We start from the raw sequence: 55,148 nt of genomic DNA, 5'->3' as shown, positions 1-55,148 counted from the left end.
TCGCGCCCGCGGCCCTCGTCGCGATGGTCGTGCTCGAGGCCGATCCGACCGCCGGCGACACCCTCCTCGTCGCGTCCGGGGTCGGGGCCGCCGCCCTCTTCGTCGCGATGGCGGTCGCCCGCCTCGGACTGTACACCGCCTACGACAGCGACAGCCGGGAGACGGTCGGCGTGCCGACGACGCTCGCAGCGACGGTCATCGCTGCGGCGGTGCTCGCGGGCTACACCGCCCCGGTACCGCTCGTCGTCGCCACTGCGGTCTTCGCGGTGCTCATGGGGTCGACGGTGACGTACCCGGACCTCCACGCGCAGGACGCGCTCGTGATGGGGTTCGTCCAGACGGCGGTGGTACTGACGCCGGTCGCACACGCGCTCACGGACGCGCTTCCCGTCTGGATCGGCGAGGGGTTCGCGTTCGCGCTGTTGTTCCTCTCGGGCGGGTACCTCCTCCTGGGTCCACGGTTCTACTGGGGGGACGGGATCCGACCGCCCGAGGAGGCAGTCGATCGCGGATGAGTGGGCGGTCGCGGATGAGTGGGCGGTCGCGGATGAGTGGGCGGTCGCGGGTGAGTGGGCGGTCGCGGGTGAGTGGGCCGGTCCGTCCCGAATCTGGACGCGGACGGCTCCAACGGCCGGAAACGAAAACGAACGCGAGAACGGCGCGGAGCCGCCTACAGTAGGTCGTCGAAGTCCTTGTGGCGGGTGATGTCGACGCCCTCGTCGGTGACGACGGCGACGTTGATCCCGTTGCCGGACGCGAGGTCGCGCTCGACGGCGGACTGGATCGCCTTCGCTGCGATGGTTTTCGCCTCGTCGACCGTGACCTCGTCGTAGTACTCCTGTTCGAGGACGCCGAGCGCGTACTGCGAGCCGGAGCCGGTGACGGTGTACTCCTCCTCGGTGGTTCCGCCGAGCGCGTCGATGGAGTAGATGTGTGCGCCCTCGTCGTCGACGCCGCCCAGGATCGGCTGGACGATGAAGAACGCGCCCGTCCGGAGGAGGTTCCCGGTGAGCGTCGAGAGCGCCTCCATGGACATGTCCTTGCCGCGGCGGGCCTCGTAGAGGTTCGTCTCCGCTTTGAGCGTCGAGATGAGGTTCTGGGCTGCGGAGACGGAGCCCGCGATGGTGAGCGCGCCGCGGGGGTGGATCTTCTCGACCTTCTGGACGTCCTTCGAGGAGACCATCCCGCCGAGGGAGGCGCGCATGTCCGTCGCCATCACGACGCCGTCGGCGGTACGGATGCCGACCGTCGTCGTGCCGGTCTTCATCTCGCCCTCGCCGTCGGCCTGTACAGCACGGCGTTCGCTGTGTTCGAACTCGCCGAGTTCAGGCCCGAATACCGGCTGGTCGCGGCCGAGTTCGAGGGACGCCCCGTCGGAGAGATCGTCGGTCGGTGTTCGCATTACCGTCCAGTTGGCCCCTCGCGCTGATAAAGGCAACCCTTCGGGGACCGGCCGCCGGTTCCGACGACCATATCCCGGGCGCCGATCCGACGGGCGGAGCGGGGGCTCAGAGCGGGTGAAGGGGGACGGATACGGAGGAAAAACTGGCGCTCGGATTACTCCTCGACGTCCTCGATGGCCTCGCCGGTGGTCTCGACGAGCCGGTGGACCGGGATGTTGATGCCGAGTTGCTTGCGGGCGAAGACGGCCACGGGGAACGCGGAGATCCCGATGGCAACGGTCGCCTGGTGGAGGCCGAAGAGGGCCGCCGTGCGGATGCGGTCGAACATGGGTCTTCGATTCCCCGCAGTCGAGGGGCGTATATATACCTTGTGTCAGACGCGTCGGGATAACCCCGACGCTGTCGTGCGGTTTCGTTCGACGTTTTCGATATCAGATACGTTCGCGGGGAACCGGCGATCGACGCGTATCTCAGGCTCAGCGAATCCGGCTCGTTTCCATAACTTATGAGAATTCACCGGGACGCATGCGCCTACCTGTGGGTCGATCGGCGTCCGCGTCGCCGGGTATCGAACGGCTGTCCGTATCGCAGTGTATCGAACGGGCTATTAGGGGGCGACCACGTAGCGGGTGGCGTGCAGAACGTCACCGATCGCACGCGGAACCCGTTCGGGATGCAACCGGACTGCCCGTCGTTCGTCCCGGGATACGGCGACGCCAACGCCGACTTCCACGTGATCGGCGACCACCCCGGCGTCCACGGCGGGCTCGAGGACGGCGTCCCGTTCACGGGGGAGCCGTGGTCGCCGCGGTTCCTCGGCGCGTTGACCGACGGCGGTCTCCTCGCGTCGGTCGACAGGGGAGAGCCCGGCGAAGACGACGATCCCGACCCGGACGACGATCCCGACCCGGTCGACGATCCCGACCCGGTCGACGATCCCGACCCGGTCGACGTGGACCGGACGTTCCTCTCGTACCTCCACATGTGTCTGCCCGACGGGGAGCCCACGCCCGCGTCGTACGACGACATGGAACGGTACTTCGACGCGGAGCTCCGGGCCATCGCTGCGCACGTCCTCCTCCCGGTCGGTGCGAGGGCTACCGACCACGTCCTCCGGCAGTACACCGCCCGCGCTTGGAAGACCGACCTCGACATGGACGCGCTCCACGGCGAGGAACTGCTCGGGGCGGGCTGGCTCGTCCTCCCGATCAAAGACCCCGCGACGTGGGACGCCGGCGACGACGACGAGTTGATCGAGGCGCTCCGACGGCTCCAGTCGACCGACTTCCGGCGCGAGAGCGACCTCGGCCGATTCATCGCCGGCAACGACCCGTACCTCGTCAGGTGAGTCGAGGACGGTGTCGACAGCCTCGTACGCTCGGCCCCCACGACGCGGAAGCGTCGAATTCCGACCCGGATGCGAGGACGATATCTGACGTTCGTCTCAAATATCCCGGAACTCCACGTGGATCGGTGAGGTTCAGCCGTGACGTGTGGTTATATTTGTCGCCACTGCGCGAATTTTATACGATACTCGCATCGGTTTCGGTGGCGTCCGGAGCTCGGACGTCAGCCGCAGGACTGGTACTCCAACGCGCGGCTTGGTCAGGACCGGCCCGCGCGGGCCGGTTTTCCACGGGGTGGCCGTTCGGACGGCTCACTCCTCGAGCAACGCGTCGACGTACTGCCCGACGTGGTCGTCCATCCGCCGTTTGAACCCGTTTTGCCGTGCGAGCCGGTCGATCTCCCGGGAGACGTACGTGCCGTACTGGACCGCCTTCTTCTCGGCCGTGCGAACCGGTTCGGGAACGCGTCCGTTCGCGGCGCGCCGGAGCGCCACCTTCCGCTCGTCGGCCGTCGCGAGCAGGTCGCCCGGCAGCCGGAGCGCGGCGTCGACGACGCGGTCGTGTAAGAGCGGCGCGACCGGCTCGACGCCCGCGGCCCGTAGCGTGAGCACGTCGCGCTCGAGTTGACGGGGGAGCGTCCGGACCGTCTCGGTCCGCGCGCCTCGGACGGTGTCGGCGTCGACGCGGTGGTCGTCCGCGGGCGCTACCACCTTGCTGTAGCCGCCGAACAGCTCGTCTGCCCCCTGACCGACCGCCAGCCGGTCGACCCCGTCGGCTGTGGCCGCCTCCGCGGTCAGGTACAGCGGGACGGCGATGGTGAGGTCCATGGGGTTCCGCCGGCCGGTCGCGGCGGCGATCTCGGGGATCGCCCGCCGAAGGTCGTCGTGTGAGAGCTCGACGACCCGCAGGTCACGGTCCATCGCTGTCGCTGCCTCGCGGGCGGCTGCGACGTCGTGACACCCCTCGAAGCCCGCGACGTAACACGGCGCCTCCGGGACCGCGCTCGCGACGAGCGCCGAGTCGACCCCGCCCGAAAACGCCACGGCGAGCCGACCGCTCGAGGGGTCGGCGTCCTCGGCGGCGAACTCCTCGAGGGTCGTCGAGAGCGCGGCGTCGACGACAGCCTGCGCTGGGTCCGGGTCCGAGGCGGCGAACGTCGGAAGCGACCAACGGCGGTCGGCCCCCGACGCCGACACGACCGACCCGGCCGGGACCGGTTCCGGCTCCCGGAGGTCGCCCCGATCGAAGCTCCACGCGTCCGGATCGGTCGGGTCGGTCGCGCCGGCCTCGACGAACAGGGGCTGTCGTCCGAGCACGTCGCGGACGAGGACGCGGCCGTGAGCGTCCGGGTCCCCGTCGTCGTGTCCCCGGAGCGACGCCCTCGCGAGCGACCCGGCGAAACCGCGGGTCCCGGGAAGGGGGTCGCGGTCGCGGACCGCGCGGGCGACGAGCGTCGCGGACGCGCCGCGGAGACGGGTCCCGTCGCCCGGTGCGTCGGTCATCGCGTTCGCCCCGCCGTCGTCGACTCCGCCGTCATCGGAACTCGTTTATCGCCCGGAACGCGCGGCGTTTCGCCCCGCCGGCGAACTGTCGGAACGAGACGCGCCAGGGCGTGCGTTTCCCGACGACGCTGGTCCGGCCGTCGGCGATAGCGTCGAGGATCGCGTCGGCCGAGCGCTCGTCCGCACCGACCTCGGTGACCGCCTGGCCGACCATCTCGGAGATGTGCGCGTCGCTGCCGGCGGTCATCGGCAGGTTCCGGCGGACGGCGAACGTCTCCGCCTGGCGGTTCGCTCGCCCCGTGAAGAGCCGGGAGTTGTACACCTCGATCGCGTCGGCGTTCGCGAGTTGCTCTTCGGAGACGTGCGCGGCGACGCCGTGGCGCGTCTTTTGGAACGGATGCGGAACGACGGCGATCCCGCCGGCCTCGCGGATCCGGTCGAGCGTCTCGTCGAACGGGAGGCCGCTGGGAACGAGCTCGTCGATCCCGAACGCGAGCACGTGGCCCGCTGCGGAGGTCACCTCCATGCCGACGATCCCCACCAGCCCGTGCTCGGGGGCCATCTCGGCCGCCTCGATGCTCGCGTCGATCTCGTCGTGGTCCGTGACGGCGAGCGCGTCGAGGCCGACCGCGGCGGCCTGCTCTATGAGGAGGTCGACCGGGTCACGCCCGTCGTGGGACAGCGCCGAGTGGGAGTGCAGCTCGACCGATAGCACGCCCGACCGTTCGGGAGTCGGCTTAAAAAACGGCCCGGTCCGACGGGGCGACGTCCCGGCCACAACGAGCCACGTCCCGGCCACAACGAGCCACGTCCCGGCCACGACCGACACGCGTGGACTCGAGGGCGTCGTCCGGCACGCCCTCGATCCCGACAAGAACACGCTTAAGAACCCCGACGACGACCCCTCATACGGGAACAGCACAGCTGCGGATCCGACGCGCCGGGGTCTCTTCACCCACGGCTTGGGAACGTAGCGGTGCGCCGTCGCTCCGGCGACGCGGCTGAAGCGCTCGTTTCACGGGCGCTCGCCGGAACCGCTCGCGTTCGCGAGGGGTCCGAGAGTCGCGTCCCGCGGGGCACGGTCACGTACTCGCGGTTGTGCCGTTCCAACCTCAGACAATGGCACGAATGCACACGCGCCGTCGCGGTTCGTCCGGTTCGGACAAGCCGGCGACGGACGAGAACCCGGAGTGGAGCGACGTCGACGCCGAGGACATCGAGTCCCGCGTCGTCGAACTGGCGGAGCAGGGCGAGGACCCGAGCGTCATCGGCATCAAACTGCGCGACGAGGGCGTCAAGGGCGTCCCGGTGCCCGACGTCAAACTCGCCACCGGAAAGAAGCTCACCGAGATCCTCGAGGAGCACGACGCCGACCCCGACCTGCCCGAGGACCTGCGGCACCTGCTGGCCCGCGCGGTTCGCCTGCGCGAACACATGGCCGAGAACGGTCAGGACTACCAGAACAAGCGCGCGCTCCAGAACACGGAGTCGAAGATCCGCCGGCTGGTGAACTACTACCGCGGCGACGAACTCGACGAGGACTTCACGTACACCTACGAGAACGCCGCCGAACTCCTCGAGGAGTAACGACCGCACCGACGAACGCGGACCCGAACGAGACGAACACAGACCCGACCCCACCGACGACACACCCGTGACCGAGACCACCGCCGACTCCGCGCCCGCCCCCGACGCGCTCGCCGGCGTCCTCGCCGACGCGCCGTTCGTCCGGCTCGTCGCGACCGACGACGGCGACGCGCTCGCCGCGGCGGGAACGCTCGCCCGCGCGCTCCGCGAGCGTGGGGTGCCGTTCCAGGTCCGGATCGCCCGCGATCCGGTCCCCGACACTGCCGGCGACGACGTCGCGGTCACCCTCGGAGTCGACCGGGGCACACACGCGGTGCCGGGGGCGCGACGGCCCGCGAGCACGACCGCCTTCGCGGTCGCCCGCGAGCTGGGCGTCGAGCCCGACCCGGTGATCGCGTTGGCCGGCGTCGTCGCTGCGGGCTCCGTCCCCGGCACCGACGGCTCGGGCGACGCGCTCGAGGCCGCCGATCGCGCCGGCGCGGTCACCCGGCGTCCCGGCGTGGCGGTGCCGACCGCGGACCTGGCGGACGGGATCGCCGCCTCGACGCTCGTCCGGACGCCGTACTCCGGCGACGTCGAGGCGACCCGGGCCGCCCTCGCTGCGCTCGACCTCCCGGCGGAACTCGACGGCGACGCCCACAGGCAGCTCGCCTCGCTCGTCGCCGTGGACGTCGCCGGCGCCGAGGGAGCGAGCACGCGGAGCGCGTCATCGGTCGAGCGCGCGCTCCGGCCGTACGCGATCGACGCGGCGGCCGGCCCGTTCGAGACGGTCGGCGGCTACGCCGACGTCCTCGAGGCGCTCGCGCGAGAGGAGCCGGGGACGGGCGTCGCGCTGGCGCTCGCGAGCGAGCCGGGCGACGACCTCCGAACGGCCGCGGTCGACGCCTGGCGCTCCCACGGGACCGCTGTCCACCGTACCGTCGACGACGCGACGACCGGCCGGTACGACGGCTGTCTCGTCGCCCGCGTCGACGCGCCGGCGAGCACGCTCCCCACGGTCGCTCGGCTGATCCGGGACTTCCGGTCGCCGGAGCCCGTCGCGATCGCCGTCGACGAGTCGGCGGGACGGATCGCGGCGGCAGGGACCGGCGACCGCGGGATCGGCGACGCCTGCCGGTCGGCTGTCCGCGAGGCGGGCGGCGACGGCTGGGGGGACGAGACCCGCGGCGGGGTCGCCGTCGACGGGGACCCGACGGACGCGCTGGCCGCGCTCCGGGGGGCACTATGACGGGCGAGAGGCGCGCGGAGGCCGGCACCGACGCCTCCAGTGAGGCCGGCACCGACGGCTGCGGGAGCCGGACCGCAGTGGTCCGGACGACCCACGCCGACGCCGACCTCGTCGCGAGCGCGCTCGCGCCCGACGACACCGACTCGATGGCGGTACGCGTCGACGGCGACGCGATCGACTGCCGAATCGAGCGGCCGACGACGGGCGGGTTGCGCTCGACCGTCGACGACTACGTGGTGAACCTGCGGGTCGCGGATCGGGTCATCGAACGGGCTCGCGAACACCGGACCGTCGACGGGACGACCGCGGACGAGACGACAGGCGACGGGACGGCCGCCGACGGGGCGGACGCCCGAGAGACGAACATCCGAGAGACGGACACACGAGACGCAGACGCGGACACCGACACACGACACAACCCATGAGCGAACGATCAGTATCCAAGAGCAGAGAACAGAAGCGCTGGTACTCCGTACTGGCACCCGAACAGTTCGACCGCGCGGAGCTCGGCGAGACGCTCGCCGACGAGCCCGATCAGGTGATCGGCCGCACGATCACGACCACGCTTGGCGAGCTCACCGGCGACTCGAGCGCGAACAACACGAAGCTCACGTTCAAGATCACCGACGTGGGGAGCGACACGGCCTACACCGAGTTCATCAAGTACGAGCTGACGCGCGATTACCTGCGCTCGCTCGTCCGCCGCGGCGCCTCGAAGGTCGAGGCGTCGATCACGGTCGTGACGACGGACGACTACCGGATCCGCGTCCAGCCGGTCGCGCTGACGACGAAGAAGGCGGACCGCTCTCAGGAGAAGGCGATCCGGCGCGTCATGATCGACAAGGTCCACGCTGCCGCCGAGGAGCGCACCTTCGAGTCGTTCGTCGACGCGATCGTCGACGGCAACCTCTCGTCGGCGGTGTACGCCGACGCGAAGACGATCTACCCGTTGCGCCGCGTCGAGGTCCAGAAGCTGACCCTCGAGGCGCGTCCCGAGGAGATCGCCGCCGAGGAGGAGGCCGCCGTCGACGTCGACGCCGACGACGTCGCCGTCGGCGAGTAACCCGGCCGACGACGTCGCGGTCGACGTCGACACCGACGACGCCGCTGTCGGCGAATTCTTCGTTTATCATCCCGACGAGCGACGGTATCGGGAGGCGATCCCGGTTCCCCCCCCGAACCGACCGCACTCGACAGCGTAATGTACATGGTCGATCACGGTGTGACCGATGCGTGTAAGCGTGCTCGGAGCCGGGACCATGGGTCACGGAATCGCACAGGTCGCCGCGACGGCGGGCTACGACGTGACGATCCGTGACCTCGAGGAGGCGATCCTCGAGTCGGGGATCGCGTCGATCGAGTCGAACCTCCAGGGCGGCGTCGACAGGGACAAGCTGACCGACGCGGAGAAGGCGGCCGCCCTGGAGCGGATCGCCACGACCACCTCGCTGCCCGACGCCGTCGCCGACGCGGACCTCGTCGTCGAGGCGGTCCCCGAGGACATGGGCCTGAAACGGGACACGTTCGAGGAGGTGGCCGCCCACGCGCCGGCGGAGGCGGTGCTCGCGACCAACACCTCCTCGCTCTCGGTCACCGCGATCGCGAGCGTCCTCGACCGACCCGAGCGGGCCGTCGGTCTCCACTTCTTCAACCCCGTCCACATCATGGGGCTCGTCGAGATCGTCGTCGGCGAACGGACGGACGAGGAGACGCTCTCGACTGCGACGGAGTTCGTCGAGGCGATCGGGAAGGAACCGGTGACGGTCACCGACTCGGCCGGGTTCGCCTCTTCGCGGCTCGGCGTCGCGATCGGCGTCGAGGCGATCAGAATGCTCGAGGAGGGCGTCGCGGGGCCGCGCGACGTCGATACTGCGATGGAGCTCGGCTACAACCACCCGATGGGTCCGATCGAGCTCTGTGACGTGGTCGGGCTCGACGTCCGCTTGGACATCCTCGAGTACCTCCGCGAGGAGCTCGGTGAGCGCTTCCGCCCGCCGCAACTGCTCAAACGCAAGGTCCGTGCCGGCAAGCTCGGGCGGAAGTCCGGCGAGGGATTCTACGTCTGGGAGGACGGCGAGGTCGTCGGCGTGAGCGGCGAGCGGGGTGGCGACTGATGGCGGGGACGCCGACCGAGGCTGCGGCGGCGGACAGCGGGACGGTGTCGGCGTCGGTGGGCGACCGCGTGGAGGGCGTCGCGACGGTGACGCTCTCGCGGCCCGAGGCGCGAAACGCGCTCGACGCGGAGCTCAGGGCGGACCTCATCGCGGTGTTCGAGGCCGTCGCGGACGACGACGCGGTCCGGGTCGTCGTGGTGACCGGCGACGACGAGGGCGGCGCGTTCGTCGCCGGCGCGGACGTGACCGAGCTCCGCGAGCGCGACGCGCTCGAACAGCGCGCAGCGAGCGAACGGCCGCGGGTCTTCGAGCACGTCGCGGACTGCCCGAAGCCGGTCATCGCCCGCGTGAACGGCCACGCGCTCGGCGGGGGACTCGAGCTCGCGATGGCCTGTGACGTCCGGATCGCAGCCGAGGGCGGAAAGCTCGGCCAGCCCGAGATCAACCTCGGGATCATCCCCGGCGGCGGCGGCACACAGCGGCTCCCCCGACTCGTGGGGACGGGACAGGCGATGAAGCTGATCTGTTCGGGCGAGCTCCTCGACGCGACGACAGCCGCGGAGATGGGGATCGTCGAGGAGGCGTATCCCGCGTCGGAGCTCGACGACCGCGTCTACGACCTCGCCGGGTCGATGGCCGAGAAGAGCCCGGTCGCACTCGAGTTCGCGAAGACGGCGGTCAACGCGAGCGAGCGCATGGACCTCGAGGCCGGGATCGACTACGAGGCCGAGCTGTTCGCCCAGCTGTTCGCGACCGCGGACAAGGACGAGGGGATCGACGCGTTCCTCGAGGACCGCGAGCCGGAGTGGGAGGGTCGGTGACGCCCTCGGGGGACGTTCGGTTCGGACCCTCGGGGGACGTTCGGTTCGGACCCTCGGGGAGTTCGCTCCCGACCGCCGAGGGGACGGATCCGGATCCCGATACGCTTTCCCCCTCGGACCGAAACCCGGGACTATGCGAGACGCCTACGTGGTCGGCGCCGGGCAATCGTCGTTCGGCTCGTTCCCCGAGGAGACGTACCTCACCCTGTTCGACGACGCCTTCGACGCGGCGCTCGGGAGCGTCGACGGCGAGTTCTCCCCCGACGCGATAGACGAGGCGTTCCTCGGCACCCTCGGCGTCGGTGGCCGACAGATCGGGTTGAGCGGGCCCGCCGTGACCGAACACCTCGGGCTCCACGGCGTGCCGACGACCCGGGTCGAGAACGCGTGTGCCGCGAGCGGCTTCGCCTTCCGGCAGGCGGTCACTGCCGTCAAGTCGGGGCTCGTCGACGTCGCCCTGGCGGGCGGCTACGAGGTGATGACGGACGCCAGCTCCGATCACACCCGCTGGTGGCTCGGCGTCAGCGGCGAGACCGAGTGGGAGCGCACGAGCGGCACGACGTTCGCCGGGGTGTACGCCCAGATGGCGAGCGCGCACATGGACGAGTACGGGACGACCGCCGAGGACCTGAGCCGCGTCGCCGTGAAGAACCACGCGAACGGTGCGAGGAACCCGAAGGCGCACCTCGGGTTCGAGTGCTCGCTCGAGGACGCCGTCTCCGCTCCAAGCGTCGCCGACCCGCTGAACCTCTACCACTGCTGTCCGACCACCGACGGGGCGAGCGCGACCCTCGTCGCGAGCGAGGCGGTCGCCCGCGAGGTGAGCGACGCCCCCGTCCGCGTCGCCGGCGCGGGCGCGGCGAGCGGGCGGGTCGGGCTGTTCCAGCGGGAGTCGCTGACGAGCGTCCCGGCGAGCGTCACCGCGGGCGAGAGAGCCTACGAGGCTGCGGGGATCGCCCCCGACGACCTCGACTTCGCCGAGGTCCACGACTGCTTCGCCATCGCCGAGCTGCTCGCGTACGAGGACCTCGGGTTCTGCGAGCGCGGCGAGGCCGGCCGGCTCCTCCGGGAGGGCGTCACCGATCCCGACGGGGAGCTCCCGGTCAACACCTCCGGCGGGCTCAAATCGAAGGGGCACCCCATCGGCGCGACCGGAACCGGCCAGGTCGTCGAGGCGTTCGAACAGCTCCGCGGGGACGCGCACGTCCAGGTCGACGACCCGAGGTACGGGCTGACACACAACGTCGGGGGGAGCGGGGGCGGCGTCACCGTCCACGTGTTCGAACGGGGTGAGCTCGCGTGAGGGGGATCGCCGCCGCCGGGGCGTACGTGCCCCGGTTCCGGCTCCCGGCCGAGGAGCTCGCGTCGGCGTGGGGGACGAGCCACGCGAGCGGAATCCGGCGAAAGGCGGTGCCGGCTGTCGACGAGGACGCCCTGACGATGGCCGTCGAGGCTGCCGAGCGCGCGCTCTCGAGCGACGCGGTCGACCGCGACGAGCTGACGCTCACGGCCGTGGCGACGACGACCCCTCCGGCCGAGGAGGGCGAGTTGCTCCCGCGGCTCGTGCGGGCGCTCGCGCTCCCGAAGTCGGTCGAGACGGCGACGGTCGGCGGCCATACGGCGGCGGGAGCCGAGGCGCTCTCGCGGGCGCTCGACGCCGAGGGGCCGGCGCTCGTCGTCGTCGCCGACTGTCCGGAGGGCGACCCGGCCGAAGGCGACCACCCGCTCGGGGCGGGCGCGGCGGCGTTCGTCGTCGACGACGACCCGTCCGCGCCGGTGACCGGCACCGCCTGGCACACCGAGGAGACGCCGGGGGTCCGGTTTCGCGAGCGCGGCGGGGAGGAGGTGGACTCGCTCGGGGTCACGACCTACCAACGGAACGCGGTCCGCGAGGCGGTGACGGACGCCGTCTCGTCGCTCCCGGTCGACCCCGCGGACGTCGACGCGGCCGCGGTCCACCAGCCGGACGGCCGGTTCCCGTACCGGGCGACCGCCGACCTCCCGGTTTCGAACGAGGCGGTCTCTGCGGGGACCGTCGTGGACCGGATCGGCGACGCCGGCGCCGCCACGGTCCCGCTCGGACTGCTCGCAGCCCTGGACGACGCGGACGCCGCCCTCGACGGCGACGCCGAAAGCGACGCGAACGCCGAAAGCGACACGGACGCAGAAAGCGACGCGGACGACGCCGGCGACGTCGAGAACGAGCCGAACGGCGCCGGGCCGTCGATAGCGGCCTTCTTCGGCGGCGGTACCGCGGTCGCGGTCGCGGTCGAGGGCGGTCTCGCCGTCGAGGGGATCGCCGACCTCGACGGCGGGGCGACGATCGACTACGTCTCGTACCTCCGCGAGCGGGGGTACGTCGTGGACGGCGAGGTCGCGGGCGGCGGCGCCCACGTCAGCCTGCCGAACTGGCGGCGGTCGCTCGACCAGCGCTACCGGCTCGTCGCGGGGGTCTGTCCCGAGTGTGGTAGCGTCAGCTTCCCGCCGGAGGGGGCCTGTCAGTCGTGTCGCTCGCGGGTCGAGTTCACGGAGTTCGAGGCCCCGCGGACCGGGACGGTCCGGGCGCTGACGGTCATCGGCCAGGGCGGCGCGCCGCCGGAGTTCGCGGAGCTCCAGCAGCGCGACGGCGCGTACGCCGTGGCGATCGTCGAACTCGACGCCGACGCTGGACGCGTCCGGCTCCCCGCTCAGATCACCGACGCGGACCCGGGCGACGTCGCCGTCGGCGACGAGGTTCGGGCGACGGTCCGGCGGATCTACGAGCAGGAGGGCGTCCCCCGCTACGGGGTCAAATTCGAGCCGACGGCGTGAGGTGTCGGTCGACCGGGCCCGTCCCCACCCCCGCCACGGTTCGGCCACGCCCCGGCCACAGCTCCGATCGGCCGAGATCCGGGAGACGAAACGTTGAAACGCCGCTCGGGCGAACGACGGGTATGGAACTGCGGGTCATCGAGAAGACCGACACGGAACTCCGCATCGAGATCGCCGGCGAGGACCACACGTTCATGAACGTGCTGAAGGGCGCGCTGTTGGAGACGGAGGAGGTCGCCGCCGCGACCTACGACGTGAACCCCGAGCAGTCCGGCGGCCAGACCGACCCCGTGCTTACGGTGAAATCCAAGTCCGGGGATCCCCTCGACGCCGTCGAGGCGGCGGCGGCGGCGATCACGGAGCGGACGGCTGCGCTCCGCGACGCCGTCACGGCGGCCTGAGCGCGTCGGTCGCTCCGTTTTCTTCCCGTTTTTTGTCGTCCGCGACGTCCCCGGAGCAGTCGTCCGCGAGGGACCATAGCTAAGTAGCGAGTCCCCAATCGTGGACGTATGCCGCCGAGCGTACTCATGTTAGGTTGGGGGTATCCGCCGAACGTCACCGGCGGGTTGGACGTCCACGTCGGGGAACTCTTTTCGGGACTGCGCGACGAGTTCGACGTCGACGCCAAGCTGGTGTTGCCCGCGGAGCTCACGCCCGACGGCGAGCCGGGACTGGAGGGTGTCGAGACCGGCCAGGGCGACGTGGCGACCCGTGTTGGCCGTCTCAGCGACCGATTCGTCGAACTCGCGCCCGACTACGACGTGATCCACACCCACGACTGGTTCGGGTACGGGCCGGGACGGGAGGCGTCGCGGGCCTCGGACGCGACGTGGGTGTCCTCGTTCCACTCGCTGGCGAGCGATCGGAACATCGACCCGCCCACGCGTGAGGTCGAGACCGAGCGCCGGCTCGCGAACGCCGCGGACACGAACATCGCCGTGAGCGAGATCGTCCGCGAGGACATCCGCGAGCTGTACGGGGCCGACTCGCACGTCGTCTACAACGGCTTCTCGACCCCGAAGTTCTCCGGGAAGGACGTCCGCGAGGAGCTCGGGGTCGACGGCGAGATGCTGTTCTTCGTCGGGCGACACACCGACCAGAAGGGGATCTCACACCTCCTGTACGCGATGAAGAAGCTCCGCGGGCGCGACGTCACGCTCGTCGTGGGCGGCTCCGGCCACCAGACGGAACAGCTGAAGCGGTTCGCCGAGCTGGTCGGCATCGAGGAGAAAGTGGAGTTCGTGGGCTACGTGCCCGAGGCGGAACTCGGCGACTACTACGCTGCGAGCGACGCGTTCGTCTCCCCCTCCTTCTCCGAGCCGTTCGGGATCACGATCACGGAGGCGCTCGAGGCGGGCACGCAGGTCGTCTCGACGCGATGTGGTGCCGCGGAGATCCTCCCCGAGGACTGTCTGATCGAGGTCACGCCGGACTCGGAGTCGATCGTCGACGGGCTGATAACCGCGCTCGACAGGGAATCGCCGCCGGAGTACGAGCGCCGGGACTGGTCGGCGGTCGCCGGGGACACGCTCGCGGTCTACGAGGACGTGGCTTGAACGGTCGGCGACCCTACTCGGCCCGGAAGACGTCCATCTCGGTCACCGGCTCCGGGTGCCGAACCCGGAAGCCGTCTGCCGTCTCGACCACGCCGCGGGTGCTCTCGACCGCTCCACGATACGGGGTGCCGTCCTCCTCGCGGGCCTCCGCGCTCTGGTACGGCGAGGTGTACGGGGAGGCGTACGACGACTCCGAGACGGGTTCGTCGAAGTCCTCCGGCGGGAGGTAGATCCGCTCGCCGCCCGCCGAACGCACGACGACCGCCACGTCCCGCGTTCCGGTTACCTCGATGACGGTTCGCTCCGCCGTGACGCGCGTGTCGATCCCGACCTCGCTCGTCTCGATCTCGGCCATGTCCCCCCCTGCGGACGGGAACGGTTTAGCTGTGCCGGACGACCGGATGCGAGCGAGGGACGACCGGATGCGAGCGAGGGACGACCGGATCGCGGTCGGCCCCGACGAGCGGGAGCACACCCCCGGGTGAACCCTTTTGTGGGGTCGCGCCGAACTCCCGACCGATGGACGTCAACAGCCATGCCGAGGAGCTCGCCTCCGACCTCGGCGTCGACAAGACGGAGGTCAAAGCGGACCTGGAGAACCTACTCGAGTACAGCGTGCCGATCGACGAGGCCAAACAGAGCGTCCGCCGGAAACACGGCGGCGGGGGCGGCGGGTCGAGCCCGACGCCCGAGTCGGTCGACCTCGCCGAGATCACCACCGACCACGGCAACGTCACCGTCACCGTCCGGGTGCTCACCCGCGGCACCAGAACGATCCGGTATCAGGGCGACGACCTCACGATCCGGGAGGGCGAGCTCGCCGACGGAACCGGAACGATCTCCTACACCGCCTGGCAGGACTTCGGGTTCGAGCCGGGCGACTCGCTCACGATCGGCAACGCGGGCGTCCGCGAGTGGGACGGCGAGCCCGAGCTCAACCTCAACGAGTCGACGACCGTCGCGATCGCGGACGAGCCCGTCGCGGTCGACCACGAGGTCGGCGGCGACCGCGACCTCGTCGATATCGCTGCGGGCGACCGCGGCCGCAACGTGGAGGTACGCGTCCTGGAGGTCGAATCGAAGACGATCTCCGGGCGCGACGGCGAGACGGAGATACTGGAGGGCGTCGTGGGCGATCCGACCGCGAAGCTCCCCTTCACCGACTGGAACCCGCGCCCCGAGCTGGAGGCCGGCGCGGACCTCAGGATCGAGGACGTCTACGCCCGCGAGTTCCGCGGGGTCCCCTCGATCAACCTCACCGAGTTCACGACGGTGAGCCCCCTCCCGGAGCCCGTCGCGGTCGCTGAGAGCGCGCCACGGCTCCCGGTCGCCGAGGCGGTCGCTTCCGGCGGCATGTTCGACGTCGAGCTGGTCGGCAACGTCCTCGAGGTGCGCGACGGCTCGGGACTCATCGAGCGCTGTCCGGAGTGTGGCCGGGTGATCCAGAACGGGCAGTGCCGGAGCCACGGCGAGGTCGACGGCGAGGACGACCTCCGCGTGAAGGCGATCCTCGACGACGGCACCGAGACCGTCACCGTCGTCCTCGACGACGAGCTCACGGCCGAGGTGTACGGTGGCGGACTCGAGGAGGCGCTCACAGCCGCGACGGACGCGATGGACAAGGACGTGGTCGCGGAGTCGATCGCGGAGGTGCTCGTGGGCAGGGCCTACCGCGTCCGCGGGAGCCTCTCGGTCGACGAGTACGGCGCGACGCTCGACGCGACCGCCTTCGAGGGAGCCGACGACGACCCCGCCGAGGCCGCCCGCGCGGCGCTCGCGGAGGTGCGCCGATGAGCGACGACGGGCCGGGAACCCGCGAGGTCGCCCACCGGCTGTTCGCCGCGGAGTTCGACGACGCCTCGCTGTCGTACTCCGAGAGCGACGAGGAGCGGGCGCCGAACTACGTGGTGACGCCGACGGGCGCGCGGGTCAACCGGCTGTTCGTCGCGGGCGTCCTCACCGAGGTCGAACGCGTCAACGACCGGACGAGCCGCGGGCGGGTGGTCGACCCCTCCGGCGCGTTCGTGACGTACGCCGGCCAGTACCAGCCGGACGAGCAGGCGTTCCTCGAGCGGGTCGAGACGCCCGCGTTCGTCGCGCTGACGGGCAAGGCGCGGACGTTCGAGCCCGAGGACTCGGACCGGGTGTTCACCTCGGTGCGCCCGGAGAGCGTGAGCGAGGTCGACGCCGGCACCCGCGACCGGTGGGTGGTCTCCGCGGCCGAGGCGACGCTCGATCGGCTCGCCGTCCTCGAGCGAGCGCTCGACTCGGACCTCCGCGGCGAGGAGCTCCGCAGTGCGCTCGAAGCGGGCGGCGCGCCCGCGTCGCTGGCAGTGGGGATCCCCAAGGCGATCGCCCACTACGACACCTCCCCCGCGTACATCGAGGCGGTCCGACGGCTCGCCGTCGACGCGCTGGAGCTGATAGCCGGCGAGCGCGACGACGTCCGTGCCCCCGAGATCGCCCCCGACGCCGACAACGATGCGACGGTCGGCCCCCTGCCGGAGACCGACGTGCGGATCGAACCGACTGTGGCCGTCGGAGGGGGTGAGCCGTCGGCCGATCCGGCGGCGACCCCGGACGAGTCCTCACCCGCCACGCCCGCGACGGCCGAACCGCTCGAGGGCGGAACGGGAGACGCCGTCGACGCCGCTGACGCCGTCGACGTTGCCGACGAGAGCGACGCCGTCGACGTTGCCGACGAGACCGGTGATCCCGCCGGGGTCGACGGTTCCGGCGACTCCGAGGCGCTCGGCGAGTCGGACGGTTCGAGCGGAACCGACGACGGGACCGGCCTCGGCGACTTCGATGCCGACGAGACCGAGGACGGGCGGGCCAGCGACGGTGAGGCTGTCGATTCCGACTCGGAGCCGACGGCTCCCGACACCGCCGACGGGATGTACGAGCTCGACGAGGCGGAGCGTGAGGAGATAGAGTCGGAGTTCGGGACCGACTTCGCGACCGGATCCGAGGTCGACGAACCGGGGGAGGCCGACATCGACGTGCCCGGACCCGACGGGCCGTCCGAGGACGGCGAAGCCGGCGAGGGGGACGGGCCCGCGGCCGTGAGCGATGACGACGGGTCGGAGCCGGCGGTCGACGTCGACGACGGAAGCGGGGACGACGGTAGCGGCGGCGAGGGGGACGACGGTAGCGGCGGCGAGGGGGACGACGCGGTCGCCCCCGACGACGTCGACCTCGAGGCCGCGGCGGTCGAGGAGATGGACGCGCTCGACGACGGCGACGGCGCGGACCGTGAGGCGGTCGTCGAGGCGGTCGCGGCCGAGTACGGCGTCGACCCCGAAGCCGTCGAGGACGCCGTCCAGGACGCGCTGATGGGCGGGAAGTGTTACGAGCCGGGCGACGGGTTGCTCAAGGCGATCTGATGGCCGCGGTCGAGCCGGTCGTCGACGAGCCGGCGGCCGTCGCCGACCTCGGCGCGGAGCGGGCGTTGCTCGTCGCGGACGTCCACGCCGGCATCGAGGTCGGCCTCCGCTACGAGCGCGGGGTGGAACTCGAGAGCCGTGCCGACGAGCGCGTCGACCGGCTGTGTTCGCTGATCGACGCGACCGGCGTCGACCGTCTCGTCGTCCTCGGCGACCTGGCACACCGGATCGGCGCGCCGGAGGGCGAAGAGCGCGAGGAACTGGCGAGGCTCGTGTCGGCGGTGACGGACCGCGTCCCGTTGACGCTCGTCGAGGGCAACCACGACGCCGGCGTCGCAGCGGCGTTCGCCGACGATATCGACGTGATCGCGCCCGAGGGGGGCCTCCTGCGGGAAGACGGCACCTCGCGTGAGGGCGACGGTCGGACCGCCGACGCGTCCGGCCTCGGCGTCCTCCACGGCCACACCCGGCCCGACCCGGCGTTGCGGTCCGCCGACGTGGTCTGTATGGGTCACGAACACCCGCAGGTCAGACTCGAGGACGCGGTCGGCGGGTCCCGAACCGAGCGCGCCTGGCTCCGCGGCCCGTTGAACCCCTCCGTCTTCGATGCGGAGGACCACCGGGACGACGGCGAGCGGGAGCCGGACGAAAGCGAGAGGGAGCCGGACGACAGCGAGGGGGAGCCGGACGACGGCGAAGGAGGTCCCGCGGGATCCGGTCCCGAGCTCGTCGTGTTCCCGGCGTTCAACGAGCGCTCCGGGGGCACGTGGATCAACGTCGAAGGCGGGTCGTTCCTCGCGCCGTTCCTCCCGGACGGGCTCGTCGCCGGCGACGCGTACCTCCTCGACGGGACGCGTCTCGGCGACTTCCGACGGATCTAATCGGATCGACCCGACCACAGCGCCACGGTCGTCGGCTCACTCGATGGGGCCCTCGGAGAGCGGCCAGTCGTCCCCGGCCATCGCCGTGGGGTCGGTTGGCGTGCGCGCGTTCCGGTAGAGGTGTTCGAGGTCCTCCAGCGTGCGCTCGACGTCGAACTCCTCGACGGCAGTCCGCGTGTCCCGGTCGGTCGCGAGACACGTCTCGATGGCGTCGACCATCCCGTCGAGATCGCCGAGCGTGAACCGCTCGCCGTTGCCGGAGCCGATCGTCTGATCGAACGGCGGGACGTCGGCCGCGGCGACCGGGGTCCCGCAGGCGTTCGCCTCGAGAGTGGACAGCCCCAGCGTGTCGCCGGTGGAGGCCGTGACGAACGCGTCGACGGACGAGTAGAACGTCGGGAGGTCCTCCCGCGGGAGGAAATCGCGGATCGTCGCGTTCGCCGGCGCGTCGCGCTCGAGTGCCTCGCGACGCGGCCCCTCGCCGACCACGACGAACCGGTACTCGGGGAGGGCCTCGGCGGCTCGAAGCACCTCCTCGACGTTCTTCTCCATGCTGAGCCGGCCGCTGTAGCCGATCACGGTCCGATCGGGGTACCAGTCCTCCGCGGTCGGCTCGAAGAAGTCCATGTCGATCCCGACCGGGAGCGGGACGTGTTCGACGTCGCGGTCGATCCGGTTCGTCGAGGCGGTCACGACGTCGAACGTCCGGAGGAACGCGTTCTCGAGCGGGACGTACAGTCGCGAGAGGACTGCCGCGACCGAGGCGACGCCGACGCTCTGATGGAAGTACTCCTCGAGCGGCGTGTGGTGGGTGTATATCGACGGAAGGCCGCGTTTCCGGGCGTAGTACCGCCCGAGCATCCCGACCGGCGCGGGACCGTGACAGTGGACCACGTCGAGCTCCGGCAGCGTCGAGAGGCGGCGGTACGTCGGGATCCGGTAGCCCTCATAAAAGGGGTTCGGGAGGGACCTGACCGGGATCTCCCGCTCGTCGGGCTCGTAGTCGCCGTCCGGGTAGATCACGTACACCTCGTGGCCCCGCGCCTCGAGTTCGTCGCGCCAGAGGTCGATGGTGTAGGTGACGCCGTCGATCCCGGGGAAGTAGCTGTCGGTGAAGAAGCCGATCCGCACTCAGACCACCCCCTCGTACAGCGACCGGTAGCGCTCCGCCACCGTCTCGAGCGAGAACTCCTCGCTCCGCGCCGCCGCGTTCGCCCCGAGCCGCTCGCGGAGGTCCGGGTCCGCGAGTCGCCCTATCGCCTCGACGAAGGCGTCGACGCCGGCGTCCGCCGCGGTCTTCAGACACTCCCGGCCGTCCTCGAGCCACGCGAACGTCTCGATGTCGCGGACGACGACGGGCTTCCCGGCCGTCATCGCCTCCAACAGGGCGATCCCCTCGTTCTCCTCGTGGGTCGGGAAACAGAACACGTCGCCGGCGGCGTAGGCCCCGCGAACGTCGTCGACGTAGCCGGTGAACGTACAGTTCTCGGGGGCACCCTCGATCAGCGCCGTCGTCTCCCGACCCTTCAACGGGAGGTCGAGCGGGCCGAACCACGCGAAGTCGACGTCGGGTAGCCGGCGGGCCGTCTCGACGAACGTCTCGAGGCCCTTGCGTTTGATCACGTGGCCGACGAGGAAGACGACCGGCTCCGCGAGCTCGTACCGGTCCCGGTAGGTCGCCTCCAGCCCCTCGAAGCCGGCGAGCTTCTCACGGTCGACGCCGTTGGAGATGACCGTCGTCGGGACGTCGGCGTACGACTCGATCACCCCGCGGTTGTACTCGGAGGGGCAGACGAGCGCGTCCGCGAGCCCGTACGCCCACTCGAGGTACGGGCGGAGGGGTTTCGCGAGCGCGTTGGTGAACCGGAAGCTGTCCCCGAAGTCCTCCGCGGTCACGTGCGTGTTCGCGACGACCGGTACCCCCCGGCGTGACGCCCGTCGCGCGTACCACGCCGACCGGGGGCCGAGCAGGTTACAGTGGAACACGTCGGCCTCGAGCGTCGGCTCGGTCGTGTACTCGATCCCGAGGCGGTCGAGCATCTTCCGTTGATGGGCGACGGACTCGCGGATCCCCCCCGTGACCCGCGACTCGAACTCGAAGTAGTGGCTGACCTTCATCGTCCGGCGGTCACTCCACTTCGAGCCACGGCACCTCCATCAGCGGCGGGATGTGCGTCTCGATGTGGTGTTCCCAGACGCCCTCCTCGCCGAAGGCCTCCCCGTGGTCGGCGGTGACGACGACCGTTCCGTCGAGCTCGTCGACCAGGTCCGCGACGGACTCCAAGACGATTCGGAGGTTCTCCTCGTACAGCCGGAGCGCGGTCACGCGGGTCCCGTCCGTCACGAGGTCGGTCGGGTCGAGCTCCAGCCACAGCCCGGCCTTCTGGGCGAACTCGCTGTCGTCCAGTCGGCTCTCGATCTTCGGGCGGATCGAGTCGCCGAGCGAGGAGAGGAGCCCGCCGTCGGAGCCGTCCCCGTCCGCCATCGCCTCTTCTTCCTCCTGGCGTTTGATCCCCTTCTGGATCTGTTTGAGCTTCTGGCCCTTGCCGCGCGAGAGGTACGGCGCGTGCGGTTGCATGTAGTGGAGCACGGTACGGTCGGCCCGCTCGACGGCTGTCCGCTCGTTCCGGAACGCCTCCGCGATCCCCTCCGGCGGCACGGTTCCGAGGTCGTCGTCCCACCCGCTCTTCCAGACGTCGAAGACGTCGCTGATGTGCTCGGAGGCGGTCCACTCGTAGTCACAGCTGGCCCCCCACTTGAGCTCGTTCAGCGGGATCCCCAGGTCGTTGACGAAGGGGTTCCCGGAGAAGTACGCGATGTCGTGCTCGCCGGTGAACGTCCGGTAGGCCCACTCGGGAGTCGACGAGCCCGTACTCCAGCGCTTTTCGACGTCGCCCTCGAGGTAGTCCTCGTAGACGTCCCGGAACACGTCGTAGCGGCACGCATCGAGCACCAGACAGTAGTCCCACTCCGATTCGAGGAAACGCTGGTCTTCCATCGGTTGCGGGTACCTTTCGGATCGACCGTTGTATTCTTATTGGTCCGCGGATCGGTGGCCGATCAGACGATTCAAGTTCGCCACCGCGGTACCCCGGGTATGGCAGACGGGAACCGCAACGCGCTGCTTCTCGGGTCGATCGCGGCGGTCGCCGTCCTCGCGGTCCTGTTCTTCCTCGTCGGTGCGGTGGACGTGATCGACACCCTCCGGTCGGCGGACCCCACGTTCGTCGCAGTGACGGTCGCGTTCGCGCTCTGTTGGCTGCTCGCGTGGAGCCTGATGCTCCGAACCGTCCTCGGCTCGCTCGGCGTCTCGATCCCCGTCGTCACGTCCTTTCTCGTCTACGCCGGCGCGGTGTTCGCGAACAACGTCACCCCGTTCGGGCAAGCCGGCGGCGAGCCGGTCGCCGCCCTGCTCATCTCGAAGGTCTCGAACTGTCGATACGAGACCGGCCTCGCCGGTATCGCGAGCGTCGACGTCCTCAACGTGGTTCCCTCGTTGTCGCTCGTCTTCGTCGGCGTGGGCTACTACGCGACCACCGCCGCCGTCGGCGATCGCCTCGGGACGGCCGTCTCCTCCGCCGTCGTGTTGGTCGGCGGGATCGTGTTCGCGATCGCCGTCGTCTGGCGTTATCGGGAGACGCTCGTCGAGCGCCTCCCGGGAGTCGTCGCCCCGCTGGCCGGCCGACTCGGGCGCGGACGGTACGAGGCAGCGGACCTCGAGTCCGACCTCACGGGACGGCTGGAGCGGTTCTTCGCGGACATCGAGCGGGTGGGGACGAACCGCTTCCGGCTGTCGGCCATCGTCGGCCTGTCGCTCGTCGGCTGGCTCGCGCAGGCGGTCGCGCTGACGGCGGCGTTCGCCGCGGTCGGCCACGCGATCCCGCCGTACGTCGTGCTCTTCGCGATCCCGCTCGCCAACCTCGCCGGCGCGACCCCGATGCCGGGTGGGCTCGGCGGGATCGAGGCCGCCTACGTCGCGCTACTCGTACCGACCACGGGTATCGAGGCGTCGACGATCACCGCGGCCGTGCTCGTGTTCCGCGGCGGCACCTACTGGCTACCCGTCGTGATAGGCGGGGTCGCCACGTCCACGCTCGGGGTTCGGGCGGTGCGATGACGGGAGCGCGGGGGTCCGGCCGACGCGGCCCGCGACGACGATGCGACGATGCGGGCCGCGACGACGATGCGACGATGCGGGCCGCGACGACGATGCGACGACGCGGTACCTACTCGACGGCTACCCGACCGGCCGGAACCGGAACCCGTCCCACGCCTGGCTCTCTGGCTCGCGGATCCCCGCGCCAGGCTCGCGAAGTTCTTCGGCGTAGACGGGTTCGACGCGGTCGCCGACGGCGACGTCGAACGCTCCGCCGTCGGGATCGTCCGGATCGACCGCGACCCCTCCCAGCGCGCGGACGGGCGGACCGTCGTACTCCTCGCCCATCTCGAACTCGACTATCGCGAGCGTGTTGGGCTCGCGGACGCCCGGCGGCGTCGCCGTCGAGGTGGTCCACGTCACGACGCGCGCCTCGTGTTCGCGGAGGTCCACGGTCCCGACCCGCTCCGCGCCGCCCGGCCCGACCGGGTGGGGGGGATACGAGACGCTCCCGTCGGCGTACGCCGCGGCTTCGAAGGTCGGTTCGTCGCTCGCTTCCCCTGTCGCCTCCGCGTCGGCGTCCGTGTCGCTCATTGGCTCCCCTCCAGAATCGCGGTGGTCACGCAGTTCCCGAACCCGCCGACGTTACAGGCGAGGCCCGTCTCGGCGTCGACCTGTCGCGGGCCGGCGTTCCCGGTGACCTGCTCGACTATCTCGTACACCTGTGCGACGCCGCTGGCCCCGAGCGGGTGGCCCTTCGATTTGAGCCCGCCGGAGGTGTTGATCGGGAGGTCGCCGTCGCGGTCGGTGACGCCCTCCTCGACCGCCCTCCACCCCTCGCCCTTCTCGAAGAAGCCGAGGTCCTCGCTCTGGAGGAACTCGAGGATGGTGAACATGTCGTGGAGCTCCGCGACGTCGACGTCGTCGGGGGCGATCCCCGCCATGTCGTAGGCGATCTCAGCGGAATCCACGACCCCGCCCATCGTGGTGGGGTCGGCGCGCTCGTGGACGACGTGGGTGTCGGTCGCGCCGCCGATCCCCGTGATCACGGCGTACTCGCCGTCCGGCGCGTACTCCTCGGCGACCGACTCGGGACAGAACACGAGCGCCGCCGAGCCGTCCGTGATCGGACAGAAGTCGTACAGCCGGAGGGGGTCGGCGACGACCGGCGACTCGAGGACGGTCTCGAGGTCGACCTCCTTGCGGAACTGCGCGTGCGGGTTGTCGACGCCGTTTTTGTGGTTCTTCACCGCGACTTTCCCGAGGCTCTCGCGGGGCGCGTCGTACTCCTCGAGGTAGAGCCGCGCCGTGAGTCCCGCGAACGAGGGGAGCGTCACGCCGTGTTTGTACTCGACCGGGTGGGTGAGCGAGGCGATCACGTCCGTCGCCTCGCTAGTGCTCCGGTGGGTCATCTTCTCGCCGCCGACGAGCATGGTGAGCTCCGACGCGCCGGAGGCGACCGACTGCCACGCAGCGTACACGCCCGCACCGCCCGAGGAGGAGGTCTGGTCGATCCGGGCGGTGTAGGCGGGCGTGGCCGCGAGATCGTGTGCGAGCGCGTTCGGGACGCCGGTTTGCCCCTCGAACTCGCCGCTGGCCATGTTCGAGACGTACAGGTGATCGAGGTCATCGCCGACGATCCCGGCGTCGGCGAGCGCCGCCTCGCCCGCCTCGGCGAGCAGTTCCCGAACCCAGGCGTCGCGTTGCCCGAACCGGGTCATCGACGCGCCGACGATCGCTACGCGTTCCATGCCTCGGGGTCGCCCCGGCGTGGCAAAAGCGTACCTCTCCACGGCCGTGTGGTCGGTTCGACCGGTACTGCCTGGCGACCGCTCCGGCGGGGGATCACTCCGCGCGCCGGCCCGCGTGGCCCGGATAGTCGCGCTCGAAGCGGGACGCCAGCTCCTCGCGGTCGAGCCGGATGACCACCGGCCGGCCGTGCGGACAGGCGTACGGGTTCTCGCAGGCGTCGAGCCGGTCGAGGAGGTCGACGACGCGCCCCTCCGTGAGCGACGTGTTCCCCGTCACGGAGGGGTAACACGCCAGATCGGAGAGCAGGTCGTCGACCGCGTCGGTCACCGGGTTCCCGGTGGACGGGTCGGACGTGGCCTCGTCGTCGGACGCCCCGGCCTCCGCGGTCGCCGCCGCGTCCGCGACGAACTCCGTGAGGACGTCCCGGAGGAGTTCCGGGTCGAGCGCGGCGTCGAACACCGCGGGGACCGCCTCGACGACGACCTCGCGTTCGCCCGCGCGCTCCGCACGGAACCCGACCTCCGACAGTTCCTCGAGGAACTCGCCGAACAGCGCGGCCTCCCGCGCCGTCAACTCGATCGTCACCGGCTCCGCGAGCGCCTGTGCGGGCGGGCCGTCGGCGAACTCCCGTCGGAGCCGCTCGTAGTTCACCCGCTCGTCGGCGGCGTGCTGGTCGATCAACACCAGCCCGTCGGGGGCCTCCGCGACGACGTACGTGTCGTGAAGCTGGCCGAGCACGCGAAGCGACGGCAGCGAGTCGTACGCGCGCTCGTCGCTCGTCTCCTCGCCGGCGAGGGTGCGCTGGCTGGTCGCGGAACGCCCGGAGGTCGGATCGGGGACGGGGGGAGACTCGGGGTTCGCGACGGGAACGGCGTCGGCGGTCGAATCGCGGTCTACAGCCGGCTCGGCGCCGACGAGGGAGTCGTCCGTGCCGTCCGAGGGCGAGACGCCATCGTCCGCGTCGGCGCCCGGCTCTACGTCGGCGCCCGGCTCCACGTCGGCACCCGGATCCGCGTCAGCGGACTGCCAACTCCGCGGGGAGGGACGGTCGGATCCCGAGAGACCGGTGTGGTCGCGAGGTTCGGCGTCGTCACCACGGCCCACGTCTCCGACGGGGTCCGCGTCGCCGGCGAGCCCCTCGACCGCCCACGCGTCCTCGTCGTCCGGGTCGAGCTCCGTCGCCGACCCGGTCGCCGTGACGGGTTCTGAGTCGTCGCCGTCCACCTCGCCCTCGTCGCCCGCGCCGTCCACCTCGCCCTCGCCGCCCACACGCTCACGTCGGTCCGTCGTCCCCGCCCCGCCGACGACCTCGCCGTCGGCGGTCTCGGGGGCGACGTCGACCTCGTCGGGCGCGGACCGCCCGCGGGGCGCGGTCGACCGGATCAGGCCGTGGTCGAGCAGTGCTGCCTCGACGGCCGACTCGACCGCGGCCCTGACCCCCGCCTCCCGGTCGAACCGGACCTCTAGCTTCCGCGGGTGGACGTTCACGTCCACCTCGTCGGGCGGCACCTCGACGAAGAGCACCGCGAAGGGGTACCGGTCGGGCGCGAGCTGGCCCCCGTACGCCTCGAGGACCGCCTCGCGGAGCGCGCTCGCCGTGACGTACCGGTCGTTGACGTACGTGGCGAGGTAGTCGCGGGCCGACCGGGTCGTCTCCGGGTGCGAGACGAGCTCCGTGACGCGTCTCACGGGTGGGTCACCGCTCGCCTCCCCGTCAGCCGTTCCCGTCGTCGCCGCCGCCGGTTCCCAGTCGACCTCGACCATCGACTCCGCGACCTCCCGGCCGTAGACCGAAAGCACGGCGGAGCGGAGGTCGCCGTTCCCCTCCGTGGCGAACGTCTCTCTGCCGTCGTGTTCGAGCGAGACGGCCACGTCGGGGTTCGCGAGCGCGTACCCCGTGACCACGGTGTTGACGTGGTCGAACTCCGTGGTCACCCGCTTGAGGAACTTCTTGCGGGCGGGCGTGTTGTAAAACAGGTCCTCGACCTCGACGGTCGTCCCGACCGGACAGCCCGCGGGGCGCACCCCGCCGACGTCGCCGCCCTCGACGCGTATCTCCGCGCCCGCGTCGGCGTCGGGCGGCCGCGACCGGACCGTCAGCTGTGAGACCGCGCCGACCGTGTACAGCGCCTCGCCGCGGAAGCCGAGCGTTCCGACGCCGGCCTCCAGGTCCTCGATGTCGGCGATCTTCGAGGTGGCGTGTTCGGCGACGGCCGCCTCGAGCTGGTCTCCCGGGATCCCCACGCCGTCGTCGCGGACGCGGACCCCCTCCGTGCCGCCCGCCTCGACCGAGACGGCGACGCGGCTCGCGCCCGCGTCGAGGCTGTTCTCGACCAGCTCCTTCACGACGCTGGCCGGTCGCTCGACCACCTCACCCGCCGCGATCCGCTGGATCGTCCGCTCGTCCAACCGTTCGATCTCGGGCGGCTCCATCACTGCTCGTGGGTGGGGGAAGCGAGTACTTGAAACCGTCCCCGGCGGTGGCGGAGACCGCGTCGGCGGAGCGGTGGTGTCGTCGGCGCGGAACGCCTCGCGACTGGGGCTTTGGAGACGTTCTCCGTACGAGGTCGACTCATGACTCCTCCGCCCGCACTCACGGCTCGCAGTGCTCGCCGTTCGCGGTTCCGAGGCGCTCACTCCGTTCGCGCCTCGCGGGACCGGATTTGAACCTCACTCACTCCGCTTCGCTCCGTTCCCTGGTTCAAATCCGTGCCTGCTCCCTCGTCGCTTCGCTCCTCAGTGCGCGGGACCGGATTTGAACCGGCGGACCCCTACGGGACAGCGTCCTAAGCGCTGCGCCGTTTCCTGGCTTGGCTACCCGCGCGCGACCCACCGTAGACGGAACGACCTCAAGAACCTGACGAACGCCACCGAACACCCGTACGACCCCCTCCCCCGCACGCACCGCTTTTGTACGTCGACCGCCAACGACGACGCATGTATCGGGCGAGTGACCGCGTCGACAACGCCGAGTGGATCGAACGTCTCGAGGAGGCCTGCGCCGACCTCGACCTCGACGACGACGCGTGCTCGACCGCGACCGACATCTTCCTCTCGGAAGTCCCCGACGAGGACCGATCGAAACCCGCCACCGCCGCCGCCAGCCTCTACGCCGCCGCGCTGATCCGCGGCCAGGAGCGCCCCCAGTCCGCCGTCGCCGACGCCATGGACGTCTCGCGACTCTCGGTCCAGAAACGCTGGAAACCCCTCCTCGAGAACGCCGGGTTCTCGCCGCCGACGTGGTGAGTCCGACGCCGCCCGACCGGAACCCGACGCCCGACCGTCACGTCCCCGCCCCCGACTCCCTCACCGCGGCGTCGCCACGACCCCGAGGTGGTCCTCGTGGAATCGGTCGAGCCGCCCGCTCTCGAGCACCTCGTAGGTCCCCGCCAGTTCGTCGAGCACCGTCGCGAACACGTCGTCGGGGTCGGCGGTGACGTCCTCGCTACGGGCCTTCACCGCCAGCAACAGCCGCCCGTCGTCGGCGAGAAAGCGCGCGTTCCGGGTCGCCACCGTCGCCTGCCCGCGGGTCGCGACGTCCTGGACGATCGCGTCGACGTCGCTCTCGACGACGTGCGCGTACGTCTCCGGCTTTCGGGCGTCCTTCAGGAGGGGAAAGAGCCGGTCGCGGGATTCGGCGACCTCGAGGAGGTCCCGGGTCGGCCGGGGCGCGAACTCCACGGCGTACGTCGGGCCGGCGAAGTCGGCGACGTGGCCCACGGTCGTGCCCGCGGCCGCGCCGAGGTACAACACCGTCTCACTGCCCGTGAGGCCGGTGTCGAACCCGAGCTCGAGCATCCCGCCGAGCTTCGAGCGCTCGGGGTCCCACGCGCGCCACTCGCCGTCGGTCGGCTCGCCGTAGACCGGCTCCCCCCGCGTCGCCAGCCGGGGCTCGCCGTCGAACTCCCGGCGCTCGACCCCGTCGGGAAGGACGGGCTCAGGCATCTTCTTCCTCCGAGACCGCCGAGTCGTCCACCGGGGCCGCCGAGTCTCCCCCCGTCGACTCTGTCGACTCCGCCCGCGCCCGGATCGTCGCCATCCGCTCGCGGAGGTCCTCGTGAAGCACCTCGCGGTACTCCCCGGAGTAGTGGTCCACGCGCGCCGCGAGCGCCAGCTTCCCGGCGAGCGCCCGCGCGGCCGACCCGCGGTCCTCGGGACGGGTCCCCCGGACGAACTCGTGGGTGTAGATGACCCCGTGTTTCGGCGAGGGTGCCCGTCCGGAGAGGTGTGCGAACAGCGCGTCCTCCGCGCCGAGCACCTGGACGGTCCCCGAGGGCTTCTTCGCCAGCGGCTCGAGCCCGCCGGCGAGCGCGATCAGCCGCGCCGTGAGCTCCGGGCCGGCCATGTCGGCGAGGTTCGGCGCGACCGCGGGCGCGACCCGGTCGATCGTCGCTTTCAGCGCGTCCCGTTCGTCGGCGAGTGCGGCTGTACGCGCCGAGAGCGATATCACCCGCCGGTCGAGGTCGCCGTCCGGCTCCCGCTCGGCGATCTCGCGAGCGCCCGCGATCCCCGTCCCGACGTCGTCGAAGCGGCTCCCCGCCCACTCGGTCGCCCGCTCGGCCAACTCGTTCGCGACGCGTTCACAGTCGTCCATGGCCCGAACCGCGTGGATCAGCTGTCGGTCGTCCGCGCGCTCCCGCTCCGCGACGGCCTCGCGAGTGGCGTGGCGGGTGGCCTCGTGGAGGCGATCGTAGTAGTCGTCCGCGTCCTCCGCGAAGCCGGACTCGACGGCGAGGCGCGGCCAGTCCGCGGGCGACACTGCGCTCCCGTGGTCGATCGCGTCGCGGGCTGCGGCGGGGTCGTCGGGCGGCACGGACGCGAACCAGCCCGCGTCGCTCTCGTCGGTCGTCATACTCGGAGCACTGCGGGCGAACTCGTATAGGTATCCCGGTGTGTCGGCCGCGGAACCGTCTCGCCTCTCCGGACCACGTCCCGAGCGCGCACTCCGAGGTCCCCGCCCACCGGGTCGACGATCGCCCGATTCAGGCGGCGTCGCCGTCCGATCCCGCGTCGTCCGCCGTCTCGTCGTCCCCGGGGAGAACGCCGTCGAGGAGGCGGGAATCGCCGGCCCTGATCTCCCCGACGGTCGCACCGGTGAGCCCGCCGATGGCTCCGCCGGTGCTCGCCGCGTTCCGGTTCACCAGTCCGCCGATCGCGGCCCCGACGGCCGCGCCGACGGCGGCGTACTTCGCCCGTGAGACCGCAGTTCTGATTCGTCCCATGCCCGGAACTACTCGGCTCGTTTACAAAAAGGTGTTCGTCGGGTGACCGTAGCTACTCGCGCGCGATGGGCGTCGTCATACAGTGGAGGCCGCCGGCCCCGTTCGTGAGCGCCGCCCGGGGGATACCGACCCCGTCGGGGAGCACGGTCACGCCGCGGTCGCGGAGCGTCTCGATGGTCGGGTTGTCCCCGGGCCGGTACTCACCCTCCTCGTCGGGCTCGTAGAGCGGGATCACGGTGCCGTCGTCGATCGCGAGGAAGTTGGTCGGCCATCGCTCGCCGTCGGCGACGTCGATCACGTCGAACCCCTTCTCGTCGCGCACGTACTCCAGCGTCGAGGTCGTGTGGCTGTGTTCGTAGACGTCGCCGTGCTGGCGGTAGACGTCGACGTCGGCCGCCGCGGCCAGGTCGGCGTCGAGCACGGCCAGCCCCTCGGCAGCGATGTTGAACCAGCCGAGCAGGTGCATCACCCGGGAGCCGAGCCCGCGGTCGACCCGCGTCCGCCGGTCCGCCTCCAGCGGGGCGCGGACCAGCCCGAACTCGTCGTAGGAGACCGCGCCGTCGCGCATGAGCCGCTCGCCGGCCTCGTAACTCGTCCGGATGACGTGCTCCTCGCCGTCGACCTCGGCGGAGACGCCGAGCAGTGCGAACTCCCCGGCCGGCATGAACTCCCCGCCTTCTAGCGGTTCGCCGGTCATCTCGTAGCAGAGATCCGCGCCGATCGACTCCCAGGCACGCTTGACGATCGGGACCTCCCGCCTGCGGATCGGCTTCGACATGTGACAGAGGATCGGCCCCCGGTCCCCGACGATCGTCGTGTCGCGCTGGAAGTACACGTTGGAGATGGGTGACTCGAGCGTCATCGTTGCCCCGTCGGTCCCGCCGTCAGCCGTCGTCTCCGGCGTGAGGCTGGGCCGCGAGAGCACGATCTGGAGCTTTTCGCGCGGCGAGAACCCCGCGATCACGTCGTCGACCCGGTCGACGCCGCCGTTATCGAGGGCGGTTCGCGTCAGGTCGTCGAGCGCGTCGCCGGTTGCGAGGTCGTCGGCGAGGTGGTGGACCTCGACGTGCGTCGACGCCAGCGTGTCGACGAGCTGTTGGTGTTCGCGTCGTGCCTGTTCTGGCGGAACGTGGTCCTCGAACAGGTTCGCCTCGGGCGCGAGGCTCCCGGACCACAGCTCGAGGCCGGGCGTATGTACCCTGACCGCCGAGAGCCGTTCCCACTCCGCACGGACGGAATACTCGGACATGGCTTCGAGTCGTCGCCGGGGTCGAAAAAGCTCCCGGCAGAGGTCACTGGAGCCGCTTCGTCGTCTCGACGAGCGGGTGGCGCGCGTAGTCCACCACCTCGATGTCGCGTATCGACTCCAACCCCTCCTTCTTCGCGGTCTTGGCCATCCCGAGCTCCACCGGACTCTTCGTGACGATCACGTAGGCGTCCATCGACTCGATCCCCATCTCGTGGGCGGCCATCACGCGGTGGTGGCCGTCCGCGAGGTGGAGGACGCCGCCGTTGTCGATGACGACGAGCGGCTCCGCGAGCCCCCGCTCGAGCTCGTACTGTCTGCCCTCCAACTCGTCGGCGTACACGCGCGCCTGCGTGGGCGTGAGCTCCGCGAGACAGATTTCGCGGCGCTCCTCCTCGAGGTCGATCCCGTGGATCTGCTCGAGCGTGCGCATCAGCTTGCCGACTTTCCCGGGGGTCGCCCGCTCGATCTGCGAGCGGACGACGTCCGCGTTCGAGATGATCCCGACGAGGTTGTCGGCGTCGTCGACGACCGGGAGCTTCTGGATCCCGGATCGGAGGATCACCCGGGCAGCGTCGGTGACTTTCATCTCGGGATGTGCGACGATCAGGTCCTCGGACATCACCGTGAACACGGGCGCGTCCTCGTCGGCGAGGAGGAGGTCCCCCGCGGAGACGAACCCCTCGACGGTTCTGCCCTGCGTGACGGGGAAGCCCTTGTGGCCGGTGGATTCGACCATTCGCTTCGCCACCGCCGAGACCGTGTCGTCTGGACTGACGGTCTCGACGTCGCGGGTCATGTACTCGCCGACCGTCGGCTTTCCGGACATACGGCTCCGTACGACCTCGACCGTACAAAAAGGGGTGGGACCGACCGCAACCGACGGCGGACCGACCGAAGCCCACGGCGGACCGACCGGGACGCCGACCCGCCGACCGCGACCCGGCTACTGGGGGCTCGGACTGGAGGGTCCGGAGACGCCCTGGTCTTTGAGCGCCGAGCCGGTGATCGACTTGAGCCGCGAGACGAGCGAGTCCTTCTCGGCTTCGCCCTCGAGCGCGATGTCGAGCACCTCGCTGATGTGGCTCACCGGGATGACCTCGATCATCTCCTCGTACTCCTCTTCTATCATCACGTCCTGCTCGTTCGCCTGCGGGATGATCACCCGGGTACAGCCGGCCTTCGCGGCCGCCTCGATCTTGTGGGTGACGCCGCCGACGGGGAGCACGTCGCCGCGGACCGAAAGCGAGCCGGTCATCGCGAGGCTCTGGTCGACGCCGACGTTCTCCAGCGCGCTGATCACGGCGGTCGCGACCGTGATCGACGCGGAGTCGCCGTCGACGCCCTGCTGGCCCGCCTGGACGAACTGGATGTGGATGTCCATCTCCGAGATGTTCTCGTCGGAGAACTTCTTGATGATCGCCGAGACGTTCGAGACCGACTCCTGGGCCATCTCCTTCAGCTGGCCCGTGGCGATGACCTCGCCCGGCCCCTGCGAGGGGGCGACCTCGGCCATCACCGGGAGCATGATCCCGGAGTCTTCGCCCATCACGGCGAGGCCGTTGACGCGGCCGACGACGTAGCCGTCCGAGACCTGGAGCTCGTAGTCCTTCCGGCGCTCGATGAAGTCGTCGGCGAGCTGCTGTTCGATGGAGCGCGAGCGACCCTTCGCCTGTAACACGTGCTCGCGGGTGGTGAAGTCGGCGTCCTCGCCGCGGGCGATGTCGCCGGCGACCCGCACGAGCCCGCCGAGGTTCCGGAAGTGAAGCGTCAGGTGGCCCTTCCGGCCGGAGCGCCGCTTGGCCTCGAGGATGACCTCCTCTATCGCCTCCGCGGTGAACTCCGGCAGGCGGCCGTCCTTCGCGACCTCCTGGGCGATGAAGCGCACGTACTGTCGGCGCATCTCCGGGGTGTCATCGATGGTGTCCTCCATGTACACCTCGTAGCCGTACCCCTTGATCCGCGAGCGGAGCGCCGGGTGCATGTTCTCCATCGCGTCGAGGTTCCCCGCCGCGATCATGACGAAGTCCGTCGGGACGGGCTCGGTCTGGACCATCGCGCCCGAGGAGCGCTCGGACTGCCCCGTGATGGAGAACTCGCCCTCCTGGATCGCCGTCATGAGGTGTTGCTGGCTACGGATGTCGAGCGTGTTGATCTCGTCGATGAACAGCACGCCCTTGTTGGCCTTGTGGATCGCGCCGGCCTCGACGCGGTCGTGACTCGGCGTCTCCATCCCGCCGGACTGGAACGGGTCGTGCCGGACGTCGCCGAGGAGCGCGCCGGCGTGAGCGCCGGTCGAGTCGCGGAACGGCGCGGACTTCGTGTCCGCGTTGTTCACGAGCAGGTTCGGGATCATCGCGTCCGAGCCGCGGTTGAGGTAGCGGAAGACGAGGTAGACGACCCCGGCGGCGATGATGCCGACGAGGATCTGCCCGACGATGATGAGCGCGTAGCCCAACACGACGGCGATGATGATCCACATCAGCAACGAGCGCATCTGGTTGCGCTTGCGCGCCTCCTCCTTGTGGGCGTCGACGATCTGTTCGCCCTTCCCGGCCGGGACGGTCCGGACCTTCGGCTTGTTGCCGTCGTCGGGGTTGTGATACACCAGGACGTCCTGAAGCTCCTCTTTGGGGAGCAGTTCGGACATGGCCTTCGCGAGCATCGACTTCCCGGTCCCGGGCGAGCCGATCATCATCACGTGACGGCGCTGTTTGGCCGCCTTGATGATCACGTCGCGGGCGTGCTCCTGGCCGATCACCTGGTCGACGAGGCGGTCGGGGATGGAGATCTCGGAGGTCGTGTCGATCTTGAGCCCCCCGAGCAGGTCGTCCTCGTCGGGGTCCTCCTCGATCTCCGCGCCCTCGACCTCGACGGTACTCCCGAGGTCGTCGATCCCGCCGTCGTCGGAGTCGATCTCGTTCCTCCCGTCGCCGTGGTCACCGTTCCCGAGGTCGCCGTGGTCACCGTTCCCGAGGTCGCCGTGGTCACCGTTCTCGAGGTCGTCGCGGTTATCTCCCTCGAGGCCGTCGTCGACGGATTCGGGTTGGTTCTCGCCGACCGGGTCGTCCCCTTCGACCGGCGCGACTTCGGGCTCGCGGAACCCGTCGTCGATCGGATCCGGTCCCGTGTGGTCCGCCTCGTCGCCGGAGCGGTCCCGACGCTCCTCGTCGGGGGTGTCCTCGCCGTTCCCGGACGGACTCCGGACGGTCCCGTCCTCGCCGTCCGACGCGGGGTCGTCCGGGGGCGTGGCGTCCTCCTCCGGCGGATCGTTCGTATCCTTCTCGTTGCTCATAGAATCGATATCCGTTATCAGGTCGGAAGGGTCGGCTACTGATATACTTTCTCCCCGCGACTATCGCGTCCCAACGCGTTAGACCCCAGATATCGGCAGATAACGCCCGTATGCGTCGGCGTCCGGGTCCCAGGAGGTTTATAAATCCGGCCGTCGCACCGTGTATCCATGCGGGGTTTTTACATCGGTCGGTACCAGCCGTTCCACGACGGCCACCGACACATGATCGAGGAGATCGCCGGGGAGGTCGACGAGCTGGTGTTGGGGATCGGTTCCGCCGGCGACTCGCACACGACCCGCAACCCGTTCACCGCGGGAGAGCGCGTGATGATGGTGACGAAGGCGGTCGAGGACCTCGACGTCACCACCTACGTCGTCCCCATCGAAGACCTCGACCGCAACTCCGTCTGGGTGAGCCACGTCCGGAGCATGACCCCGCGGTTCGACGTGGCGTACTCGAACAACCCGCTCGTCGTCCGGCTCTTCGAGGAGGCCGGCGTCGAGGTGAGGGGCTCGCCGATGTTCCGGCGGGAGGTCCTCGAGGGAGCGGAGCTCCGCGAGCGCATGATCCGCGGCCACGACTGGGTCGAACTCGTCCCGGAGGCCGTCGTCGACGTCATCGAGGAGGTCGACGGCGTCGAGCGGATCCGCCGGATCGCCGAGACCGACGCGACGGGTGGCGAGTGACTCGGACCGCCCCGTTTCCCGTCACGCTCGCCTCCGACTTCGGCTCGCCGTATCCGGCGGCGATGAGAGGGGTGATCCGGCGCCGGACCGACGCGGAGGTGATCGACGTGAGTCACGACCTCCCGCGAGGCGACCCGCGAGCGGCCGCCTTTTGGCTCCGGTTCGTGCTCCCGGAGTTCCCGCCGGCGGTCCACTGTGCCGTCGTCGACCCTGGCGTCGGCACCGACCGCGCCGCGCTCGCCGTCCGCGCGGGGGCACACGTCGTCGTCGCGCCCGACAACGGGCTCGCGTTGCCGCCGGCACGGGCGCTGGCGGGCGAGGAAACGCGTCGGGCTACTGGCAGGGGAGGCGACGACGTCGACGTCTACCGGATCGACGGCTTCGACCCGGCGAGTTCGACGTTCCACGGGCGCGACGTGTTCGCCCCCGCCGCTGCCGACGTTCGGGAGGCGATCGCGGCCTCGGTCGTGGAGGGGACGACCGGGGGGACTCGTGAGGTCAGCGAGGCCCTCCAGGACCTCGCCTGGCTGACCCGGGTCGACGACTACGCCGACGCCCGGCTCCCGGAGCCGACGGTCCGGGACGTCGACGGGGGATCGGCACCCGTCGCCGTCGAGGGCGAGGTGGTCGTCGTCGACGACTTCGGAAACGTCATCACCACCGTTCCGGGCGAGTACGTGCGCGGTCGCGACCGCGTGCGCGTGAACGGCGAGTCGGTGCCGGTCGGGGAAACGTTCGCGGACGTGCCCGCGGGCGACCCACTCGTCACGACGGGGAGCCACGGCTACGCCGAGTGCGACGTGAACGACGGGCGCGGTGCCGACGCGTTCGGACTCTCGCCGGGGCAGCGAGTCGAGTTCCGGTTCGGGTGATCGACGGGAACGGTGGACGAGGCACGAGATCGGCGGGAGGACGGAACGGTCGACGGGGAGGCGGACGGGAAACGGGACCGTCGACTACAGCTCGACGCCCGAGGGGATCAGGCTCTCGCTCCGGAGGAGGTTCCCCTCGTGGTCGTAGACGAGGAACGTCTCCTTGTCGTAGCTCACGAGCCGCTCGCCGTCGAGGTCGATCTCGACGCGGTAGCGGGCGTCGTCGCCGTCGGCGGCATCGACGGACTCGCGGGCGGCGCGGATGAACGGAAGGACGTCGTCGGCGGTCTCGTTCAGTTCGAGGACGAAATCGCCCGTGATCCGGTTCGTCACGCCGACGACCCCCTCGGCGGTGCCGCTCTCGAGGGGCTCGCGGAGCCGGAAGGCCACGTCGACCTCGCCCGCGGAGAGCAGGTCGCCGTCCGCGTCCGAGAGCCGGTCCCGCAACAGCCCCTCCGGTCCGTGGAAATCGATACGGACCAGCGGGGTCGTCGGCTCGCCGGCGTCGTCCCCGACGCCCTCGACGGTCAATTCGAAGTAGTCACGCCGCATTGCCTGTTCGCTACTTAGCGGTCCGCCCGTATGAACGTAACGGGCCCCGTCACCGTGCGGGACGCGTCGACGGGGAGCACGGGGACGGGTCGGATCGGGGTGGGCGCCGGGCGGTCCCGACGTCCCGTCGGCTGTTCGGCGTGTCGCGAACGCGCGGGTGGGACGCGACGTGGTCCTTTTAATACCGGGACGCATGTACACCGGTACGACGACCGATGGCGGGGGACACACGCACGGCGGACGTCGAAGGCGCCGTCGGGGCGCTCCGACGACGCCTCGAGCACACCTGGAAGATGCTCCGCGGCTCGGAGCTCGAAGTCCGCCCGTTCAGGCCGGGCGAGGACGGCCCGCTCGCCTCCTTTACCGTGCCGCCGGACGAACGCGAGGTCGACCGCTACTGGGTGAACGCACCGTACGCGTTCGTCGTGATCACCTACGACGAACCCGAGAGCGAACACCGCTACTACGCCGTCGAACCCGACCTCGACGGCTTCGAGCGGGACCTCCTCGACCGCGTCGCCGACGACATCCGCGATCCCCTCCTCTACCGAGAGGGAAGCGGACACACCGACGAGGAGACGCTCCGGACGGAACTGGAGTCGCTGCTCGCGGGGTACGGCGTCGAGGCCGGCATGGACACCTTCCACACGCTCGCGTACTACCTCTACCGCGACTTCCGCGGATACGGGAAGGTCGACCCGCTCTTGAACGACGGCCACATCGAGGACGTCTCCTGTGACGGGTACGACCTCCCGATCTTCGTCTACCACGACGAGTACACCGACATCGAGACGAACGTCTCGTTCGCGAAAGCGGAGCTCGACAACTACGTCATCCGGCTCGCCCAGCGCTCGGGTCGGCACGTCTCCGTCGGCGACCCGATGGTGGCGACGACGCTCCCCGACGGCTCCCGCGCCGAGCTCGCGCTCGGCGAGGAGGTGACGCCGCGCGGCTCGGCGTTCACCATCCGCCAGTACGCCGAGGAGCCGTTCACCCCGATCGATCTCGTCGAGTACGGGACCTTCTCGATCGAGCAGATGGCGTACTTCTGGCTCTGTATCGAGCACAACAAGAGCCTCATCTTCGCGGGCGGGACCGCCTCGGGGAAGACCACCTCGATGAACGCGGTCTCGATGTTCATCCCGCCGCGCGCGAAGGTGCTCTCGATCGAGGACACCCGCGAACTCTCCTTGTACCACGACAACTGGCTCTCCTCTATCACCCGCGAGCGGCGCTACGAGGGGGCCGACATCGACATGTACGACCTGCTACGGTCGGCGCTCCGACACCGCCCGGAGTACATCGTCGTCGGCGAGGTTCGCGGCGAGGAGGCCATCACGCTGTTCCAGGCGATGAACACGGGCCACACCACGTTCTCGACGATGCACGCCGACTCGATCGAGACCGTGATCAACCGGCTCGAGAACGAGCCGATCAACGTCCCGCGCGCGATGGTACAGTCGCTCGACATGCTCTCGATCCAGACGATGACGCGGTCGGACGACCAGCGGGTGCGGCGGGCGAAGACGATCGGCGAGATCGGTGGGATCGACCAGCGGACCGGCGAACTCGACTACTCCTCCGCGTTCGAGTGGCGGACGGAAACCGACGACTTCCGGCGCAACGACTCCATCCTCCTCGAGGAGATACAGACCGAGCGCGGCTGGACCCGCTCCGAACTGCTCCGGGAGATCGATCGCCGAGAGCGGTTCCTCGAACTGCTCTCCCAGCTCGGTGTGAACGGGTATCGGCAGTTCACGGCGCTCGTCAACGAGTACTACGCGGACCCCGACCGAGTGATGGAGCGGCTCGAGGAACGAGCGGGCGTCGACGACGGGAACGCCGGAACCGACGACGGGAACGCCGGAACCGACGACGAATGATCGCGTCCCTCCCGCTCGTCGTCGTCGTCGCCTCCTGTCTCGCGCTCGTGGCGTCACGGGCGTTTCCGAGGGCGAACCTCGCGGTCACCAGGCTGGCGCTGTCGCTCTTCGGCGACTACGTCGCCGGCCAGGACCGCAGACGGCGCGAGCGGGACCTGATGCGCGCCGCCCACGTCGGCGGGACTCACCGGGAGTACGCCTCGCGAACCCTGCTGTACGCCGGCGTCCTCGGCGTCGCCGGGAGCGTGGTCGGGGTGTACCTCGCTGCCGGGTTCCTGGCCTCACTCGAAGTCGGTGGCGACGGCCTGATCGAACGTCTCCCCGTCTCGTTGTCCTTCCTGGCCGGGGTGACACGGCTGACGGAGGCCGGCCTCCTCGAACTGTTCGCCCTGTTGGTGGTCGCCTCGGCGACCGTGGGAGCAGTGCTCTCGGTCGGCGCGTACTACGCGCGCTGGACCCTGTTGAGCCAGCGGGCGACCGCCCGCGCCGCGGAGATCGATGCCACGCTCCCGCGGACCGTGGCGTTCGTGTACGCGCTCTCGCGGTCGGGAATGGCGTTTCCCCGGGTGATGGACACGCTCGCCGAGAACGAGGCGGTGTACGGCGAGGCCGCCACGGAGCTGTCGGTCGCGGTACGCGAGATGAACGCCTTCGGGACGGACGTGTTGACCGCGCTCCGACACACCGCGCGGCGGACGCCGAGCGACGACCTCTCGCAGTTCTCGGCGAACCTCGCGTCGGTCCTCGGCACCGGTCAGCCGCTGTCGGCGTTCCTCGAGGACCAGTACGAGCGCTACCAGGAGGAGGCCGAATCGAAACAGGAACAGTACCTCGAGCTCCTCTCGACGTTCGCGGAGGCGTACGTCACGACGCTCGTCGCCGGTCCCCTGTTTTTCATTACCATCCTCGTCGTGATCGGGCTCGTCTTAGAGGACACCCTCCCGCTCTTGCGCATCGTCGTCTACGTCGCGGTCCCGCTGGCGACGTTCGGGTTCGCGGTGTACGTCGACAGCATCACCCAGGGGATAGGGGGAACCGAACGGGTTCAGCCGTCCGAGACGTCACACGGTCGCGCCGGCGACGACGGTGACCGCGATCGCCGAACGTCGGCGGGGGCCACCGCGACGGCGGCGTCACCTCGGTCCGACGGCGGGAGCGTCGCCGACCGATGGCGGACGAGCAGTGAGCGGCTCCGAACGTACGACCGGTTCCGTTCGGTCCGGGAGTGGGCGAATTCGCCGGTCGAACACGTCCTCCGTTCGCCGGAGGCTATCCTCGCCGTCGCCGTCCCGATCGGGGTCCTCGGCGTCATCGCGGCCGTCCACCCGCTGTCGATCGGAACCCTGACCGAGGTCGTCGCGCAGGTCGACGCCCCGATCGTGGGCGCCTCCGCGTTCGTCCTCGCGACCTACGCGGTCGTCTACGAGATCAAGAAACGCCGAGTGCGCCGGATCGAAGCGGCGATACCCGACTTCCTCGACCGGCTCGCCAGCGTCAACGAGGCGGGGACCTCCGTCGTGGCGAGCATCCGACGCGTGGCCGAGACCGACCTCGAGGCGCTGACGGCCGACCTGAAGCGAACCCGCCGGGACATCGACTGGGGGGCCGACGTGACCTCGGCGCTCCGCCGGCTGGAGCGGCGGGTCGCCTCGCCGATGACGTCGCGAGCGGTCGTGCTCGTGACGAACGCGATCCACGCGAGCGGCGACGTCGCGCCGGTGCTCCGGATCGCGGCCGACGAGGCGCGGGCGACGTGGACGCTCCGACGCGAGCGCCGGCAGCTGATGTTGACGTACCTCATCGTCATCTACATCTCGTTTCTGGTGTTCCTCGGCGTTATCGCCGCGCTCTCGGTGTCGTTCATCCCCGCGGTCGAGGGAGCGTCGGTCGGGGGAGCGACGACGGGATCCGGTACCGGCGTCGGCACGGGAGCCGGCGGTGGACTCGTGGGGGGGCTCGGCGACATCGACACGACCGCCTACGAACGGCTGTTCTTCCACTCGGCGGCGATACAGGCGCTGTGTTCGGGAATCGTCGCCGGACAGCTCGGGGAAGGCTCCGTCAGGGATGGCGCGAAACACGCCGCGCTCCTGCTCGTGTTCACGCTCGTCGCCTTCGCGGCGATGGGCGGGCTGTGAGCGGGCACGGCAGGCCACCGAACCTATATCGGTCGCCCCCGACCGCCGGATATGGACCCGCAGTCGACGTACGACCGGATCGCCGGCCACTTCTCGGAGACGCGCGAGTACGCCTGGCCGGAGGTCGAGTCGTTCCTCGAGGGACGGACCGCCGACCGCGCGCTCGACGTCGGTTGCGGAAACGGACGGCACACCGAGCCCCTGAGCGAGCGTGCGCGGATCGCGGTCGGCGTCGACCTCAGCCGCGGGTTGCTCCGTGAGGCGGTTCGACGGGCACGAGAACGGGGGTTCGACGACCGGACGGCGTTCGTCCACGGCGACGCCGCGGCGCTCCCGATCGCGGACGACGCGGTCGATCTGGCGGTGTACGTCGCAACCCTCCATCACCTCTCGCCGCGGACATGTCGGATCCGGAGCCTGAACGAACTCGCCCGGGTCCTCCGGCCGGGCGGCGTCGCGCTCGTGAGCGCGTGGAGCACCGCTCACGACCGGTTCGACCGCGAGGAGGGGTTCGACACGACCGTCGACTGGACGCTCCCCGGCGGCGAGACGGTTCCCCGTTACTACCACGTCTACGACCCCGAGGAGTTCGAGGCGGACCTCGCCGAGAGCGACCTCGTCGCCGTCGACGTCGAGGTCTCGAGCGGGAACTGCTACGGGACCGTCCGCGACCCGGAGACGACCGTCTGAGGCGAGCCTCGGGGAGCGGCGTCAGCGACCGTCAAGCACGCTGAAAACGAGATCGAGGGTCCGGTCGGCTCGGCTCGATCGGTCGTGGCTTCCTTTCCTGCACGGTCGTTTCCTCCGGCGTCGGCGTCGGCGACGCCAAAGGGTAAACTCCTTATTCCGGCACCCGTTTCTCACGAACGCGCGCCGGTGGTCTAGTGGTAGGACCTGAGCCTTCCAAGCTCATGGCCCGGGTTCAAATCCCGGCCGGCGCATTTCTCGAACGAAGTGAGAGAAATCGCCGAGAGGGATTTGAACCCTATCAGTCGCGCACAGCGAGCGAAGCGAGCGAGCACGTCTGATTCCGGTTCAAATCCCGGCCGGCGCACTCCCTTCGGTCGTGCGCCGCCCGTACCCCCACTCTCTCACGGCGTTTGCTCGCGGGGGTCCCGGCCGGCGTTTTTCTCGAACGAAGCGAGGAAAAATACGGAGCGGATTCGAGGGTCTGGCCCCCACGTCCTACAGGCTCGCTCCGCCGTCGACCCACACCGTCTCGCCGGTCACGTAGCTCGCGCCCTCCGAGGCGAGGTAGAGGTACGCGTCACGCAGGTCTTCGGGAACCCCGGATCGGGACGGGAGTCCGTCCGACTCCCCGATCTGACTCGCCTCGTCGGACCAGCCCTCACGGATCTCGGTGGCGATCGGTCCCGGCGCGACAGCGTTTACCCGGATCCCGTGCCGGTCGAGTTCGAGCGCTGCGCTCCGGGTGAGCATCCGGATACCGCCCTTCGTCGTCGCGTAGTGGGAGTGGTTCCACTCCGCGCGTTCGGCCGTCGTCGACGACGTGTTCACGATCGCTCCCTCGACGCCGCGGTCGATCATGTCCCGTCCAGCCAACTGCGTCCCGAAGAACGCGCCCCTGAGGTTGACGCCGTGGACGAACTCGAAGTCCTCGGGGTCGACCTCGAGGAACTCGAGGTTGCGGTGGACGCCCGCGTTGTTCACCATCACGTCGACCCCGCCGAACTCGCGAGCTGCCTCGATCACCGACTCGATCCGGTTCGGGTCGGAGACGTCGGTCTCGACGAAGACGGCGGTTCCGCCGCGCTCCTCGATGGCCTCGTGTGTGGGGGTGTCGGCGTCGACGTCCTTCGGTTCCGCCCGGACGTCGGCGTTGATCACGGTCGCACCCGCGTCGCCGAACCCGGTCGCGACCGCGCGACCGATACCGCTCGATCCCCCCGTAACGACGACCGTCTCGCCGGAGAAGTCCGCGTCGATGGTTCCCATACGAACCGTCGGCGAGGGCGGATCAAAAAGGGTCGGTATCGACGTCCCTCGAGCGGGCGTCCCGTCACGCACCGAGTCCCGACGAAAGCACCCGAACGGGACGGAGACCGGAAGCGACCGAACGGGACGGGGAACGGAGATGAGCGGAGATCCCGGGAAGTCGGCGTGAGAGGACGGGGAAGTCGGCGTGAGAGGACGGGGGAGTCGGCGTGAGAGGACGGGGGAGTCGGCGTGAGGGGACGGGGGAGCCGGCGGGCGGTCCGGATAAAACACGTCGATCTGCCGTCATCGAACTTTTGGTGATCTGTCTCCATGTACGAGTCATGGCTACGCCAGGTGAATTCGGCGAGTTCGGCGGTCGACACGTTCCGGAACCGCTCGAAGCGCCGCTAGCGGAGTTGGCGGCGGCGTACGAGGACGCGGTCGCGGACGAGGAGTTCATGGCCGAGTTCCGTGACCTGCTCGAACACTTCGCCGGACGACCGACGCCGGTGTTTCACGCGGAAACGCTGAGCGAGCGGTACGATACGGACATCTATCTCAAACACGAGGACCTCCTCCACGGTGGTGCCCATAAACTGAACAACACGCTCGGACAGGCGCTGCTGGCCGACCGCGCCGGTAAGGATCGACTGATCGCCGAGACGGGAGCCGGACAACACGGGACCGCGACGGCGATGGTCGGGGCACTCCTGAACCTGGACGTGACGGTATACATGGGCCGTCACGACATGCGACGACAGGAGATGAACGTCTTCAGAATGCGCCTCATGGGCGCCGACGTGGAGCCGGTCGAGCGCGGCAACGCGGGGCTCAAGGAGGCCGTCGACGCCGCCTTGGAGGACTTCGCCGAAAACGTCGATTCGACGCATTACCTCGTCGGAAGCGTCGTGGGTCCGGACCCGTTCCCACGGATGGTTCGGGAGTTCCAGTCCGTCATCGGCGAGGAAGCACGCGAGCAGATCCTGGAGTTACACGGGGAGTTACCCGATGCGTGTGTGGCGTGTGTCGGCGGCGGCTCGAACTCGATCGGGCTCTGGCACGCGTTCAAAGACGACGACGTGCTGTTCTACGGGGCCGAACCGGGCGGAACCGACGACGCCAATCACTCCGCCCCGCTATCGAAGACCAGACAGGAGGAGCCGCGGATCTTCCAGGGGATGAAAACGAAGACCATCGGTGAGGAGACGCGGAACCACTCGATCTCCGCCGGCCTCGACTACCCGGCCATCGGTCCGGAACACGCCGCGCTCCAGGAGATGGGCCGTGCCGAATACCACGCGATCACCGACGACGAGGCGTTGACCGCGTTCCGTGAACTGAGCGAGGCCGAAGGGATCATCCCGGCGTTAGAGCCCGCACACGCGCTCGCGCTGGCCGCCAAGTTAGCGGAGGAGGACCGACACGAAACGCTGTTGGTCAACCTCTGTGGCCGCGGCGACAAGGACATGCGGACGGCCGCGGAACGCTTCGATCTCTCCGAGTAGACGACCTCCCTCCTCAGTCGTCGTCCGCGGCCGCCTCCGCCGACGGCGACTCCCGCGGTCCGCCGGCGTGCCCCTCGTGGGCGACCGCGGTGGCCAGAAGCTCCGGCGAGATCGCGGGCACCTCCGCCTCGCTCACGGGGCCGTCGCGGGCGATGGCCTCCTTCGAGCGCGGGAACTCGCGGATCTCCTTGTGGATCGCGAGGCCGGCCTTCGCGCCCTGGCCCATCGCGACCGGGATCTGGTTGTGACCCGGGGTGACGTCGCCGACCGCGAAGACGCCGTCGACGCTCGTTCGACCGTGGTCGTCGACGTCGATCCGGCCGTCGTCGGTCAGCTCACAGCCGAGCGACTCCGCGAGCGCGGTGTTGTAGTCGGAGCCGTACATTGGGAAGCCGCCGCGGTACTCCCGGCGGGTGCCGTCCGCGAACTCCATCGCCTCCAGCCAGCCGGAGTCGGGGTCGTTCTCCACGCCGGAGACCTCCTCGTGGACCACCTCGACCGGGTGCGCCTCGAGCTGTGCTGTTGTCTCGTCGCTCCAGGTCGGCTCCGCGCCGCGGGTCAGGAGGTCGACGTCGTCGGTGACGTTGAGCATGATCATCGCGACGTGGGCGGCCGCCTCGCCGTGACCCATCACGTACACCGGCTCGTCGACGAACATGTACGCGTCACAGTGGAGACACCAGTGGAGCCCTCTGGCGTTCCGCGGCAGCGGCGGGTCCGGACGCTCGTCCGAGAAGCCCGTCGCGAGCACGACCCGCCCGGCGGTGAACTCGTCGTCGCCGGCGACGAGCCGGAACCGCTCCTCGCCGTCGCCCCCGTCGTCGACCCGCTCGACCGCCTCGACGAACCCCCGCTCGAGGTCGGCGCCGTAGGAGGCCACCTGCTCGCGGCCGGTCGCGAGGAGTTCGTTGCCGGAGACCTCCTCGGTGACGCCGATCACGTTGTGGGTGTCCGCCATCATCGCTGCCCTGCCGCCGCCGCGGTCGATCAGTAGCGTCTCGTGGCCGAGCCGCGCGCCGTACAGCGCGGTCGTCAGTCCGGCCGGGCCGCCGCCCACGACCGCGACGTCGTATGCGTTCTCGTCGGAAGCACTCATCATCCGTCGTACGCGTCGGATCGGGTTAAATGTCCATGGGGCGTGCGCGCCGGGCGACCAGCCGTCGGCGCCCGGCCGGATTCGAGTTCGACCGACGGCGGGCGGTCAGGAAACTTATGCTCGCCGGGCGCGTGCCTCCGGTCGTGTCCCGACGACTCGCCGTCGCGATCGCCCTCCTCGTCGTCGGTACCGTCGCCGACGTGTGGTCGACGTACCTCGCGATCTCGACGGGCGGCTTCGTCGAGGGCTCGCCGGTCGGTCGCACGTTCATCACGTGGCTCGGCCCGCTCCGCGGCATGTTGGTCACGAAGGCCCTCGGAATGGCCGTCATCGGGATCCCGATCGCGGTCGCGGGCGGGAGCCGTCGGCTGGTGGCCACGCTGATGTGTGCCGGCGTCGGGGGGCTCTCGCTTCTCGTTGCCGGGCGGAACCTGCTCCTCGTCGCGGGCTACTGGCCCTGAGCGGACGGCCGGGTCCACGCCGTCACTCCCCGCGATACAGCCGTTCCGCGGTCCGCGTCGGCAACCCCTCACGTTCGACCGCCTCGGCGACGCGGTCGACGTCGTAGGCGACCCGTCGGAGGTCGACCTCGCCGGCGTCGACGTCGAGCACCGCGTAAGCGGCGTCCGGGTCGCCGTCGCGGGGCTGGCCGACGCTACCCGGGTTGACGACGAGCCGACCGTCGACCGAGCGGGCCCCTTGAACGTGGGTGTGACCGAGCACGAGGCCGTCGATGTCGTCGCGGTCGCCCTCCACGTCGGTCGGCGCGTCGTCGGCGAGCGCGTCGAGGTGCCGGTCGAGCGCCGGGAACTCCCCGGGGTAGACGTACGCGTCCTCACGTTCGGATGCGGGATGTGAGTGGACCAGGTGGTAGCGACCGTCCCCGAACCACGTCGCCCGCGGCAACGAGCGAAGCCACGTCAATCCCTCGCTCGAGAGCTCGCGTTTCGCGTGTTCGAGTCCGGCCTCGGCCATCAGGTTGGCGCGGTACCGCTCGGGCGTCTCGACGGTCCGGTCGTGGTTCCCGCGGACCGTCGCCGTGGAGACCTCGCGGACGCGCGCGAGACACTCGGCGGGCCACGGGTTGTAGCCGACCACGTCGCCGGCACAGACGACCTCGGCGACCGGCGGCATGTCCTCGAGGACCGCCTCCAGTGCGGGCAGGTTCGCGTGGACGTCCGAGAGGAGTCCGACCTTCATCACGCGACCGTTCGGGATCGAGGCCCGAATAGCTTCGGTCGGGTGCGTCGGAAGCTGTGAGATCCGGTCGGGTGTGTCGGAACCCACGGGCGGCGCCTCCTCCCGCCAGAGAACTTATCCTCGCGGGACCGAAGGACCCGCCAATGGCACCGACCCTGCTCACCGCCGCGCTCGGCGCGTTGCTCGCTGCGGCACTCCTGGGGCCGGCGTTCGACGGCCGGTCGGTCGCGGTCGTCGTCACTGCCGCCCTCCTGCCGACCCTCGACGCGGTCGTGAGCCTCGCGCTCGCGGGCGCGACGAACGCCCTCGCCCACAACGTCTGGGTCCCGCTCGCGCTGGCGGGGCTCCTCTACTGGGACACGGCGCTTCGCGGGCGGTCCGCCCTCCGCGAGCGGTACGGCTGGCGGGGCGTCCGGGTCGGCTGGGTCGCACTCGCCGGGTTCTCGATCGCCGGGATCGCCCCCGACCTCTTCGTCGGGCCGGGCGTGAGCCTGCTGTATCCCGTCGAAAACGTCTACTACGTTGTCGACGGCCTCCTGCTGTTCTCGACGCAGGACGGCGTCGTCCAGACGTTCGTCTCGGGCGGCGGGGGTCCCGGGGTCCTCCCGTTCGAGAGCCCGGGAACGACCGAAACGCACGCCGTCTCCACGTGGGTGAACCCCGACGGTCGACCGGGACTCGGGCTCGGGAGCGAGCGCGTGTTCGTCGTCGTCGACGCCGGGTGGCAGGCGGTCGTCGTCGCGAGCGCGGTCGCGTCGCTCGCGGTCCGGTTCCGACCGTGGGGACGGGCCGGGACGGAACCCGCGACGGAGGAGTCAGCGACGGAGGCGAGCCGATAGATGGTCTCCACGGTCGTTCACGCCGGCTTCGCGCTGGTGCTCACTGCGGGACTGTTGCGGGGGGACTACGACCGGAGAGCGCTCGCCGTCGTCCTCGCTGTGGTCGTCCTCCCCGAGGCCGACTCGTTTCTCGGCCTCGTCATGTCCGGCGCGCATCGAACCGTCGGCCACAACTTCGTGTTTCCGGCGGTTGCCGCGCTCCTGCTCTACTACGACACCCGGATCCGCGAGCGGTCCGCCCTCCGCGACGCGTTCGCGGAGCGCGGCGTCCGGATCGCCTGGGCCGTGGTGTTCGTCCACGTCTTCGCGCACGTGTCGCTCGACTGGGCGCACCTCGACGGCGTGAACGTCCTCTGGCCGCTCCACGACGCCTTCTTCCGGCTGGACGGGGAGCTGCTCTGGTCCACGACCGACGGCTTCGTGCAAACGTTCGTCGATATCGACCTCGATCCCGAGACGGGGAGCCGGCGGGTCGACGCCGGCAGCACGGGGACCACGCAGTCGGTCCACGTGAACAATCCGGTCGAGCCGGACGACCCGGTGACGCTCGCGGCGTCGGAGACGATAGACCGCCGCTTCCCGATCGCGGGGCGAGGTTGGCGGCTCTATCTCGTCGGCCTCGGGCTCTTCACCCTGGCCGCCCGTCGACTTCAGGGGAACCCACCGACCGAACCGGAGAACTGACCTGCCCTCGGGAGCCCGTGACCGGACCCACGGACAGGCTCTTGGAGCTGTGAGCCGTACGGATCGTATGTCGTTATCACCCGACGTGCTCGTGATCGGCGGCGGAGCGACGGGGTCCGGAACCGCCCGGGACCTCGCGATGCGAGGGCTGGACGTGACCCTGATCGACCGGGGTGGGCTCTGTAGTGGGACGTCCGGGCGCTCACACGGGCTGTTACACAGCGGGGCCCGCTACGCCGAGGCCGACCCCGACGGGGCAGTGGAGTGTCTGGAGGAGAACCGCGTCCTCCGCCGGATCGCCGGGGCGTGCGTCGGCGAGACCGACGGCCTCTTCGTGAGTCTCGCTGCCGACGACGACGACTACTTCGAGGAGAAGTACGACGCCTGTACGGAAGTCGGCATCCCCGCCGAGCGGATGGACTCGGACACAGCGCGCGAACTCGTCCCCGACCTCGCCGACGACGTCGAGCGGGCGTTCCGCGTGCCCGACGGGGTCGTGTATCCTTCCCGGCTGGTCGCAGCGAACGCGCTCGACGCCGAGGAGCACGGCGCCGACGTCTACCCGCACGCGCCGGTGGAGTCGGTGACAGTCGAGGACGGGGCGATAACCGAGGTCGACGTCGGCGGGGACGTCGACGGGACGATCCGGCCGGAGTACGCCGTGAACGCCGCCGGCCCGTGGGCGGGCGAGGTGGCGTCGATGGCCGGGCTCGACGTCGACATGCGGCCGACCCGGGGCGTGATGGTCTCGGTCGAGTACGACGGGCTCGACCCGGTGTTGAACCGCTGTCGTGACCCCGACGACGGCGATATCGTCGTTCCACACGGTTCGGAGGCCGTCCTCGGGACGACGAGCGTCCCGGTGAACGACCCGGACGACTACGAACGAGCCCGGTGGGAGGTAGAGACGTCGATCGAGGAGTGTGCGGCGATGCTCCCGCCGGTCGCGGACGCGCCGGTCGTTCGCGAGTGGTGGGGAGTCCGCCCGCTGTACGCACCGGACGAGGACGAACGCGGCGGACGCGGGATCTCCCGGGGATTCTTCAGGCTCGACCACGCGCCGGACGGCGTCGAGAACGCCGTCAGCGTCGTCGGCGGGAAGCTGACGACCTACCGGCTGATGGCCGAGTCGACGGCCGACCTCGTCTGTGACCGCCTCGGCGTCGACGCCGAGTGTCGAACCGCGGACCGGACGCTCCCGGCGGCGGACGACCCGGATCGGCTCGACGAGGCGGTCGCCGCCTTCGACGGCGGGGGACCGACCGACGCGGACGTGGTCGGAACGGCCGAGTGAACTACCCCACCCTACTTCGTTCGGTCTGACGACCTCGCTTCGTTGGGGGTGGGGCTTTCGCGTGGACTCCCGCTCTCGCCGGAATCCCCGGCAGGCGGTTCATATCTTCCGTTCGCGTTCACCGTCCCGCGATTCAACCGCACGCCTACGGGGGCGCCTCCGCCGGACCCAGGTTGCTTCCGACGGAGATACCGCAGTCCGATGTTCTTTGCGGCGTTGTGGTCGGCGTGGTTCTCGTAGCCGCATTTCAGACACTCGGAGTCCTCGCCGTCGCGGCCGGGTCAGTGACCCACAGTGTGAACAACGGCGTGACGTATTCTTCGGGTCCACCTGTGCCACGTCGATGCCGTGGCGTTCGGCCTTGTATTCGACGTACTCGTACAACCGCTCGACCCACTCGCTCCTTGAGGCCGGAGGCTCCGCCTCGAATACGCGGATCCGGAGCCGTCGCGTCCCTAAGCGGCTGGTTCGAGCGTGACGCGGGGCCGTCGCTCGAAACGGGGAGAACGGAAACCGGCGCCGCGTCGAAGGGGGACCGCGCCTCAGAAGAGGTAGAAGAGCGGGAAGAGGAAGACCCAGACGATGTCGACGAAGTGCCAGTAGAGCCCGAAGTACTCCACCGGGCGTTCGTCCTCCAGGTACGCGCCGTGGTACGCCCGGTAGAAGAGGAACCCGGCGATCAACAGCCCACCGACCACGTGTACGCCGTGGAGGCCGGTCGTGACGTAGTAGATCGACGCCTGGATCGGGTCGCCGTGGGAGTTCTCCGCGATCGTGACGCCGACGTCGTATATCTCGTGGTGCCACTCCCACATCTTGATCGCGAGGAACGTCAGCCCGAGAGCGATCGTCGCCCCCAGTGACGCAAGCAGCCCCTTTCGGCTGTTCCGGTGGGCCGCCACCAGCGCGAGGATCACCGTGAACGACGACGTGAGCAGCACGAACGTGTTGATGAGTCCCGGCAGCGACTCGGTCAGCGGCGACCACTCCTGCCAGCCGGCGTTGTACCGGATGAACACGGCCGCGGAGATGAACGCGCCGAAGACGAGCACGTCCGAGGCGAGGAAGAACCACATCCCCAGCTTGACTTTCTCGACGCCGTTGAACGGCCAGCGCTCGGCGAACTCCGTGGGCGGCGCGTAGAAGTCCTCGAAGCCCCACATCACGCCGGAGTACACGAGTCCGAGCAGTCCGAGGACGGTCAACGCCGGGTACACCGGGTTGCTGATCGTCACCGGCGTCGTCGCCAGCGAGTCGGCGACACCGATCGAGATCGAGTCGTTGAAGCCGGACAGGCCCAGGAGCATGACCCCGAGCATCAACGAGAGCGTGAACGGCCAGATGCTCGCGTGGCTGGGGTGTTTGTCCCAGTGTGCGTACTCGCGGATGTGGTCGGCGTGGCTGTCGCCGCCGTCGGTGACGGCGTTCCCGTTCTCGTCGGCTTTCACCGCCGGCCCGCCGTCCGGGACGTAATCCTTCACGAACTCCAGCTTCCCGGAGGCGTAGGAGGGGCGGTTCGGCCAGTTCTCGAGCGGCGGCGGCGAGGGAACCGCCCACTCGGCGGTCCGCGAGTAATCCCACGGGTTCTCGCCCACGACGGGGCCGGAGACGTACGACTTTCCGAGGTTGTAGAACATGATGAGGAACGAAAAGCCGAGGATGAAGGCGCCGATCGTGCCGGCCTGGTGGAAGATCTGGAGCGCGGGATCGTACTCGAACACCCGGCGGGGCGTCTCCCACGCGAGGAACATCGAGAAGTATACGGCGTTGAAGCCGATGAAGAACGCGGCGAAGTGAAGCTTGCCGAGGAACTCGTCGTACATCTTCCCCGTCATCTTCGGGAACCAGTAGTAGATCGCTCCGACGAGTGCGGTCGCGCCGCCGAACATGACGTAGTGGAAGTGTGCGACCACCCAGTAGGTGCCGCGGAACTCGTAGTCGAGGATGATGGCGCCGAGGAAGACGCCGGTGATGCCCCCGAGGATGAACAACAGTAGCGCGCCGAACGCGAACAGGAACGGCGTCGTGAACTGGATACGGCCCTTCATGAGCGTGTAGATGAGCGAGAAGACAATCAGGTCGAACGGCAACGAGATCCCGATCGTGGTCGCCATCATCAGCGTCTTGATCTCGAGGTTGATCGTCGTCAGGAACATGTGGTGCATCCACACGAGGAACGACTGGACGGCGATAAGACAGATGGCGATGATGACCCACTTGCGGCCGACGAGCCGGCGGCCGGAGAACGTCTGGAACAGTTCGAGCATGACTCCCAGGGCCGGGAAGAAGACGATGTACACCTCGGGGTGGCCGAAGAACCACCAGAGGTGACCCCACAGCAGGGAGCCGCCCTCGGTCGCCGAGAAGTAGACGCTCCCGAGCACGCGGTCGGACCCGAGGATCAGCAACGCTCCGAGCAGGGCGGCGAACGCGAACAGCATCATCCAGACGGTCGCGAGGATCGACCAGGTGAAAAGCGGCATGTCCATGATCCCCATTCCTTCGGCACGCGAGTGGTGGATCGACGTGAGGAAGTTCACCGTCGAGGCGGTCACCCCGACGATGAACATGGTGAGCGCGAGGATCGCCCCGGTCGAGCCGATGCTCGGCGTGTACATCGGGACGTTGAGCGGCGCGTACATGGTCCAGCCGGCGGTGAGCGTGCCGCCCTGGAAGAAGCTGATCGCGAGCAGGACGCCCGAGAAGAGGTACAGCCAGTAGGAGAGGGCGTTCAGCCGGGGGAACGCGAGGTCGTCGGCCCCGATCTGGAGCGGGACGACGTAGTTCGCGAACGCGAACGCGAACGGCGAGAGGAACCAGAACACCATGATCATCCCGTGGGCGGTGACGGCCTCGTTGTACGCGAGCCCGGAGAGGACCTGGTTCGACGGGTCCCAGAGCTGGACGCGGATCAGTAGCGCGAGTACCCCGCCGAAGAGCAGGAAGAACAGCGCCGTGATCAGGTAGAGGATCCCGATGTCCTTGTGGTTGGTCGTGACGAGCCAGCGGCGGACCGACGTCGTCGGCGGGAGCTCGCTCATGCGGAAACACCTCCGACGGCCGAACCAGTCACGCTCGGGGTCGCGAGGTCACCCTCGACGTTCGAGCTGTTTTCGTCCTCCGACCCTTCGGTGTCCGCGTACCACTCTTCCCACTCGTCTTCGGGGAGGACCGTGATCTGGCCTTTCATCGCCGAGTGGCCGGAGCCGCAGAGTTCGAAGCACTCGACGCGATAGGTCGCCTCGCCGCCCTGTTCTTCGACCTCCTCGGAACTCACGGAGAACCAAGTCTCGCTGGTCTCACCGGGGATGGCGTCGGTCTTTATCCGCAATTCCGAGGACCCGAAGTTGTGCCAGACGTCGGTCGAAGTCACCTTCAGGTCGATCCGCTGGTCCGCGGGGACGACCAGTTCGTTCGTCTCCGAGTGACCGTTGGGGTACATGTACTCCCAGCCGAACTGGTATCCCTCCACGGTGATCTCGATGTCGCCTTCCTCGTCCGTGTCGGGACCGTCCTCGACGTAGAGGAGCAGTCCGTACGAGTACACGACGAGGCTGATGACGACGATCGCGCTCAGCCCGAACGAGAGGAAGAGCTTCTTCGCCTTCGGCCCGCCCTGTCCGGTCGGCAGTTCGCCGACCACCGGCGCGTCGAAGTCCTTGTCGGGTTCGCCGCCGTCGTCGCGATACTTGTAGACGTTCCACAACGTGTACGAGACCACGATGATTCCGACGACCGTCCCCAGCGTGAGGAAGACGAAGAAGATCTCGTCGAACACCTCCGCTTGTGCCCGCCAGTCGGTCCCTTGTTGTAGGGTAATTGGGTCTATCATGTTCGTCTCTCAGCTCTTATCCTTCCCTTGGGGATGGCGCACTTAGCTCTTGTGTACCCCGGCGTCCGTGAGGCCCGTGGTGGCACATACGAAGGCTATTTGTACACGCGTCCGGACCGAGTAGTAACGAGGAAATCATGGTTTCGCTTACCCTCTTGAGTACGGCGCTGATGGGCCTGCTCGTCCTGGCCACGATCGTCGCCGCCGCTCGGATCGGCGGACAGCGCGCGCCGGGTGCCGACGACTCGGTAGACACCTACACCGCGATCACCCGACGGCTGGCCGAGGTCGTGAGAACCCCGGCCGTGTGGTCGATCGCGTTCGTCGTCATCGCGCTCGGCGTCGGCGCGCTCGTCGTCCTCTCGGTCGGAAACTTCGCGTTCGTCGAGGGGTTCTCCGGCTCGCTCCTCGCGATCGTGTACGCCGTCGTCGGACTGCTCCTCACCGGCTTCGTCTTCCTCGGGGCGTACTTCGGCGTGCGCGGCCGCGGACTCGGAAACGCCCACGGTGTCGCCGCCGGCTCGTTCGCAGCGGGGCTGGTCTTTCTCGTGTTGATCACGGTCCAGCTGCTCGTCGGCGTCGTCGGCTGACCGCCCACTGACCGCTCACGCGATCGAGACGCCGTTGCGGGAGAGGTACGCGCTCGCGTCCTTGATCTCGACGGGGCTCCCGATGATCCGACAGCGCCCGTCGGTCTCGACGATCGTCAAGGTGAACCGCTCTTCGAGCCCCTCGCGGAGCCCGTCGAGCGCACGGACGGGGAGCAGTATCTGCGTGCTGTCGCGGAACGTCGAGGCGTCGGGCATTCGACGTGTCCTGTGACGGACGACCCCCGCATAACCGTGTCGAAATGTCTCTCCAGTAATGTGTTCTCCGGCGACTCCCGAAGGAACACTTTTAACGAGCCGACCGGCCGAGGTAGTACCGATGGGACTGGAAGCAGAGATAGAGGAACTCCGCGAGGAGATCGCCGAGACGCCCTACAACAAGTCCACGGAGGCGCACATCGGGCGGCTGAAGGCGAAGCTCGCGGAGAAAAAGGAGAAACTGGAGAACCAGTCCTCCGCCGGCGGCGGCCACGGCTACGCCGTCGAGAAGCACGGCGACGCCACCGTCGCGCTCGTCGGGTTCCCGAGCGTGGGCAAGTCCACGCTGATAAACGCCCTCACCAACGCCGACAGCGAGGTCGGTTCCTACGAGTTCACGACGCTCGACGTCAACCCGGGCATGCTCCAGTACCGGGGCGCACAGATCCAGATCCTCGACGTCCCCGGACTGATCGAGGGGGCCGCGGGCGGGCGCGGCGGCGGCAAGGAGGTGCTCTCGGTCGTCCGGACCGCGGACCTCGTCGTGTTCATGCTCTCGGTGTTCGAGATCGAGCAGTACGACCGGTTGAGCGAGGAGCTGTACGCCACGAACATCCGGACCGACACGGATCCGCCGAACATCAACATTCGGAAGACGCACAAGGACGGCATCGGGGTGACGATGAGCGACGAGGTGAGCCTCGAGGAGGACACCGTCAAGCAGGTGCTCCGCGAGTACGGCTACGTCAACGCCAAGGTGACGATCCCGCACGACCTCACGATCGACGAGCTCGTCGACGCGGTGATGGACAACCGCGTCTACCTGCCGTCGATGGTCGCGGTCAACAAGGCGGACCTCATCGACAAGGGGTACCTCCCGACGGTCCAGGCCGAACTCCGCGAGCGCGGGCTCGACCCCGACGACGTGGTGTTCATCTCGGCGGAGGAGGAACGCGGACTCGAGGGGCTCAAAGAACGGCTCTGGGAGGAGCTCGGGCTCGTCCGGATCTACATGGACAAGCCGGGCCGCGGCGTCGACTACGAGGAGCCGCTAATCTTGTTCGAGGGCGACACCGTCGGCGACGCCTGCGAGAAGATCGGCGGCGAGTTCGACGAGCGGTTCAAGTTCGCGCGCGTGTCGGGGTCGAGCGCGAAACACGACGACCAGCAGGTCGGGAAGGGCCACGAGTTGGCGGACGAGGACGTGCTCCGCATCGTCGCGCGGAAATAAGCGTTCGTGTCGTCGCACGTGACGTGACGATCAGTTGATTCCGCACCGACGATCACTTCCAAAGCCCCAGCAGTTCGGTACTACAGAACAGTGAGCGCGACTTCGGAGAACACTTCCAAAGCCCCAGCCGCGAGGCGGGCGCACGCTCGTTGTGGTCCTCGGTCGCTCGCGATGCTCGCTCCCTGCGGTCCTTACGTCACCTGCGCCCGCCTCGCGACTGCCCCTTTGAGTCCCACCCGAACCGCAACCGCCCCGCACCTCACGCCTCCCCAGCCTCGTCGGTGGTCCTCCGCTTCGCGTCGGACCACCGACTCCCTCGCGCGGGCTCCTCGCGGCCACCGGCCG

Annotated in this window: 54 protein-coding genes, 2 tRNA genes and 1 pseudogene (1 of these 57 running past the window's edge); 31 read left to right on the top strand and 26 right to left on the bottom strand. The window is 69.7% G+C overall.

Features of this window, described 5'->3' with window-relative positions:
- Positions 1-515, top strand: partial view of a protein sorting system archaetidylserine synthase gene (locus DQW50_RS10415; protein ID WP_112079213.1) — the 3' portion only. 229 nt of this gene lie to the left of the window's left edge; 515 of the gene's 744 nt are visible here — the last part of the coding sequence; its start codon lies beyond the left edge, outside the window; the stop codon is at positions 513-515.
- A 155-nt stretch (positions 516-670) separates the two neighbouring features.
- Here DQW50_RS10415 and psmB read toward each other — a convergent pair whose 3' ends face one another.
- Both psmB and DQW50_RS18170 read right to left on the bottom strand, forming a co-directional pair.
- Entirely contained in the window at positions 671-1,402 is a 732-nt protein-coding gene (gene psmB / locus DQW50_RS10410; protein ID WP_112079212.1) for an archaeal proteasome endopeptidase complex subunit beta, read from the bottom strand.
- A 155-nt stretch (positions 1,403-1,557) separates the two neighbouring features.
- Positions 1,558-1,731 carry a hypothetical protein gene (locus DQW50_RS18170; RefSeq protein WP_198664656.1) on the bottom strand — a complete coding sequence of 58 codons (174 nt, stop codon included), beginning with the start codon at positions 1,729-1,731 and terminating at the stop codon, positions 1,558-1,560.
- A 306-nt stretch (positions 1,732-2,037) separates the two neighbouring features.
- On the opposite strand from DQW50_RS18170, the gene DQW50_RS10405 reads away from it, so the two are divergent.
- On the top strand, positions 2,038-2,751 hold the full coding sequence (locus DQW50_RS10405) for a uracil-DNA glycosylase family protein (RefSeq protein ID WP_112079211.1): 714 nt from the start codon (positions 2,038-2,040) through the stop codon (positions 2,749-2,751).
- Between the two features lie 309 nt (positions 2,752-3,060).
- On the opposite strand, the gene DQW50_RS10400 is transcribed toward DQW50_RS10405, so the two are convergent.
- Both DQW50_RS10400 and DQW50_RS10395 read right to left on the bottom strand, forming a co-directional pair.
- Positions 3,061-4,251, bottom strand: coding sequence for an asparagine synthase C-terminal domain-containing protein (locus DQW50_RS10400; protein ID WP_112079210.1), 1,191 nt, complete (start codon positions 4,249-4,251; stop codon positions 3,061-3,063).
- Positions 4,252-4,282: 31 nt separating this feature from the next.
- Positions 4,283-4,966 carry a PHP domain-containing protein gene (locus tag DQW50_RS10395; RefSeq protein WP_112079209.1) on the bottom strand — a complete coding sequence of 228 codons (684 nt, stop codon included), beginning with the start codon at positions 4,964-4,966 and terminating at the stop codon, positions 4,283-4,285.
- A 404-nt stretch (positions 4,967-5,370) separates the two neighbouring features.
- Here DQW50_RS10395 and DQW50_RS10390 point away from each other — a divergent pair, with 404 nt between their 5' ends.
- From DQW50_RS10390 to DQW50_RS10345, 10 genes are all read left to right on the top strand, one after another.
- Positions 5,371-5,838, top strand: coding sequence for a 30S ribosomal protein S15 (locus tag DQW50_RS10390; RefSeq protein WP_112079208.1), 468 nt, complete (start codon positions 5,371-5,373; stop codon positions 5,836-5,838).
- A gap of 67 nt (positions 5,839-5,905) precedes the next feature.
- Positions 5,906-7,066 carry an exonuclease RecJ gene (locus DQW50_RS10385; protein WP_112079207.1) on the top strand — a complete coding sequence of 387 codons (1,161 nt, stop codon included), beginning with the start codon at positions 5,906-5,908 and terminating at the stop codon, positions 7,064-7,066.
- Positions 7,063-7,491 carry a KEOPS complex subunit Pcc1 gene (locus tag DQW50_RS18465; RefSeq protein WP_394338586.1) on the top strand — a complete coding sequence of 143 codons (429 nt, stop codon included), beginning with the start codon at positions 7,063-7,065 and terminating at the stop codon, positions 7,489-7,491. The genes DQW50_RS10385 and DQW50_RS18465 overlap by 4 nt, the downstream gene beginning before the upstream one ends.
- On the top strand, positions 7,488-8,129 hold the full coding sequence (locus DQW50_RS10375; protein ID WP_112079206.1) for a 30S ribosomal protein S3ae: 642 nt from the start codon (positions 7,488-7,490) through the stop codon (positions 8,127-8,129). Before DQW50_RS18465 ends, DQW50_RS10375 begins: the two co-directional genes overlap by 4 nt.
- Before the next feature lie 166 nt (positions 8,130-8,295).
- The gene (locus DQW50_RS10370) at positions 8,296-9,180 is read left to right on the top strand and encodes a 3-hydroxyacyl-CoA dehydrogenase family protein (RefSeq protein WP_112079205.1); all 885 of its coding nucleotides are present in this window, start codon (positions 8,296-8,298) and stop codon (positions 9,178-9,180) included.
- Positions 9,180-10,001, top strand: coding sequence for an enoyl-CoA hydratase/isomerase family protein (locus DQW50_RS10365; RefSeq protein WP_112079204.1), 822 nt, complete (start codon positions 9,180-9,182; stop codon positions 9,999-10,001). Before DQW50_RS10370 ends, DQW50_RS10365 begins: the two co-directional genes overlap by 1 nt.
- A 133-nt stretch (positions 10,002-10,134) precedes the next feature.
- Entirely contained in the window at positions 10,135-11,304 is a 1,170-nt protein-coding gene (locus DQW50_RS10360) for a thiolase domain-containing protein (protein WP_112079203.1), read from the top strand.
- On the top strand, positions 11,301-12,812 hold the full coding sequence (locus tag DQW50_RS10355; RefSeq protein WP_112079202.1) for an OB-fold domain-containing protein: 1,512 nt from the start codon (positions 11,301-11,303) through the stop codon (positions 12,810-12,812). Before DQW50_RS10360 ends, DQW50_RS10355 begins: the two co-directional genes overlap by 4 nt.
- A 122-nt stretch (positions 12,813-12,934) precedes the next feature.
- Complete coding sequence (locus DQW50_RS10350) at positions 12,935-13,213, top strand: DNA-directed RNA polymerase subunit L (protein WP_112079201.1); 279 nt, start codon at positions 12,935-12,937, stop codon at positions 13,211-13,213.
- A 126-nt stretch (positions 13,214-13,339) separates the two neighbouring features.
- Complete coding sequence (locus DQW50_RS10345) at positions 13,340-14,368, top strand: glycosyltransferase family 4 protein (RefSeq protein ID WP_112079242.1); 1,029 nt, start codon at positions 13,340-13,342, stop codon at positions 14,366-14,368.
- 13 nt (positions 14,369-14,381) lie between these two features.
- Here the strand turns inward: DQW50_RS10345 and DQW50_RS10340 are convergent, their stop codons facing one another.
- Positions 14,382-14,723: a hypothetical protein gene (locus tag DQW50_RS10340; RefSeq protein ID WP_112079200.1), complete on the bottom strand. Its 342-nt coding sequence runs from the start codon at positions 14,721-14,723 to the stop codon at positions 14,382-14,384.
- Here DQW50_RS10340 and DQW50_RS18635 point away from each other — a divergent pair.
- From DQW50_RS18635 to DQW50_RS10325, 4 genes are read left to right on the top strand one after another with little or no spacing between them, the layout of a single operon-like run.
- Complete coding sequence (locus DQW50_RS18635) at positions 14,722-14,853, top strand: hypothetical protein (RefSeq protein WP_255417633.1); 132 nt, start codon at positions 14,722-14,724, stop codon at positions 14,851-14,853. The two genes, DQW50_RS10340 and DQW50_RS18635, sit on opposite strands and share 2 nt — an antisense overlap.
- 34 nt (positions 14,854-14,887) lie before the next feature.
- Positions 14,888-16,162 (top strand): Single-stranded DNA binding protein, encoded by a 1,275-nt coding sequence (locus DQW50_RS10335; RefSeq protein WP_112079199.1) that lies wholly within the window; start codon positions 14,888-14,890, stop codon positions 16,160-16,162.
- Entirely contained in the window at positions 16,159-17,754 is a 1,596-nt protein-coding gene (locus DQW50_RS10330) for a hypothetical protein (RefSeq protein WP_112079198.1), read from the top strand. Before DQW50_RS10335 ends, DQW50_RS10330 begins: the two co-directional genes overlap by 4 nt.
- The gene (locus DQW50_RS10325; protein ID WP_112079197.1) at positions 17,754-18,635 is read left to right on the top strand and encodes a metallophosphoesterase; all 882 of its coding nucleotides are present in this window, start codon (positions 17,754-17,756) and stop codon (positions 18,633-18,635) included. The genes DQW50_RS10330 and DQW50_RS10325 overlap by 1 nt, the downstream gene beginning before the upstream one ends.
- A gap of 36 nt (positions 18,636-18,671) precedes the next feature.
- Here DQW50_RS10325 and DQW50_RS10320 read toward each other — a convergent pair whose 3' ends face one another.
- From DQW50_RS10320 to DQW50_RS10310, 3 genes are read right to left on the bottom strand one after another with little or no spacing between them, the layout of a single operon-like run.
- Positions 18,672-19,766, bottom strand: a complete 1,095-nt coding sequence (locus DQW50_RS10320) for a glycosyltransferase (protein ID WP_112079196.1) — start codon at positions 19,764-19,766, stop codon at positions 18,672-18,674.
- Positions 19,767-20,753, bottom strand: coding sequence for a glycosyltransferase family 4 protein (locus DQW50_RS10315; protein WP_112079195.1), 987 nt, complete (start codon positions 20,751-20,753; stop codon positions 19,767-19,769).
- Positions 20,754-20,763: 10 nt separating this feature from the next.
- Positions 20,764-21,633 carry a hypothetical protein gene (locus DQW50_RS10310; RefSeq protein WP_112079194.1) on the bottom strand — a complete coding sequence of 290 codons (870 nt, stop codon included), beginning with the start codon at positions 21,631-21,633 and terminating at the stop codon, positions 20,764-20,766.
- Positions 21,634-21,732: 99 nt separating this feature from the next.
- Here DQW50_RS10310 and DQW50_RS10305 point away from each other — a divergent pair, with 99 nt between their 5' ends.
- Positions 21,733-22,752, top strand: coding sequence for a lysylphosphatidylglycerol synthase transmembrane domain-containing protein (locus DQW50_RS10305; RefSeq protein ID WP_112079193.1), 1,020 nt, complete (start codon positions 21,733-21,735; stop codon positions 22,750-22,752).
- A 120-nt stretch (positions 22,753-22,872) separates the two neighbouring features.
- Here the strand turns inward: DQW50_RS10305 and DQW50_RS10300 are convergent, their stop codons facing one another.
- From DQW50_RS10300 to DQW50_RS10285, 4 genes are all read right to left on the bottom strand, one after another.
- The gene (locus DQW50_RS10300; RefSeq protein WP_112079192.1) at positions 22,873-23,325 is read right to left on the bottom strand and encodes a hypothetical protein; all 453 of its coding nucleotides are present in this window, start codon (positions 23,323-23,325) and stop codon (positions 22,873-22,875) included.
- A complete protein-coding gene (locus tag DQW50_RS10295) occupies positions 23,322-24,482 on the bottom strand; it encodes a thiolase family protein (RefSeq protein ID WP_112079191.1) in 1,161 nt (386 codons plus the stop codon). Before DQW50_RS10295 ends, DQW50_RS10300 begins: the two co-directional genes overlap by 4 nt.
- A gap of 94 nt (positions 24,483-24,576) precedes the next feature.
- A complete protein-coding gene (gene mutL / locus DQW50_RS10290; protein ID WP_112079190.1) occupies positions 24,577-26,916 on the bottom strand; it encodes a DNA mismatch repair endonuclease MutL in 2,340 nt (779 codons plus the stop codon).
- Between the two features lie 307 nt (positions 26,917-27,223).
- A tRNA-Leu gene (locus DQW50_RS10285) sits at positions 27,224-27,307 on the bottom strand.
- A 113-nt stretch (positions 27,308-27,420) separates the two neighbouring features.
- On the opposite strand from DQW50_RS10285, the gene DQW50_RS10280 reads away from it, so the two are divergent.
- Positions 27,421-27,729: a transcription initiation factor IIB family protein gene (locus DQW50_RS10280; protein ID WP_112079189.1), complete on the top strand. Its 309-nt coding sequence runs from the start codon at positions 27,421-27,423 to the stop codon at positions 27,727-27,729.
- Between the two features lie 60 nt (positions 27,730-27,789).
- On the opposite strand, the gene DQW50_RS10275 is transcribed toward DQW50_RS10280, so the two are convergent.
- From DQW50_RS10275 to lonB, 6 genes are all read right to left on the bottom strand, one after another.
- Positions 27,790-28,428 (bottom strand): fibrillarin-like rRNA/tRNA 2'-O-methyltransferase, encoded by a 639-nt coding sequence (locus tag DQW50_RS10275; RefSeq protein ID WP_112079188.1) that lies wholly within the window; start codon positions 28,426-28,428, stop codon positions 27,790-27,792.
- The gene (locus DQW50_RS10270) at positions 28,421-29,335 is read right to left on the bottom strand and encodes an NOP5/NOP56 family protein (protein WP_112079187.1); all 915 of its coding nucleotides are present in this window, start codon (positions 29,333-29,335) and stop codon (positions 28,421-28,423) included. The genes DQW50_RS10275 and DQW50_RS10270 overlap by 8 nt, the downstream gene beginning before the upstream one ends.
- A 130-nt stretch (positions 29,336-29,465) precedes the next feature.
- On the bottom strand, positions 29,466-29,705 hold the full coding sequence (locus DQW50_RS10265) for a hypothetical protein (RefSeq protein WP_112079186.1): 240 nt from the start codon (positions 29,703-29,705) through the stop codon (positions 29,466-29,468).
- Positions 29,706-29,757: 52 nt separating this feature from the next.
- Positions 29,758-30,954 carry an arginine deiminase family protein gene (locus DQW50_RS10260; protein ID WP_112079185.1) on the bottom strand — a complete coding sequence of 399 codons (1,197 nt, stop codon included), beginning with the start codon at positions 30,952-30,954 and terminating at the stop codon, positions 29,758-29,760.
- 43 nt (positions 30,955-30,997) lie between these two features.
- Entirely contained in the window at positions 30,998-31,780 is a 783-nt protein-coding gene (locus DQW50_RS10255; RefSeq protein WP_112079184.1) for a CBS domain-containing protein, read from the bottom strand.
- 117 nt (positions 31,781-31,897) lie between these two features.
- On the bottom strand, positions 31,898-34,246 hold the full coding sequence (lonB, locus tag DQW50_RS10250) for an ATP-dependent protease LonB (RefSeq protein WP_112079183.1): 2,349 nt from the start codon (positions 34,244-34,246) through the stop codon (positions 31,898-31,900).
- 168 nt (positions 34,247-34,414) lie between these two features.
- On the opposite strand from lonB, the gene DQW50_RS10245 reads away from it, so the two are divergent.
- On the top strand, positions 34,415-34,933 hold the full coding sequence (locus DQW50_RS10245) for a nicotinamide-nucleotide adenylyltransferase (RefSeq protein WP_112079182.1): 519 nt from the start codon (positions 34,415-34,417) through the stop codon (positions 34,931-34,933).
- The gene (locus DQW50_RS10240) at positions 34,930-35,805 is read left to right on the top strand and encodes an S-adenosyl-l-methionine hydroxide adenosyltransferase family protein (protein ID WP_255417632.1); all 876 of its coding nucleotides are present in this window, start codon (positions 34,930-34,932) and stop codon (positions 35,803-35,805) included. The genes DQW50_RS10245 and DQW50_RS10240 overlap by 4 nt, the downstream gene beginning before the upstream one ends.
- Before the next feature lie 84 nt (positions 35,806-35,889).
- Here the strand turns inward: DQW50_RS10240 and DQW50_RS10235 are convergent, their stop codons facing one another.
- Positions 35,890-36,357 (bottom strand): DUF5793 family protein, encoded by a 468-nt coding sequence (locus DQW50_RS10235; protein ID WP_112079181.1) that lies wholly within the window; start codon positions 36,355-36,357, stop codon positions 35,890-35,892.
- Positions 36,358-36,572: 215 nt separating this feature from the next.
- Here DQW50_RS10235 and DQW50_RS10230 point away from each other — a divergent pair, with 215 nt between their 5' ends.
- From DQW50_RS10230 to DQW50_RS10215, 4 genes are all read left to right on the top strand, one after another.
- Positions 36,573-38,240 carry a type II/IV secretion system ATPase subunit gene (locus DQW50_RS10230; protein WP_112079180.1) on the top strand — a complete coding sequence of 556 codons (1,668 nt, stop codon included), beginning with the start codon at positions 36,573-36,575 and terminating at the stop codon, positions 38,238-38,240.
- A complete protein-coding gene (locus tag DQW50_RS10225) occupies positions 38,237-40,378 on the top strand; it encodes a type II secretion system F family protein (RefSeq protein ID WP_112079179.1) in 2,142 nt (713 codons plus the stop codon). The genes DQW50_RS10230 and DQW50_RS10225 overlap by 4 nt, the downstream gene beginning before the upstream one ends.
- A 51-nt stretch (positions 40,379-40,429) precedes the next feature.
- Positions 40,430-41,068 (top strand): class I SAM-dependent methyltransferase, encoded by a 639-nt coding sequence (locus tag DQW50_RS10220; protein WP_112079178.1) that lies wholly within the window; start codon positions 40,430-40,432, stop codon positions 41,066-41,068.
- Positions 41,069-41,248: 180 nt separating this feature from the next.
- A tRNA-Gly gene (locus DQW50_RS10215) sits at positions 41,249-41,319 on the top strand.
- Between the two features lie 244 nt (positions 41,320-41,563).
- On the opposite strand, the gene DQW50_RS10210 is transcribed toward DQW50_RS10215, so the two are convergent.
- Positions 41,564-42,334, bottom strand: a complete 771-nt coding sequence (locus DQW50_RS10210; protein ID WP_112079177.1) for an SDR family NAD(P)-dependent oxidoreductase — start codon at positions 42,332-42,334, stop codon at positions 41,564-41,566.
- 323 nt (positions 42,335-42,657) lie between these two features.
- Here DQW50_RS10210 and trpB point away from each other — a divergent pair, with 323 nt between their 5' ends.
- Positions 42,658-43,821, top strand: coding sequence for a tryptophan synthase subunit beta (trpB, locus tag DQW50_RS10205; protein WP_112079176.1), 1,164 nt, complete (start codon positions 42,658-42,660; stop codon positions 43,819-43,821).
- A gap of 13 nt (positions 43,822-43,834) precedes the next feature.
- Here the strand turns inward: trpB and DQW50_RS10200 are convergent, their stop codons facing one another.
- On the bottom strand, positions 43,835-44,917 hold the full coding sequence (locus DQW50_RS10200) for an NAD(P)/FAD-dependent oxidoreductase (protein WP_112079240.1): 1,083 nt from the start codon (positions 44,915-44,917) through the stop codon (positions 43,835-43,837).
- A 143-nt stretch (positions 44,918-45,060) separates the two neighbouring features.
- On the opposite strand from DQW50_RS10200, the gene DQW50_RS10195 reads away from it, so the two are divergent.
- Positions 45,061-45,378 (top strand): DUF5658 family protein, encoded by a 318-nt coding sequence (locus DQW50_RS10195; RefSeq protein ID WP_112079239.1) that lies wholly within the window; start codon positions 45,061-45,063, stop codon positions 45,376-45,378.
- Between the two features lie 22 nt (positions 45,379-45,400).
- Here DQW50_RS10195 and DQW50_RS10190 read toward each other — a convergent pair whose 3' ends face one another.
- Positions 45,401-46,117: a metallophosphoesterase gene (locus tag DQW50_RS10190; RefSeq protein WP_112079238.1), complete on the bottom strand. Its 717-nt coding sequence runs from the start codon at positions 46,115-46,117 to the stop codon at positions 45,401-45,403.
- A 143-nt stretch (positions 46,118-46,260) separates the two neighbouring features.
- Between DQW50_RS10190 and DQW50_RS10185 the strand changes: the two genes are divergently transcribed.
- The 3 genes from DQW50_RS10185 (at position 46,261) to DQW50_RS10175 (ending at position 48,934) form a co-directional block, all read left to right on the top strand.
- Positions 46,261-46,956 carry a hypothetical protein gene (locus DQW50_RS10185; protein WP_112079175.1) on the top strand — a complete coding sequence of 232 codons (696 nt, stop codon included), beginning with the start codon at positions 46,261-46,263 and terminating at the stop codon, positions 46,954-46,956.
- Positions 46,957-47,640: a metal-dependent hydrolase gene (locus DQW50_RS10180; protein ID WP_112079174.1), complete on the top strand. Its 684-nt coding sequence runs from the start codon at positions 46,957-46,959 to the stop codon at positions 47,638-47,640.
- A gap of 67 nt (positions 47,641-47,707) precedes the next feature.
- Positions 47,708-48,934 carry an FAD-dependent oxidoreductase gene (locus tag DQW50_RS10175; RefSeq protein ID WP_112079173.1) on the top strand — a complete coding sequence of 409 codons (1,227 nt, stop codon included), beginning with the start codon at positions 47,708-47,710 and terminating at the stop codon, positions 48,932-48,934.
- A gap of 11 nt (positions 48,935-48,945) precedes the next feature.
- On the opposite strand, the pseudogene DQW50_RS10170 reads toward DQW50_RS10175, so the two are convergent.
- From DQW50_RS10170 to coxB, 3 genes and pseudogenes are all read right to left on the bottom strand, one after another.
- Positions 48,946-49,321: pseudogene (locus tag DQW50_RS10170) on the bottom strand (zinc ribbon domain-containing protein); the annotation flags it as partial.
- Between the two features lie 155 nt (positions 49,322-49,476).
- Positions 49,477-51,975, bottom strand: a complete 2,499-nt coding sequence (locus DQW50_RS10165; protein ID WP_112079172.1) for a cbb3-type cytochrome c oxidase subunit I — start codon at positions 51,973-51,975, stop codon at positions 49,477-49,479.
- Positions 51,972-52,766 (bottom strand): cytochrome c oxidase subunit II, encoded by a 795-nt coding sequence (gene coxB / locus DQW50_RS10160; RefSeq protein WP_112079171.1) that lies wholly within the window; start codon positions 52,764-52,766, stop codon positions 51,972-51,974. The genes DQW50_RS10165 and coxB overlap by 4 nt, the downstream gene beginning before the upstream one ends.
- Positions 52,767-52,903: 137 nt before the next feature.
- Between coxB and DQW50_RS10155 the strand changes: the two genes are divergently transcribed.
- The gene (locus DQW50_RS10155) at positions 52,904-53,356 is read left to right on the top strand and encodes a hypothetical protein (protein ID WP_112079170.1); all 453 of its coding nucleotides are present in this window, start codon (positions 52,904-52,906) and stop codon (positions 53,354-53,356) included.
- A gap of 15 nt (positions 53,357-53,371) precedes the next feature.
- Here DQW50_RS10155 and DQW50_RS10150 read toward each other — a convergent pair whose 3' ends face one another.
- On the bottom strand, positions 53,372-53,572 hold the full coding sequence (locus DQW50_RS10150; protein ID WP_112079169.1) for a hypothetical protein: 201 nt from the start codon (positions 53,570-53,572) through the stop codon (positions 53,372-53,374).
- 121 nt (positions 53,573-53,693) lie between these two features.
- On the opposite strand from DQW50_RS10150, the gene DQW50_RS10145 reads away from it, so the two are divergent.
- On the top strand, positions 53,694-54,803 hold the full coding sequence (locus tag DQW50_RS10145) for a GTP-binding protein (RefSeq protein ID WP_112079168.1): 1,110 nt from the start codon (positions 53,694-53,696) through the stop codon (positions 54,801-54,803).
- The last annotated feature ends 345 nt before the right edge of the window (positions 54,804-55,148 follow it).

The organism is Halorubrum sp. 48-1-W (assembly GCF_003287355.1).
Lineage (GTDB): Archaea > Halobacteriota > Halobacteria > Halobacteriales > Haloferacaceae > Halorubrum.
This window is presented reverse-complemented; position numbering and strand designations above follow the sequence as displayed.

Bases quoted from the DNA above. Each gene is read 5' to 3' on its own strand.
- DQW50_RS10315 (WP_112079195.1), bottom strand. From the start codon at position 20,753: ATGAAGGTCAGCCACTACTTCGAGTTCGAGTCGCGGGTCACGGGGGGG.
- DQW50_RS10375 (WP_112079206.1), top strand. From the start codon at position 7,488: ATGAGCGAACGATCAGTATCCAAGAGCAGAGAACAGAAGCGCTGGTAC.
- DQW50_RS10350 (WP_112079201.1), top strand. From the start codon at position 12,935: ATGGAACTGCGGGTCATCGAGAAGACCGACACGGAACTCCGCATCGAG.
- DQW50_RS10145 (WP_112079168.1), top strand. From the start codon at position 53,694: ATGGGACTGGAAGCAGAGATAGAGGAACTCCGCGAGGAGATCGCCGAG.
- DQW50_RS10275 (WP_112079188.1), bottom strand. From the start codon at position 28,428: ATGCCTGAGCCCGTCCTTCCCGACGGGGTCGAGCGCCGGGAGTTCGAC.
- DQW50_RS10345 (WP_112079242.1), top strand. From the start codon at position 13,340: ATGTTAGGTTGGGGGTATCCGCCGAACGTCACCGGCGGGTTGGACGTC.
- DQW50_RS10245 (WP_112079182.1), top strand. From the start codon at position 34,415: ATGCGGGGTTTTTACATCGGTCGGTACCAGCCGTTCCACGACGGCCAC.
- DQW50_RS10255 (WP_112079184.1), bottom strand. From the start codon at position 31,780: ATGTCCGGAAAGCCGACGGTCGGCGAGTACATGACCCGCGACGTCGAG.
- DQW50_RS10150 (WP_112079169.1), bottom strand. From the start codon at position 53,572: ATGCCCGACGCCTCGACGTTCCGCGACAGCACGCAGATACTGCTCCCC.
- DQW50_RS10305 (WP_112079193.1), top strand. From the start codon at position 21,733: ATGGCAGACGGGAACCGCAACGCGCTGCTTCTCGGGTCGATCGCGGCG.
- DQW50_RS10400 (WP_112079210.1), bottom strand. From the start codon at position 4,251: ATGACCGACGCACCGGGCGACGGGACCCGTCTCCGCGGCGCGTCCGCG.
- DQW50_RS18635 (WP_255417633.1), top strand. From the start codon at position 14,722: ATGTCCCCCCCTGCGGACGGGAACGGTTTAGCTGTGCCGGACGACCGG.
- DQW50_RS10365 (WP_112079204.1), top strand. From the start codon at position 9,180: ATGGCGGGGACGCCGACCGAGGCTGCGGCGGCGGACAGCGGGACGGTG.
- DQW50_RS10165 (WP_112079172.1), bottom strand. From the start codon at position 51,975: ATGAGCGAGCTCCCGCCGACGACGTCGGTCCGCCGCTGGCTCGTCACG.
- DQW50_RS10360 (WP_112079203.1), top strand. From the start codon at position 10,135: ATGCGAGACGCCTACGTGGTCGGCGCCGGGCAATCGTCGTTCGGCTCG.
- DQW50_RS10325 (WP_112079197.1), top strand. From the start codon at position 17,754: ATGGCCGCGGTCGAGCCGGTCGTCGACGAGCCGGCGGCCGTCGCCGAC.
- DQW50_RS18170 (WP_198664656.1), bottom strand. From the start codon at position 1,731: ATGTTCGACCGCATCCGCACGGCGGCCCTCTTCGGCCTCCACCAGGCG.
- DQW50_RS10185 (WP_112079175.1), top strand. From the start codon at position 46,261: ATGGCACCGACCCTGCTCACCGCCGCGCTCGGCGCGTTGCTCGCTGCG.
- DQW50_RS10200 (WP_112079240.1), bottom strand. From the start codon at position 44,917: ATGAGTGCTTCCGACGAGAACGCATACGACGTCGCGGTCGTGGGCGGC.
- DQW50_RS10220 (WP_112079178.1), top strand. From the start codon at position 40,430: ATGGACCCGCAGTCGACGTACGACCGGATCGCCGGCCACTTCTCGGAG.
- DQW50_RS10310 (WP_112079194.1), bottom strand. From the start codon at position 21,633: ATGGAAGACCAGCGTTTCCTCGAATCGGAGTGGGACTACTGTCTGGTG.
- DQW50_RS10270 (WP_112079187.1), bottom strand. From the start codon at position 29,335: ATGACGACCGACGAGAGCGACGCGGGCTGGTTCGCGTCCGTGCCGCCC.
- psmB (WP_112079212.1), bottom strand. From the start codon at position 1,402: ATGCGAACACCGACCGACGATCTCTCCGACGGGGCGTCCCTCGAACTC.
- DQW50_RS10225 (WP_112079179.1), top strand. From the start codon at position 38,237: ATGATCGCGTCCCTCCCGCTCGTCGTCGTCGTCGCCTCCTGTCTCGCG.
- trpB (WP_112079176.1), top strand. From the start codon at position 42,658: ATGGCTACGCCAGGTGAATTCGGCGAGTTCGGCGGTCGACACGTTCCG.
- DQW50_RS10265 (WP_112079186.1), bottom strand. From the start codon at position 29,705: ATGGGACGAATCAGAACTGCGGTCTCACGGGCGAAGTACGCCGCCGTC.
- DQW50_RS10260 (WP_112079185.1), bottom strand. From the start codon at position 30,954: ATGTCCGAGTATTCCGTCCGTGCGGAGTGGGAACGGCTCTCGGCGGTC.
- DQW50_RS10330 (WP_112079198.1), top strand. From the start codon at position 16,159: ATGAGCGACGACGGGCCGGGAACCCGCGAGGTCGCCCACCGGCTGTTC.
- DQW50_RS10175 (WP_112079173.1), top strand. From the start codon at position 47,708: ATGTCGTTATCACCCGACGTGCTCGTGATCGGCGGCGGAGCGACGGGG.
- DQW50_RS10390 (WP_112079208.1), top strand. From the start codon at position 5,371: ATGGCACGAATGCACACGCGCCGTCGCGGTTCGTCCGGTTCGGACAAG.
- coxB (WP_112079171.1), bottom strand. From the start codon at position 52,766: ATGATAGACCCAATTACCCTACAACAAGGGACCGACTGGCGGGCACAA.
- lonB (WP_112079183.1), bottom strand. From the start codon at position 34,246: ATGAGCAACGAGAAGGATACGAACGATCCGCCGGAGGAGGACGCCACG.
- DQW50_RS18465 (WP_394338586.1), top strand. From the start codon at position 7,063: ATGACGGGCGAGAGGCGCGCGGAGGCCGGCACCGACGCCTCCAGTGAG.
- DQW50_RS10280 (WP_112079189.1), top strand. From the start codon at position 27,421: ATGTATCGGGCGAGTGACCGCGTCGACAACGCCGAGTGGATCGAACGT.
- DQW50_RS10295 (WP_112079191.1), bottom strand. From the start codon at position 24,482: ATGGAACGCGTAGCGATCGTCGGCGCGTCGATGACCCGGTTCGGGCAA.
- DQW50_RS10300 (WP_112079192.1), bottom strand. From the start codon at position 23,325: ATGAGCGACACGGACGCCGACGCGGAGGCGACAGGGGAAGCGAGCGAC.
- DQW50_RS10190 (WP_112079238.1), bottom strand. From the start codon at position 46,117: ATGAAGGTCGGACTCCTCTCGGACGTCCACGCGAACCTGCCCGCACTG.
- DQW50_RS10235 (WP_112079181.1), bottom strand. From the start codon at position 36,357: ATGCGGCGTGACTACTTCGAATTGACCGTCGAGGGCGTCGGGGACGAC.
- DQW50_RS10230 (WP_112079180.1), top strand. From the start codon at position 36,573: ATGGCGGGGGACACACGCACGGCGGACGTCGAAGGCGCCGTCGGGGCG.
- DQW50_RS10210 (WP_112079177.1), bottom strand. From the start codon at position 42,334: ATGGGAACCATCGACGCGGACTTCTCCGGCGAGACGGTCGTCGTTACG.
- DQW50_RS10335 (WP_112079199.1), top strand. From the start codon at position 14,888: ATGGACGTCAACAGCCATGCCGAGGAGCTCGCCTCCGACCTCGGCGTC.
- mutL (WP_112079190.1), bottom strand. From the start codon at position 26,916: ATGGAGCCGCCCGAGATCGAACGGTTGGACGAGCGGACGATCCAGCGG.
- DQW50_RS10340 (WP_112079200.1), bottom strand. From the start codon at position 14,723: ATGGCCGAGATCGAGACGAGCGAGGTCGGGATCGACACGCGCGTCACG.
- DQW50_RS10180 (WP_112079174.1), top strand. From the start codon at position 46,957: ATGGTCTCCACGGTCGTTCACGCCGGCTTCGCGCTGGTGCTCACTGCG.
- DQW50_RS10155 (WP_112079170.1), top strand. From the start codon at position 52,904: ATGGTTTCGCTTACCCTCTTGAGTACGGCGCTGATGGGCCTGCTCGTC.
- DQW50_RS10370 (WP_112079205.1), top strand. From the start codon at position 8,296: ATGCGTGTAAGCGTGCTCGGAGCCGGGACCATGGGTCACGGAATCGCA.